General features: G+C 38.1%; 49 protein-coding genes, 3 tRNA genes and 2 pseudogenes (2 of these 54 cut by a window edge). 33 read left to right on the top strand and 21 right to left on the bottom strand.

Annotation, left to right across the window (positions count from 1 at the left end; translation table 11 throughout):
- On the top strand, window positions 1–2,096 hold the 3' portion of the coding sequence (locus ACIF8R_RS00760) for an acyl-CoA dehydrogenase (protein ID WP_396478432.1). It extends 370 nt beyond the left edge of the window; the window shows 2,096 of its 2,466 coding nt (coding positions 371–2,466); its start codon lies off the left edge, out of view; the stop codon is at window positions 2,094–2,096.
- A gap of 103 nt (window positions 2,097–2,199) precedes the next feature.
- The gene (locus ACIF8R_RS00755) at window positions 2,200–2,580 is read left to right on the top strand and encodes a carboxymuconolactone decarboxylase family protein (RefSeq protein WP_199997344.1); all 381 of its coding nucleotides are present in this window, start codon (window positions 2,200–2,202) and stop codon (window positions 2,578–2,580) included.
- Window positions 2,581–2,621: 41 nt separating this feature from the next.
- Here the strand turns inward: ACIF8R_RS00755 and ACIF8R_RS00750 are convergent, their stop codons facing one another.
- Window positions 2,622–3,158 (bottom strand): cysteine peptidase family C39 domain-containing protein, encoded by a 537-nt coding sequence (locus ACIF8R_RS00750; RefSeq protein ID WP_311069335.1) that lies wholly within the window; start codon window positions 3,156–3,158, stop codon window positions 2,622–2,624.
- A 221-nt stretch (window positions 3,159–3,379) separates the two neighbouring features.
- Here ACIF8R_RS00750 and ahcY point away from each other — a divergent pair, with 221 nt between their 5' ends.
- From ahcY to ACIF8R_RS00720, 6 genes are all read left to right on the top strand, one after another.
- Complete coding sequence (gene ahcY, locus ACIF8R_RS00745) at window positions 3,380–4,762, top strand: adenosylhomocysteinase (protein WP_002052729.1); 1,383 nt, start codon at window positions 3,380–3,382, stop codon at window positions 4,760–4,762.
- Between the two features lie 72 nt (window positions 4,763–4,834).
- On the top strand, window positions 4,835–5,671 hold the full coding sequence (metF, locus tag ACIF8R_RS00740) for a methylenetetrahydrofolate reductase [NAD(P)H] (protein WP_311086867.1): 837 nt from the start codon (window positions 4,835–4,837) through the stop codon (window positions 5,669–5,671).
- 18 nt (window positions 5,672–5,689) lie between these two features.
- Window positions 5,690–6,412, top strand: coding sequence for a 16S rRNA (uracil(1498)-N(3))-methyltransferase (locus tag ACIF8R_RS00735; protein ID WP_396478429.1), 723 nt, complete (start codon window positions 5,690–5,692; stop codon window positions 6,410–6,412).
- A gap of 134 nt (window positions 6,413–6,546) precedes the next feature.
- Entirely contained in the window at window positions 6,547–9,399 is a 2,853-nt protein-coding gene (locus ACIF8R_RS00730) for a putative bifunctional diguanylate cyclase/phosphodiesterase (RefSeq protein ID WP_396478427.1), read from the top strand.
- Between the two features lie 236 nt (window positions 9,400–9,635).
- A complete protein-coding gene (locus tag ACIF8R_RS00725; RefSeq protein ID WP_396478425.1) occupies window positions 9,636–11,906 on the top strand; it encodes an NADP-dependent malic enzyme in 2,271 nt (756 codons plus the stop codon).
- 91 nt (window positions 11,907–11,997) lie between these two features.
- Window positions 11,998–13,236 carry a multifunctional CCA addition/repair protein gene (locus tag ACIF8R_RS00720; RefSeq protein ID WP_396478423.1) on the top strand — a complete coding sequence of 413 codons (1,239 nt, stop codon included), beginning with the start codon at window positions 11,998–12,000 and terminating at the stop codon, window positions 13,234–13,236.
- 50 nt (window positions 13,237–13,286) lie between these two features.
- On the opposite strand, the gene ACIF8R_RS00715 is transcribed toward ACIF8R_RS00720, so the two are convergent.
- Window positions 13,287–14,462 carry a S1C family serine protease gene (locus tag ACIF8R_RS00715; protein WP_151817802.1) on the bottom strand — a complete coding sequence of 392 codons (1,176 nt, stop codon included), beginning with the start codon at window positions 14,460–14,462 and terminating at the stop codon, window positions 13,287–13,289.
- Window positions 14,463–14,656: 194 nt separating this feature from the next.
- Between ACIF8R_RS00715 and ACIF8R_RS00710 the strand changes: the two genes are divergently transcribed.
- The 6 genes from ACIF8R_RS00710 (at window position 14,657) to ACIF8R_RS00685 (ending at window position 17,252) form a co-directional block, all read left to right on the top strand.
- Window positions 14,657–15,415: a Nif3-like dinuclear metal center hexameric protein gene (locus ACIF8R_RS00710; protein ID WP_396478421.1), complete on the top strand. Its 759-nt coding sequence runs from the start codon at window positions 14,657–14,659 to the stop codon at window positions 15,413–15,415.
- 147 nt (window positions 15,416–15,562) lie between these two features.
- Window positions 15,563–16,189 carry a superoxide dismutase gene (locus ACIF8R_RS00705; protein WP_000208083.1) on the top strand — a complete coding sequence of 209 codons (627 nt, stop codon included), beginning with the start codon at window positions 15,563–15,565 and terminating at the stop codon, window positions 16,187–16,189.
- A 146-nt stretch (window positions 16,190–16,335) separates the two neighbouring features.
- A tRNA-Asn gene (locus tag ACIF8R_RS00700) sits at window positions 16,336–16,411 on the top strand.
- A gap of 8 nt (window positions 16,412–16,419) precedes the next feature.
- Window positions 16,420–16,495, top strand: a tRNA-Asn gene (locus ACIF8R_RS00695).
- A gap of 181 nt (window positions 16,496–16,676) precedes the next feature.
- Window positions 16,677–16,752 (top strand) — tRNA-Asn (locus tag ACIF8R_RS00690).
- Window positions 16,753–16,808: 56 nt separating this feature from the next.
- Window positions 16,809–17,252, top strand: coding sequence for a DUF2726 domain-containing protein (locus ACIF8R_RS00685; protein WP_396478419.1), 444 nt, complete (start codon window positions 16,809–16,811; stop codon window positions 17,250–17,252).
- Window positions 17,253–17,255: 3 nt separating this feature from the next.
- On the opposite strand, the gene ACIF8R_RS00680 is transcribed toward ACIF8R_RS00685, so the two are convergent.
- The 5 genes from ACIF8R_RS00680 to glnA all read right to left on the bottom strand — a co-directional run bounded on the left by ACIF8R_RS00680 (window position 17,256) and on the right by glnA (window position 21,914).
- The gene (locus ACIF8R_RS00680; protein ID WP_335864426.1) at window positions 17,256–17,462 is read right to left on the bottom strand and encodes a hypothetical protein; all 207 of its coding nucleotides are present in this window, start codon (window positions 17,460–17,462) and stop codon (window positions 17,256–17,258) included.
- Window positions 17,463–17,564: 102 nt separating this feature from the next.
- Window positions 17,565–18,872, bottom strand: coding sequence for an alpha/beta hydrolase family protein (locus tag ACIF8R_RS00675; protein WP_396478417.1), 1,308 nt, complete (start codon window positions 18,870–18,872; stop codon window positions 17,565–17,567).
- 115 nt (window positions 18,873–18,987) lie between these two features.
- A complete protein-coding gene (gene ubiA, locus ACIF8R_RS00670) occupies window positions 18,988–19,866 on the bottom strand; it encodes a 4-hydroxybenzoate octaprenyltransferase (protein WP_396478415.1) in 879 nt (292 codons plus the stop codon).
- The gene (locus ACIF8R_RS00665; RefSeq protein ID WP_396478413.1) at window positions 19,863–20,372 is read right to left on the bottom strand and encodes a chorismate--pyruvate lyase family protein; all 510 of its coding nucleotides are present in this window, start codon (window positions 20,370–20,372) and stop codon (window positions 19,863–19,865) included. Before ACIF8R_RS00665 ends, ubiA begins: the two co-directional genes overlap by 4 nt.
- A 126-nt stretch (window positions 20,373–20,498) precedes the next feature.
- Window positions 20,499–21,914 (bottom strand): type I glutamate--ammonia ligase, encoded by a 1,416-nt coding sequence (glnA, locus tag ACIF8R_RS00660; RefSeq protein WP_171057781.1) that lies wholly within the window; start codon window positions 21,912–21,914, stop codon window positions 20,499–20,501.
- A 702-nt stretch (window positions 21,915–22,616) separates the two neighbouring features.
- Between glnA and ACIF8R_RS00655 the strand changes: the two are divergent.
- The 3 genes and pseudogenes from ACIF8R_RS00655 to ACIF8R_RS00645 all read left to right on the top strand — a co-directional run bounded on the left by ACIF8R_RS00655 (window position 22,617) and on the right by ACIF8R_RS00645 (window position 26,854).
- A pseudogene (locus ACIF8R_RS00655) lies at window positions 22,617–24,178 on the top strand (peptide MFS transporter).
- Entirely contained in the window at window positions 24,175–25,977 is a 1,803-nt protein-coding gene (locus ACIF8R_RS00650) for an aminopeptidase P family protein (protein ID WP_396478411.1), read from the top strand. Before ACIF8R_RS00655 ends, ACIF8R_RS00650 begins: the two are co-directional and overlap by 4 nt.
- 292 nt (window positions 25,978–26,269) lie before the next feature.
- Window positions 26,270–26,854, top strand: coding sequence for an aminodeoxychorismate/anthranilate synthase component II (locus tag ACIF8R_RS00645; protein WP_086263897.1), 585 nt, complete (start codon window positions 26,270–26,272; stop codon window positions 26,852–26,854).
- 95 nt (window positions 26,855–26,949) lie between these two features.
- On the opposite strand, the gene ACIF8R_RS00640 is transcribed toward ACIF8R_RS00645, so the two are convergent.
- On the bottom strand, window positions 26,950–29,715 hold the full coding sequence (locus ACIF8R_RS00640; RefSeq protein ID WP_396478409.1) for a M1 family metallopeptidase: 2,766 nt from the start codon (window positions 29,713–29,715) through the stop codon (window positions 26,950–26,952).
- Window positions 29,716–29,728: 13 nt separating this feature from the next.
- A complete protein-coding gene (locus ACIF8R_RS00635) occupies window positions 29,729–32,461 on the bottom strand; it encodes a TonB-dependent receptor plug domain-containing protein (RefSeq protein ID WP_396478407.1) in 2,733 nt (910 codons plus the stop codon).
- A gap of 357 nt (window positions 32,462–32,818) precedes the next feature.
- Here ACIF8R_RS00635 and trpD point away from each other — a divergent pair, with 357 nt between their 5' ends.
- The 5 genes from trpD to blaADC all read left to right on the top strand — a co-directional run bounded on the left by trpD (window position 32,819) and on the right by blaADC (window position 37,330).
- Window positions 32,819–33,868: an anthranilate phosphoribosyltransferase gene (gene trpD, locus ACIF8R_RS00630; RefSeq protein WP_009498528.1), complete on the top strand. Its 1,050-nt coding sequence runs from the start codon at window positions 32,819–32,821 to the stop codon at window positions 33,866–33,868.
- Window positions 33,869–33,877: 9 nt separating this feature from the next.
- The gene (trpC, locus tag ACIF8R_RS00625; RefSeq protein WP_396478405.1) at window positions 33,878–34,684 is read left to right on the top strand and encodes an indole-3-glycerol phosphate synthase TrpC; all 807 of its coding nucleotides are present in this window, start codon (window positions 33,878–33,880) and stop codon (window positions 34,682–34,684) included.
- A gap of 9 nt (window positions 34,685–34,693) precedes the next feature.
- Window positions 34,694–35,383 (top strand): Smr/MutS family protein, encoded by a 690-nt coding sequence (locus tag ACIF8R_RS00620; protein ID WP_396478403.1) that lies wholly within the window; start codon window positions 34,694–34,696, stop codon window positions 35,381–35,383.
- 89 nt (window positions 35,384–35,472) lie between these two features.
- Window positions 35,473–36,021, top strand: a complete 549-nt coding sequence (gene folE / locus ACIF8R_RS00615; RefSeq protein ID WP_002118643.1) for a GTP cyclohydrolase I FolE — start codon at window positions 35,473–35,475, stop codon at window positions 36,019–36,021.
- A gap of 157 nt (window positions 36,022–36,178) precedes the next feature.
- Complete coding sequence (gene blaADC, locus ACIF8R_RS00610; protein ID WP_396478401.1) at window positions 36,179–37,330, top strand: ADC family extended-spectrum class C beta-lactamase; 1,152 nt, start codon at window positions 36,179–36,181, stop codon at window positions 37,328–37,330.
- Between the two features lie 70 nt (window positions 37,331–37,400).
- Here blaADC and ACIF8R_RS00605 read toward each other — a convergent pair whose 3' ends face one another.
- From ACIF8R_RS00605 to hemE, 4 genes are all read right to left on the bottom strand, one after another.
- Entirely contained in the window at window positions 37,401–39,293 is a 1,893-nt protein-coding gene (locus tag ACIF8R_RS00605) for a DUF4105 domain-containing protein (protein ID WP_396478399.1), read from the bottom strand.
- Between the two features lie 61 nt (window positions 39,294–39,354).
- The gene (locus tag ACIF8R_RS00600; protein WP_000914197.1) at window positions 39,355–39,825 is read right to left on the bottom strand and encodes a DUF3015 family protein; all 471 of its coding nucleotides are present in this window, start codon (window positions 39,823–39,825) and stop codon (window positions 39,355–39,357) included.
- Between the two features lie 143 nt (window positions 39,826–39,968).
- The gene (locus ACIF8R_RS00595) at window positions 39,969–40,763 is read right to left on the bottom strand and encodes a DUF817 family protein (protein ID WP_311069354.1); all 795 of its coding nucleotides are present in this window, start codon (window positions 40,761–40,763) and stop codon (window positions 39,969–39,971) included.
- Window positions 40,764–40,769: 6 nt separating this feature from the next.
- On the bottom strand, window positions 40,770–41,843 hold the full coding sequence (gene hemE / locus ACIF8R_RS00590) for a uroporphyrinogen decarboxylase (RefSeq protein WP_004700197.1): 1,074 nt from the start codon (window positions 41,841–41,843) through the stop codon (window positions 40,770–40,772).
- 305 nt (window positions 41,844–42,148) lie between these two features.
- Between hemE and ACIF8R_RS00585 the strand changes: the two genes are divergently transcribed.
- Entirely contained in the window at window positions 42,149–43,393 is a 1,245-nt protein-coding gene (locus tag ACIF8R_RS00585) for a L,D-transpeptidase (RefSeq protein ID WP_263614277.1), read from the top strand.
- 185 nt (window positions 43,394–43,578) lie between these two features.
- Entirely contained in the window at window positions 43,579–44,265 is a 687-nt protein-coding gene (locus ACIF8R_RS00580) for a pirin family protein (RefSeq protein WP_019457751.1), read from the top strand.
- Here the strand turns inward: ACIF8R_RS00580 and ACIF8R_RS00575 are convergent.
- Together ACIF8R_RS00575 and ACIF8R_RS00570 are read right to left on the bottom strand one after the other, a co-directional pair.
- Entirely contained in the window at window positions 44,262–44,426 is a 165-nt protein-coding gene (locus tag ACIF8R_RS00575; RefSeq protein ID WP_396478397.1) for a hypothetical protein, read from the bottom strand. The genes ACIF8R_RS00580 and ACIF8R_RS00575 overlap by 4 nt on opposite strands.
- A gap of 318 nt (window positions 44,427–44,744) precedes the next feature.
- Entirely contained in the window at window positions 44,745–45,380 is a 636-nt protein-coding gene (locus ACIF8R_RS00570; RefSeq protein ID WP_396478395.1) for a transcriptional regulator, read from the bottom strand.
- A gap of 255 nt (window positions 45,381–45,635) precedes the next feature.
- Here ACIF8R_RS00570 and ACIF8R_RS00565 point away from each other — a divergent pair, with 255 nt between their 5' ends.
- Together ACIF8R_RS00565 and ACIF8R_RS00560 are read left to right on the top strand one after the other, a co-directional pair.
- Window positions 45,636–46,604 (top strand): threo-3-hydroxy-L-aspartate ammonia-lyase, encoded by a 969-nt coding sequence (locus ACIF8R_RS00565; RefSeq protein WP_396478393.1) that lies wholly within the window; start codon window positions 45,636–45,638, stop codon window positions 46,602–46,604.
- Window positions 46,605–46,717: 113 nt separating this feature from the next.
- Entirely contained in the window at window positions 46,718–47,629 is a 912-nt protein-coding gene (locus ACIF8R_RS00560; protein WP_396478391.1) for an ornithine cyclodeaminase family protein, read from the top strand.
- A 65-nt stretch (window positions 47,630–47,694) separates the two neighbouring features.
- Here the strand turns inward: ACIF8R_RS00560 and ACIF8R_RS00555 are convergent, their stop codons facing one another.
- Window positions 47,695–48,225 carry a MarR family winged helix-turn-helix transcriptional regulator gene (locus ACIF8R_RS00555; RefSeq protein WP_396478389.1) on the bottom strand — a complete coding sequence of 177 codons (531 nt, stop codon included), beginning with the start codon at window positions 48,223–48,225 and terminating at the stop codon, window positions 47,695–47,697.
- Between the two features lie 70 nt (window positions 48,226–48,295).
- On the opposite strand from ACIF8R_RS00555, the gene ACIF8R_RS00550 reads away from it, so the two are divergent.
- On the top strand, window positions 48,296–49,168 hold the full coding sequence (locus ACIF8R_RS00550) for an EamA family transporter (protein ID WP_396478387.1): 873 nt from the start codon (window positions 48,296–48,298) through the stop codon (window positions 49,166–49,168).
- A 39-nt stretch (window positions 49,169–49,207) separates the two neighbouring features.
- Window positions 49,208–49,825: a nitroreductase family protein gene (locus ACIF8R_RS00545; RefSeq protein WP_396478385.1), complete on the top strand. Its 618-nt coding sequence runs from the start codon at window positions 49,208–49,210 to the stop codon at window positions 49,823–49,825.
- A 235-nt stretch (window positions 49,826–50,060) separates the two neighbouring features.
- On the opposite strand, the gene ACIF8R_RS00540 is transcribed toward ACIF8R_RS00545, so the two are convergent.
- Complete coding sequence (locus ACIF8R_RS00540) at window positions 50,061–50,615, bottom strand: TetR/AcrR family transcriptional regulator (protein WP_396478383.1); 555 nt, start codon at window positions 50,613–50,615, stop codon at window positions 50,061–50,063.
- Between the two features lie 731 nt (window positions 50,616–51,346).
- Between ACIF8R_RS00540 and ACIF8R_RS00535 the strand changes: the two genes are divergently transcribed.
- The 3 genes from ACIF8R_RS00535 to ACIF8R_RS00525 are packed head-to-tail and all read left to right on the top strand — an operon-like array spanning window position 51,347 to window position 53,050.
- Complete coding sequence (locus tag ACIF8R_RS00535; protein ID WP_031952998.1) at window positions 51,347–51,892, top strand: PAAR domain-containing protein; 546 nt, start codon at window positions 51,347–51,349, stop codon at window positions 51,890–51,892.
- 2 nt (window positions 51,893–51,894) lie between these two features.
- A complete protein-coding gene (locus tag ACIF8R_RS00530; protein ID WP_396478381.1) occupies window positions 51,895–52,587 on the top strand; it encodes a hypothetical protein in 693 nt (230 codons plus the stop codon).
- Window positions 52,565–53,050 (top strand): hypothetical protein, encoded by a 486-nt coding sequence (locus ACIF8R_RS00525; protein ID WP_396478379.1) that lies wholly within the window; start codon window positions 52,565–52,567, stop codon window positions 53,048–53,050. The genes ACIF8R_RS00530 and ACIF8R_RS00525 overlap by 23 nt, the downstream gene beginning before the upstream one ends.
- Before the next feature lie 611 nt (window positions 53,051–53,661).
- Here the strand turns inward: ACIF8R_RS00525 and ACIF8R_RS00520 are convergent.
- A complete protein-coding gene (locus ACIF8R_RS00520; protein WP_396478377.1) occupies window positions 53,662–54,657 on the bottom strand; it encodes a hypothetical protein in 996 nt (331 codons plus the stop codon).
- A 154-nt stretch (window positions 54,658–54,811) separates the two neighbouring features.
- Between ACIF8R_RS00520 and ACIF8R_RS00515 the strand changes: the two are divergent.
- Window positions 54,812–55,108, top strand: a pseudogene (locus ACIF8R_RS00515) (hypothetical protein).
- A 59-nt stretch (window positions 55,109–55,167) separates the two neighbouring features.
- On the top strand, window positions 55,168–55,422 hold the full coding sequence (locus tag ACIF8R_RS00510; RefSeq protein ID WP_396478375.1) for a hypothetical protein: 255 nt from the start codon (window positions 55,168–55,170) through the stop codon (window positions 55,420–55,422).
- Window positions 55,423–55,456: 34 nt separating this feature from the next.
- Here ACIF8R_RS00510 and ACIF8R_RS00505 read toward each other — a convergent pair whose 3' ends face one another.
- The 3 genes from ACIF8R_RS00505 to ACIF8R_RS00495 all read right to left on the bottom strand — a co-directional run.
- Window positions 55,457–55,840, bottom strand: coding sequence for a hypothetical protein (locus tag ACIF8R_RS00505; RefSeq protein ID WP_396478373.1), 384 nt, complete (start codon window positions 55,838–55,840; stop codon window positions 55,457–55,459).
- Window positions 55,841–55,991: 151 nt separating this feature from the next.
- Window positions 55,992–56,714: an HNH endonuclease gene (locus ACIF8R_RS00500; protein ID WP_042075065.1), complete on the bottom strand. Its 723-nt coding sequence runs from the start codon at window positions 56,712–56,714 to the stop codon at window positions 55,992–55,994.
- A gap of 3 nt (window positions 56,715–56,717) precedes the next feature.
- On the bottom strand, window positions 56,718–57,671 hold the 3' portion of the coding sequence (locus tag ACIF8R_RS00495; protein ID WP_262460631.1) for an AAA family ATPase. 216 nt of this gene lie beyond the right edge of the window; only the last 954 of its 1,170 coding nucleotides appear in the window; its start codon lies beyond the right edge, outside the window; its stop codon occupies window positions 56,718–56,720.

Raw genomic sequence — 57,671 nt, 5'->3', positions numbered from 1 at the left:
CACTTTCATCAGAAGAACAAAGTTTTATTGATAATGAAGTTGAAGTGCTATGCAGCATGCTCAATGAATGGGAAATTCACCATCACTTAAAAGACCTTCCACCTGAAGTTTGGCAGTTCATTAAAGATAAAGGTTTCTTAGGCCTGATTATCCCCAAGTCCTTTGGTGGTAAAGAATTTAGCTCATTTGCTCAAAGCCGTATTATGAGCAAAATTGCGTCACGCTCATTAACTGCAGCAGTAAGTTGTATGGTTCCGAACTCTTTAGGACCTGGTGAGTTACTCATGCACTACGGTACTGATGCGCAAAAGCAGCAATATTTACCGGGCCTTGCTAAAGGTGAAGAAATTCCATGTTTTGGTTTAACCAGTCCTGAAGCAGGTTCAGATGCAGGTGCAATTCCAGATTCAGGTGTAGTCTGCTATGGCGAATATGAAGGAGCTCAAGTTCTTGGACTCCGCATGAATTTCTCTAAACGCTGGATTACGCTTGCTCCAATTGCCACAGTAGTTGGCCTAGCATTTAAGCTTTATGACCCTGAAGGTCTGCTCGGCGATAAAAATAAAACCGAATACGGTATTACCTGTGCCCTCATTCCTGCAAGCCATTCAGGTGTAAAAATAGGAGCACGCCATTATCCCGGCTCTCCATTTATGAATGGAACAGTTGAAGGTGAAGATGTTTTCATTCCTATCGACTGGATTATTGGCGGGCAAGAAAATGCTGGTAAAGGCTGGCGTATGCTCATGGAGTGTTTAGGTGTTGGGCGTGGTATTTCACTTCCAGCATTAGCTACAGCCGCAGGCGAAATGAGCTATTTAACTGTAGGGGCTTTTGCGAGAATTCGTCAACAGTTCAATATTTCTGTTGGTAAATTTGAAGGTGTGCAAGAAGCAAGTAGTGAAATTGCCAGTGATGCCTATATGCTTGAAGCATTTCGTTATTTAGTCACATGTGGCCTAAATCAAGGCGGAACTCCTGCCGTGATGACCGCCATGGCAAAATACTATGCAACTGAAACCATGCGCAAAGTGATTAATCACGGCATGGATATTGCCGGTGGACGTGGTATTCAGCTTGGACCTCGTAACTTCCTTGCCCTTACCTATCAAGCCATCCCGATTGCAATTACCGTCGAAGGTGCAAACATTTTAACCCGCTCACTCATGATTTTTGGTCAGGGTTCAATGCGCTGTCACCCTTATCTTTTTGAAGAGCTACAATTACTTCAGTCTGAAGACAAAGCCAATGCAGTTCAAAAATTCGATGATCTGTTATTTAAACACTTAGCCTATACCTTTAACCGCGGTGCAAAATCATTTGCTTATGGTTGGGCGGATGGTTCGAGTGATGCGCCTCAGTCAGCAGATCAGTTCACAGCAAGTTACTATAAAACCATTAACCGTTTTAGTGCCAACTTCGCACTTGTTTCGGATATGTCACTTGGTTTACTTGCAGGAGACTTAAAACGCAAAGAAATGTTATCAGGACGCTTAGCAGATATTCACGCGCACCTCTTTATTTCTACTGCGATTTTAAAATTTTATGAAGCTGGCCAAAAAACTGAAGCTGAACAACTACATGCAAAACTAGCACTACAAAAAGCGTTCTTAAATATTCAGGAAGCATTTTGGGGGCTATTTGACAACTTCCCAGCCAAGCTTCCAGCAGCATTTGTAAAATGGATATGTTTCCCGCTAGGTCGTGTAATTGCAAAACCTGATGATGAGTTAAAACAGCAAGTTGCTGAACTCATGATGGAAGAACATCCGTTTAGAGAGCAGCTTAAACGCCATGTGTACTATTCAACTGAACCTAATGATGTCACTGGCCGTCTAGAGCACACGTTCCAGATTTTAAGAACTATTGAACCACTTTGGGATAAGTTTAAGAAAGCTGAATCCAAAGGCAAGTTTACAGGTCTTACTTTTGAAGAGAATATTGCACAAGCGATAAAAGAAGGCTTTATTTCTGAAAGCGAAGCTCAACAATTATTGCAGTACAACGCAATTCGATTTGACAGCATGCTTACCGATGTTTTTGATGAAAAACTTGATAAGGACCTGCCTTTGTCAAACCCTCATCAAATAGTGTGACTGGTGCCTCCACCAATTCACTATTGCAATCATTTTTGATTCGCATTAATTAATAAACAGCCATAAAAGCGTCACTCGACGCTTTTATTTTTAGGAGAAATTAATGTCTAAGCAAGATTACGAAAATGGATTAAAAGTACGCACAGAAGTGATGGGAGAAGCTTTTGTAAAACGTGCCCAAGAAAATACCGTACCCTTTACTCAGCCTTTACAAGACTGGATTAACGAACATGCATGGGGATCGACTTGGCAACGTGAAGGTGTACTTCCACGTAAATATCGCTCATTAATTACTTTGGCTATGCTAACCGCACTTAAATCGCCAACTGAACTTAAAGGCCATATTCGTGGTGCACTCAACAATGGTTGTACAGTCGAAGAGATTCAAGAAACTTTATTACACAGTCTGCCATATTGCGGCGCTCCCGCTACTCAAGAAGCTTTTCGTGCTGCTTTAGAAGTGATTCAAGAATATCAACAATAATAAATTCAATCTGAGCCAGAACTCTACTGGCTCACTTTGACCTAATTTAATGTAGTTGAATAAATATTTAAATTACGATCACCAATTATAATAGCCTGACGACAAATTCCTTCTGCTTTACGCTGGTTCTCAAAAACTGCAGCTGACATTGGTTCGAAACTATCAAAAAAGCAAATTTCTTTTGGATCTATAGAATAAACAAGAGACTGATTACCGACCCCATCCAAAGTGTCATAGTACACGATTACCATTTGCCCATTTTGAATTGCGACTTGAATATCTTGATAGCTCAGTGCTGGTCCCGTTGGTATTTTTAATACCTTTGCTTCTTTATAACTCATGCGTTCACTAGGGCTAATGTTAGGGTCTTTATCTGAGTGAAATGAAACATCAAAACCAAACTTTTTTAAAGCAACAGCTAAAGCAATGGTATAGGTACCATCTTGCTCATATCGGCAAACTTTAATCAATTCAGCAATATCAACTTGAACCCCATAATGCTTTAGCACCATCCAAACTGCAAAAACACCACTATTTGCCTCGAGGTTTGCCAAAGATTCGGGAATATTTAAGGCCATAATTTAAATCTAAAGTCGTAATTAAGCAGATAATAAACAAAACTGGATTGGCACTAAAAGCTTTTCCAAGTACAATGTTTCGCTAGTCGAGGGATGCTGCGACAAATGATCGGCACTAAAGATCATTTTGCCAGGCTCGACGATCGGTTAAACAATCGTTTTAACCAACAACGGCATCCGCGAACAGAATGATCAATACTATTTTTTCCTAGGAGATCCTGATGAACGCGGTTAATGCTTCATTTACAGATTACAAAGTTGCTGACATCTCACTTGCTGACTACGGTCGTAAAGAAATCAAACTTGCTGAAGCAGAAATGCCAGCTTTGATTGGCTTACGTAAACGCTATGCAGCGTCTAAACCACTTGCTGGTGCAAAAATTCTTGGTTGTATTCACATGACCATTCAAACAGCGGTTCTAATTGAAACGCTTGTTGAATTAGGTGCTGAAGTTCGTTGGACATCTTGTAACATTTTCTCAACTCAAGACCACGCTGCTGCTGCAATTGCTGCTCGCGGTATTCCAGTTTTTGCTTGGAAAGGTGAAACTGAAGAAGAATATGTATGGTGCTTAGAGCAACAAATCAATGTAAATGGTCAACCTTGGGATGCCAACATGATTTTGGACGATGGCGGTGACTTAACTGCTCTTGTTCATGAAAAATACCCTGCTCTTTTAGAACGTATTCACGGTATTACCGAAGAAACAACAACAGGTGTTCAACGTCTTATCGAAATGTGGAAAGACGGTTCTTTGAAAGTACCTGCAATTAACGTAAATGACTCAGTTACTAAGTCTAAAAACGACAACAAATATGGCTGCCGTCACTCATTAAATGACGCAATCAAACGTGCTACAGATATGTTGTTATCTGGCCGCCGTGCGCTTGTGATCGGTTACGGTGACGTAGGTAAAGGTTCTGCTCAATCTTTACGTCAAGAAGGCATGATTGTTCGTGTAACAGAAGTTGACCCAATTTGTGCAATGCAAGCATGTATGGACGGCTATGAAGTTGTATCTCCATACAAAAACGGCGTACAAACAGGTAAAAAAGAAGATATTAACCATGACCTTCTTGGCAACACTGACCTTGTTGTAACAACAACTGGTAACTACCACGTGTGTGATGCAGCAATGTTAGACAGCTTAAAAGCTGGTGCAGTTGTATGTAACATCGGTCACTTCGATACAGAAATCGACACAGCTTATTTACGTGGTTACAAGTGGGTTGAAGTTAAGCCACAAGTTCACCAAGTTTATCGTTCAGAAGACGAAAACAACTACCTTATCCTTCTTTCTGAAGGTCGCCTTGTAAACCTAGGTAATGCAACTGGTCACCCATCACGTGTAATGGATGGTTCTTTTGCTAACCAAGTTTTAGGCCAAATTCACTTATTCCAAGAGAAATTTGCTGACCTTCCTGCAAGTGAAAAAGCTGCAAAAATTCGTGTAGAAGTTCTTCCTAAGAAACTTGATGAAGAAGTTGCTGCGGCAATGGTTGCAGGTTTCGGTGGTGTACTTACTCAGTTAACTCAAGAGCAAGCAGATTACTTAGGTGTTGCTGTTGAGGGACCATTCAAGTCTGACGCATACAAATACTAAGAATTTAAGGGCAGACGGTGAACCGACTGCCCTTTTTTCTAAATAATGTTTCGCTGTTTACAAGGATTTGACATGACTAAACGTACACCTATTTCTTTTGAGTTTTTCCCGCCAAAAACTGATGCTGGTGCTGAAAAACTTCGTATTGTTCACCAAGAATTACAGCTATTAAACCCTGAGTTTTTCTCAATTACTTATGGTGCTGGTGGTTCTACTCGTGAGCGTACGCTTGCTGCCATTGATGATTTCAACGGTAAAGGCACGCCTGTTGCCCCTCACCTGTCTTGTATTGGCGATGATAAGACACGTATTGCTGAACTACTCGATTTGTACAAGGCACAAGGCATTGACCGTATAGTCGCTTTACGTGGTGACTTACCATCTGGTCAGGTTGGACTTGGCGAACTTCCTTATGCTCAAGATTTAGTACGTTTTATTCGTGAGCACTCAGGTGATCATTTTCATATTGAAGTTGCAGCTTATCCAGAAATGCATCCTCAAGCTGAAAGCCTTGATTCAGATATCCAACGTTTTATTGAAAAAGTACAAGCTGGTGCCAATGCAGGAATTACCCAATTCTTCTTTAATCCAGACTCATATTTTTATTTTATAGAGCGTTTGGAGAAAGCTGGAATTAATATTCCGGTCGCTCCTGGTATCATGCCAATTACCAATGCAAGTAACTTAATTCGCTTTGCAGATGGTACTGGTGCTGAAATTCCTCGTTGGATTCGTAAGCAATTACAAGCCTACGGCGATGACAGTGAAAGTATTAAAGCTTTTGGCCATGAAGTTGTTGTTAAGCTATGCGAGCGCCTGATTGCAGGTGGTGCACCAAGCTTACACTTCTATTCAATGAATCAAGTCGAACCAACCCGTCAACTTGTTGTTGATCTTGGTTTAAATTAATTTTGTAAGGCGTACCCAATGAATCGTTTTTTTATCGAAACTAAACTTACAGTTGGCTCAACAATTCAACTGACTGAATCGGTATTTCATCATTGGGTGCGTGTTTTACGCGCACAACTACAAGAACAAGCGACTCTATTTAATGGACAAGGTGGCGAATATCTCGCAACTCTGACCGAAATTAATAAAAAAAATGCATTTGTCACCATTGAGAATTTTAATCCTGCAAACCGTAATGCCCCTTTTAAAGCTGTTCTTGGTCAGGTCATGAGTAAAGGTGACCGAATGGATTACGCCATTCAGAAAGCCACCGAACTTGGTGTAAGCAAAATTCAGCTTTTAACCAGTGAACGTTGTGAAATGCGTTTAAAATATGACAGAGATCAAAAAAAATTAGAACACTGGCAAGCCGTTGCAATTGCAGCATGCGAACAATGTGGACTTAACTTAGTCCCAGAAGTTTTAGCGCCAGTTTCTCTTCATGAATGGTTAAGTTCTTCTGATCTTCCTGCATCTAAATTTGTTTTAGCTCCGGAAAAAGAACAAAAAGATGTATTGGCAGGGATCCAACCCGAACTTGCTCTCTTAATTGGTCCAGAGGGTGGTTTAAGTGAAAATGAAATTACGCAAGCCAATCAAGCAGGTTTCATGAACTGGTGCATTGGAGACCGTGTATTACGCACTGAAACTGCCCCAGTTGTTGCATTATCTATTTTAAATTATCGGTTTTTATCCATATAAACTAATTGAACATTGATTAAATCAACAATTAAAGTTAACTTACTTTTACTGTATGAATATTAATTTAAATTTTTTTCCACTGATAAATCAGATTCTTTCTGTATAAATGTAAAAAAATAGGATAGAAAAATCTTATGTCTGGCCTTCAGGAAGAATATTTACAGCATCAAACCAAAATTGAACAGCTCCGGCTCTCAATTCAATATATTCGCTGGTATCTGATTAGCTTAATATTACTTTGTCTGATTTCAGCCATTATTTTCTCTTGTTACTTTATTTCTTACATTACTAAATTTATTTGGTCAATTGGCTTTACTGTTTTAACTTTTACTTGTCTATTATTTATTCCAAAACTTTTAACCCAGTATCGTGATATTAATTTTATTAAGAAAACTGATTTAACGCTGCAAGGTATTTGTTTGCTCTCTGGAATTTTAATGGGAATAAATATAATTGTTCTTCATTTTTCGCTTCCAGCTACATTAATATCCGTCTCTGATGTTCATATCCTCATTGCCCTATTTATTACCTCAGCACACATTATTGGCCTGACTTTTCTGACTCAGCAGCCCCGATATTTCTATTTGCTGTTTATTCCAAGTACAGTTCCACTCATTATTAGTCAATTTACCCATTCTCAAATCACGCAACTTCCTTTTTACTTTGCTTATAACTTAGCCTTTGTAGCAACTTTGCTTTGTGCTTATGCAACTCAACGTAACTATCAAAAAATCTCTCAACTACTATTTAAAAATAAACAACTCGTACAAGTCGCAGAACAGCATACACAATGGGCTGAAGAATTATGCGTACAGCTTCAGCAAGAAGTAAATAAATCCAAAGATATTGAGGCACAGCTTCAATTTAATAATCATTTACTCGAACAAAAAGTACGTGAAAGAACATACGACTTAACTAAAATGAATGAGAGGCTTGAAAGCAATCATCATAATTTAGCATTTGCCCATGAAACCGCAGGTATTCGACCGTGGGACTGGGATATTGAAAAACAAAAACTAGAAATCACTTTCTTTGATCAGCAAAAACAAACGCAAAATACGTCTTTACATCTCAAGACCATATTAGAGCGTATACATCCTAATGACCGACAATTATTTGATGAGCGTTTAAAAGAACACTTGGAAGGAAAATCTGATCATTTCAATATTACTTTCCGTATCTTACGTCGTAATGGCTCTTGGCGTTGGATTCATGATGTAGGTCGTGTCATTAGCCGTGATCCTAAAACCAATAAAGCTTTACGCATGGTCGGAATGACCAGAGATATCCATCAGGAAAAAAAAGATCAAGAGCATCTAAGACTCTGCGCTATTGTGCTTGAACAAGCTGCTGAAGGTATTTTTATTCTAGATGAAAAACTTAATTATATTGATGTTAACCCCTATTATGAAAAATTAACTGGTTTTTCAAAGTCTGAATTATTAAATCAGCAGCTATTTAACATCGCAATAAATCAGAAATTACAGCAACAACAGTTTCATGACTCAATTACTCAACAACTTCTAAAAACTGGCGAATATATGGGCCAATTTGATGAAAAGTTTGCATCGGGTAAGAGTGTTTATTTATGGCTTCATATTAATGCAGTGAAAGATGAACACAGCCAAGTTATTAATTATATTGGTTTTGCACGTGATTTAACTGAGCAGAAACGCCAAGAGCAACATTTATCTTATTTAAAAAATTATGATAGTTTAACTCACCTTCCTAACCGTTTTTATTATTACAATCAATTACATCAGTATTTAGTCAATCCTTCTTATAGTTTTAAAAATTTGGCATTAATAAGAATTAATATTGATAGATTTAGAGCATTTAATGAATTTCTAAATAATGATAGTGGTGATGAACTGCTAAAACAATTTGCACAGCGTCTACGACTCACCAATATTAATGCCATTTTAGTTGCTTATTTAAATGGGGATGATTTTGCAATCATTTATGAAATATCACCGATTCATCCAAATATTGAGCAATATTGCCAAAATATATTACAAGCATTAAATGCCCCTTTTTATATTGATCAGCAAGAATATTTTATTACAGCCTCTATTGGAGTTGCTTGTTTTCCTGAGCACGGCAGACAAATTGACCATCTCAACAACCACGCAGAACAAGCATTGTCCGAAGCAAAACGCTTGGGTGGCAATACTATTAGCTACTATTGTAATAAAACAACGAATCCATATAAGACAGCAGATTTAGAACAAGAGCTACGTAAAGCCATTCAAAATGATGAATTTGTGGTTTATTACCAACCAAAAATTAATTTAAATGATAAATCGGTTAAAGGTTTTGAAGCCTTAATTCGCTGGCAACATCCTGAAAAAGGACTAGTTATGCCAAATATGTTCATTCCTTTTGCCGAGCGTAGTAGTCTTATTTCCGATATCGGTAAAGTTGTTTTAGATAAAGTCGGCAAACAATTACAAGAATGGAAAAATGCTGGCTATACAGATATCCAAGTATCGGTAAATATTGTAGCTCAACAAATTCATCGAGGATTATTGCTTAACGATTTAGATGAATTTTTAGAGCAATATCAGCTAGATGGTTCAAATATAGAACTAGAAATTACTGAATCAGCTTTATTGGACAATACCGATAATGTGAAGAAACTATTGCACTCAATTAAAGAGCGCAACATTTCGATCGCACTTGATGATTTTGGTACTGGCTATTCATCTTTAGCTTACCTAACTGAATACCCAATTGATGTTTTGAAAATTGATCGAGCCTTTATTTCGAAAATCGGTGATCAAAAACAAGAAGCTATTGTCAATGCCATGATTGCAATGGGCAAAAGTATGGGGCTTAAACTGGTTGCTGAAGGTGTTGAAACTGAAGAGCAAGTTATTTATCTACAAAAACAACAATGTGATTTTTTACAAGGCTATTTCTTTAGTCGCCCGCTCCATCCAAATCAGATTATTCAATATCTACAATCAAATACGTATATTTCATAATTGTTTTAACAGTCTATTTTACATGCGCTGGTTTTTCCAAAAATGAGCGTTTTTGACTGTGAGAAATAAAGAAGTAGTGTTATATTCTTTAGCATTTAGCTCACTACGGGGCTATTGGCAATTCGTCTACTATTCTCTTAATTGGTAAAAATTAAAGCATAGTAAAAGAACTGAGTTGCCTCCCCCTAAATGAGTGATTTGACTAGTTTGCTTTTTTGTATCAAATAGAGACTCAGATGGACGATCAATCTTTAAAACAGGCCGCTTTAAATTACCACGAATATCCAAATCCAGGGAAAATCAGCGTCACGCCTAGTAAGCAACTCGTCAACCAACGAGATTTGGCTCTAGCTTATTCACCAGGGGTTGCTGCTCCATGTTTAGAGATTGAACGTGATCCTTCAGCTGCTGCAAAATACACTGCACGTGGCAACTTAGTTGCTGTTGTAAGTAACGGTACTGCGGTTCTTGGTTTAGGTAACATCGGTCCATTAGCTTCTAAACCAGTAATGGAAGGTAAAGGCGTTCTGTTCAAAAAGTTCGCTGGTGTTGACGTATTTGATATTGAAATTGCTGAAAACGACCCAGATAAAATCGTTGATATTGTTGCTTCATTAGAACCAACTTTCGGCGGTATTAACCTTGAAGATATCAAAGCGCCAGAATGTTTCTATATCGAGAAGAAACTTCGTGAACGCATGAAAATTCCTGTGTTCCATGATGACCAACACGGTACAAGTATTATTGTAGGTTCAGCATTATTAAATGCTCTACAACTGGTTAACAAGAAAATTGAAGAAATCAAAATTGTTGCTTCAGGCGCAGGTGCTGCTGCTCTTTCTTGTTTAGATTTACTTTGCGCTCTAGGCGTAAATAAAGAAAATATCATTGTTGCCGATTCTCGCGGTCTACTTACGACTTCACGTGAAGGCTTAGATGAATCTAAAAAACGTTATGTACAAGACATTAAAGCGACGCAATTACATGAAGTAATGGCTGGTGCAGATATGTTCTTGGGTCTTTCAGCTGCTGGTATTCTCACCAAAGATATGGTGAAACAAATGGCTGAAAATCCAATTATCTTTGCTTTGGCAAACCCGGATCCAGAAATTCTGCCTGAACACGCCCATGAAGTACGTCCTGATGTCATCATGGCAACTGGTCGTTCGGACTACCCGAACCAAGTAAACAACGCTTTATGTTTCCCTTATATCTTCCGTGGCGCACTTGATGTAGGTGCGACAACTATTAACGAAGATATGAAAATTGCATGTGTACACGCAATTGCACGTATGGCTCATGTAGAAGCTGATGCTGCAACATATGGTGAAAAATCTGCTTCATTTGGTCGTGACTACTTAATTCCACGTCCACTTGACCAACGCTTGATTTTAGAAATCGCGCCTGCTGTTGCTAAAGCTGCAATGGACTCAGGTGTTGCAACTCGTCCTATCGAAGATTTCTCTGCATATCGTCAAAAACTTTCTGAGTTTGTTTATAACTCAGCATTCTTGATGAAACCAATCTTTGCTCAAGCAAAAACAGATCCTAAACGTATTGCATACGCTGAAGGTGAAGATGAGCGCGTATTACGTGCTGTTCAAATTGCAGTTGATGAAGATTTAGCTAAACCAATCTTAGTTGGTCGTACTGCAGTCATTGAAGCAAACATCAAAAAATTGGGTCTACGCTTACAACATGGCGTGAACATTGAGATTGTAGATCAAGAACAAAACCCGATGTATGAAGAGTTTTGGAAAGACTACTATCAAACAATGCAACGTAAAGGCATTACTGTTGAATATGCTCAACGTGAAGCTCGCCGTCGTTCAACTTTAATCGCATCTCTTCTGGTTAAATTTGGTAAAGCAGACGGTATGTTATGTGGTACTTACAGTAGCTATAACATTCACCTTGATTTCGTACGTAACGTTATTGGCCTTAAAGAAGGTATGAACAACTTCTTCACGCTCAATGCATTAATGCTTGAAGACCGTAACTTGTTTATTGCTGATACATATGTAAACACTAACCCGACTGCTGAACAACTTGCTGAAATGACAATTTTAGCAGCTGAAGAAGTACGTCGCTTTGGTATTACACCACGTGTAGCTTTACTTTCTCACTCAAGTTTCGGTAGCGACCAGACTGATTCAAGCGCTCAAAAAATGCGTGAAGTTTATCGTATTTTATCTGAGCAAGCTCCAGAGCTTGAAGTTGAAGGTGAAATGCATGGTGATGCAGCATTAGACGAAAATATTCGTCATTTTGCATTCCCTGGTTCTCGTTTCAAAGGTTCAGCGAACTTGTTGATTATGCCGAACCTAGATGCAGCAAATATTTCGTTCAACTTATTAAAAGCAACTTCTGGTAACAACGTAACAATTGGTCCAATTTTGCTAGGTGCTGCTAAACCAGTTCATATTTTGACACCTACAGCGACGACTCGCCGTCTTATCAATATGACTGCTTTAACAGTTGCTGAGATTCAACAACAAGAAAAGTAATTTAGAAACCGCTTTTTACGAAAAGCCTTTCTAATGACTTGAGAAAACCTCTATTCTGTAGCATGATTGCTTGAAGAATAGAGGTTTTTTCATGCAAGTGTATTTAGTAGGCGGTGCTGTTCGAGATTATTTACTTGGGCACCCCTATCAAGAAAAAGACTATGTTGTGGTCGGTGCAACGCCGGAACACATGCTCGCCCAAGGTTTCCAACCTGTAGGCAAAGATTTCCCTGTGTTTCTTCATCCCCAAACCAAAGAAGAATATGCACTTGCACGAACCGAGCGAAAGTCTGGTCAGGGATACCACGGATTTCAATTCTTTACTGATACAACTGTAAGTTTAGAAGACGACTTAATTCGTCGTGACTTAACTATTAATGCAATAGCCATGGATCAGGACGGCAAAATATATGATCCATATGGTGGCCAAAGCGACTTAGAAAATAAAATTCTGCGTCATGTTTCGGAAGCATTTGCTGAAGATCCTTTACGGGTTTTACGTGTCGCTCGTTTTGCAGCTCGATATTTCCCATATGGCTTTCAAATTGCTCCTGAGACCTTGCAGCTTATGCAAACCATGGCAGAGTCAGGTGAACTAGATGCATTAACACCGGAGCGTGTCTGGAAAGAAACTTCTCGCGCTTTAATGGAAACTCATGCTGATATTTATTTCCAAACTTTGCGTGATTGTGGCGCATTAAAACATCTTTTCCCTGAGATTGATGCTTTATTCGGTGTACCTCAACGCCCTGAATACCATCCAGAAGTGGATTGTGGCGTTCATACCCTTATGTCTCTGCAACAAGCTTGTAAATCGAATTATTCACTCGATGTACGTTTTGCTGTTTTAGTACACGATCTGGGCAAGGCGCTTACTCCAGCCGATGAGCTTCCTCGTCATATCATGCATGAAGAACGTGGAATTAAACCGGTTACCCAATTATGCGAACGTTTAAGAGTTCCAACACAAACCAAGCAATTGGCATTATCAGTGTGTAAAGAACATTTAAAATGCCACCAGATTATGTCATTAAAACCAGGTACTTTATGGCGTCTATTACAACGCTTAGATGTTTTACGTCGCCCAGAAAGAGTTGAGGCTTTTGTCCAAGCTTGTGAATGTGATGCAAAAGGAAGATTAGGACTAGAAGATCGTCCGTATCCTCAAGCTCAATATATGCGTGAAGCCATGCAGATTGTTCGCTCTATTAAAGTTCAAGATTTACCAGAGAACATTAAGGGTGCCGAAATTGGTGAAATGCTCATTCAATATCGAATTGAGGCTTTAGCTGAGTTTAAAAACCAACATCAAAGTCTTAGCCACTCTTAATCAGTAATCATAAAAAAAAGCCTCATCGTGAGGCTTTTTTTATTGAGGTTTTAACGTTTAGGAAGCGGGATATACTGAGATTGCGTATTTTGCGCTTTTCGCTCACCCACAGTCACAACAAAGTTTTGTTGTTTCCCATCTCGTTCAACCAATACATTAATTTCGCTATTTGGCGCTTGTAAAGCCACGTAATTAATCAAATGAGAAGCCGAAGTAATCGGTTCATTATTTACCTGAACAATTTTATCGCCCACTTTAATCCCAGCAGAAGCCGCTGGACCACTTTTTAATACATCAGCAACAACTACACCTACTGGTGGTTTTGGTGCCAAGACATCATCTTGTGTAGGTGGAAGTAAACTAATACCTAACCAACCACGAACTACACGACCATCTTTTAAAATTGAGTTAAGTACTTGTTGACAAACCTTAGCAGGAATTGCGAAGCCAATACCTAAAGAACCACCTGATTGTGAAAAAATAGCCGTATTCACACCAATCAAATTACCAGCCACATCAATTAAAGCCCCGCCTGAATTCCCAGGGTTAATTGCCGCATCAGTTTGAATAAAGTCTTCATAGGTATTAATACCTAAATCTGAGCGACCTGTTGCTGAAACAATACCTTGGGTTACTGTTTGCCCAACACCAAATGGGTTACCAATTGCTAAAACAACATCGCCTACCTCATTACCACTTAACTTAAATGGCAATACTGGCAGCTTATCTAAATCGATTTTAATGACTGCCAAATCGGTATCTGGGTCAGTTCCAACAATTGTAGCTTCTGCACGACGTCCGTCATGTAAAGCAACTACAATCTGATCAGCTTGAGCAATCACATGGTTATTGGTAAGGATATAGCCGTCAGCACGAACAATAACCCCTGAACCTAAGCTATTTTCATTTTGCTGTTGTTGTTCGGGAACCTGATTTCCAAAAAATTCACGGAAAACCGGATCACTCAACAAAGGATGATTTTGTTTAACTTTCTGGGTCGTAAAAATATTAACAACTGCTGGCGCTGCAACTTTTACCGCAGCACTATAAGACACCACCCCGCCCGTTCGAGAAGTATCCACCAGTGGCTCAACTTTCTCAGCAGGCATTTGCACCCCATCAACTGCAACAGTTGGTTTCGGCTGATGGTATTTTTGCCATGCAATAAAACTGGCAATTACAATAATAAGTAACACCCAAGGTAACCATGTAAAGGTGCGGCGCACGTTCATATCCTCTACGCAAAGAAGTTTTTAATTAAATTAATATATTGAACAAAAAGAGTTTTCAGTTAAGCATTTTAAATTAAATATGTCGATATACATAAAAAAGTCAAAAAAGATTTGTCTAGCTTTAGTTACACAACAAAATATGTTTCTATAGCTTTAGCAATTATTTACTACTCAATTCAGGAAATATCATGGCGAATTTGCATGAAATTATTCAGTGGTGCGACCAAACCTTAAAAGCAGCAGAGTTTAAAGATTACGCACCAAATGGCCTGCAAATTGAAGGTTCAACTGAAGTAAAACGTATTCTTTGTGCAGTTACTGCTTCTGAAGATGCAATTGATGCAGCGATTGCTCAAAATGCAGACTTATTACTCGTACACCACGGTTATTTTTGGAAGGGCGAACCGTATCCAATCACTGGTATGCGAGGCAATCGCATTAAAAAACTTATTCAAAATAATATTTCATTAGTGGCTTACCATCTACCTTTAGATGCACATCCAAGTTTAGGCAATAATATCGCTATTGCAGAAAAACTAAACTTACAAAATTTAGTACCACTTGATCTAACTGAGAAACATCCGATTGGTAATATTGGTTATTTAGAACAAGCGCTTTCTGTAGATGAATTTAAAGCAAAACTGCAAAACAGTTTTGATTTTAAGGTGATTCACTTACCAGCTGAAAAACAAAGCATCCAAAAAGTAGGCTTCTGTACAGGGGGCGCTCAAGATTTTATTGCTAAAGCTGCTTTGCAAAACTGCGATGCTTACATTTCAGGCGAAGTCAGTGAACGAACTTTTTATGAAGCAAAAGAATTAGGTGTTCATTATTTTGCCTGTGGCCACCATGCAACCGAACGTTATGGTGTTCAACGTTTGGCACAAGCTATTTCAAAACAGTTCTCTGTTGAAAGTGAATATTTTGAATTGAATAATCCGATTTAATTAAGTCTTTTTTTCAATCTGTGTTATGCGTATTAATTAGATCTTTATTGTGTATAGTTCTTTAAAACGATGCCCTATTGTGAACAGAATCATTTACAATAGAGCCACTTAATATTGTATAACCCAGCAAATGCAAGGAATAGGAACATGACAACCATTACTTTACCTGCACTTCCATATGGCTATGATGATTTAGCGCCACATATCAGTAAAGAAACTTTAGAATACCATCACGACAAACACCACAATACCTATGTTGTTAACTTAAACAACTTAATCAAAGGTACTGACCTTGAAGGTAAAACTTTAGAAGAAATCATTAAAGCAACTGCTGGTGATGCATCTAAAGCTGGTATTTTCAACAACGCTGCTCAAGTTTGGAACCACACATTCTACTGGAACAGCATGAAGCCAAACGGTGGTGGTAAGCCTACTGGTGCAATCGCTGCTAAAATTGACGAAGCTTTTGGTAGCTACGAAAAATTTGCAGAAGAATTTACTGCTGCTGCAACAACTCAATTCGGTTCAGGTTGGGCTTGGTTAGTTGCTGATGAAGTAAACGGTAAACTTTCTATTACTAAAACTTCTAATGCAGACACTCCACTTGCACATGGTCAAATTGCTGTATTAACAATTGACGTATGGGAACATGCTTACTACATCGATTTCCGTAACTTACGTCCTAAATACATCGCAACTTTCTTAGAAAGCCTTGTGAACTGGGACTATGCAAATGCAAAACTTGCAGGTCAACCAGCTGGTGTAGAGAAATAAGTTTATTTCTTTATAAAAAACCACCCTCTTTAGGGTGGTTTTTTTATTTTTAGTACAACAAAAGCATATTAATCAAGCAAACGATTCATTTTCTTTAATATTCTTATTGACGCTTTTAGATTTCATCCATAAAATGCGCATCAGATTCTCCAATAGCTCAGTCGGTAGAGCGACGGACTGTTAATCCGCAGGTCCCTGGTTCGAGCCCAGGTTGGAGAGCCATCTACTAATCTCCCATAGCTCAGTCGGTAGAGCGACGGACTGTTAATCCGCAGGTCCCTGGTTCGAGCCCAGGTGGGAGAGCCAAGATTCTAAAAGCCCGCATCTATTGCGGGCTTTTTCTTTTCTAATCATTTAATAATTTTCTATTATTTTGAATAAAATCAATGTTTCGAGTATTTTTAAGCCAATCAGTTAGATATTCTCTTTAATTCTCTTATTAACCCTTGACCTAGCCCCCTTTCCTGCCTAAAATCCTTTTCCAGATTCTCCCATAGCTCAGTCGGTAGAGCGACGGACTGTTAATCCGCAGGTCCCTGGTTCGAGCCCAGGTGGGAGAGCCAAGATTCTTAAAAACCCACTCATTACGAGTGGGTTTTTATTTGTATGATGTTATCCCATGTTCGAATCGAGTCATTTATTTTTTATTATTTTAGGTTGCTTAAGCACCTGCATTTTTCTTGTTGTTTGTTTACGTCCCTATTTATTTCCAAAACAAAAATTCTTTGCCCGTCCTGTCATTACTAATTTTGAAACTCAGATGTTTATACGTTTAAAACAGAGTTTCCCAAGTTACCATGTTTTAGCTCAAGTGGCCTTTAGCGCGTTAATTACCAGTAATGATTATAAAATTCGTAGTCAGTTCAACCGTAAAGTCACTGATTTTGTTTTGCTTGATGAAAACATGGAAGTAATAGCCATTATTGAATTAGATGACCCCTCTCATCTTGAGAAAGCAGAAGAAGACCGTATGCGTGATCAAATGCTTACCGAAGCAGGTTATATCGTAAAACGATATACAAGCATTCCTAGCGTACGCCAATTACAAAGAGATATTCATTAAAAGCTACTGTTGTCTATTTTCAGAATTTGTAGCTTGTTTTTCAGCTATTCTTTTTTCCATTTCTAAACGTTGCTGCTCATATTGCTTTTTATTCTCAGCATCACTCTTTGCAGCAAAGAAAAGTATTCCAATAATCAAAAAAGGAATAAGCAAACCCAATCCCATTAATAACCAAGGAACAGACTTTTTTTCAACAGGTTGCTGGCTCATAAGTGTTTTAAACTCTAACATCATCAATTTTAAGATATGTAACAATATAACAAAAAGGGCCCACTTTTGGACCCTTTTAATTTGAATATTTTAAATACACACTTATTGTGCTACACCAGTACATTCAAAATTCTTACTTGCATCTATTACCGATGGATCGAGCACAATATTGGTTTTAGCTGGCATCTTAGATTGTACAAATTGATAAATTTCAGCATTTCTACATACAATCGCTTGAGTATGAGCAGCCCCTAGAACAGGCACAAACGTCACGTCAGTTCCCATTTTTTTAAGACCATTTTGCAAGGCATCTGTGACTGGATATGGTACAGCCATATCAGCAGTACCCTGAACAATCATGACTGGTGAATTAATTTTTTTAGTAGCAGGTTGGTTATCTACCAAGAATTTTTTCACAGTTGGGTTTTCTTGGAAATTACCCGCTAAACCCGGATAATCTGTAACTATTTTACCTGCATTAGTCGCAAGATAATCACGAATATCAGCCGCAAATTTATTATGTAAATCGGTTAAGCACATACCATTCTCGCCGGTGGTGCCTTCTGCGAACTCAGCTATACTTTGTGAACGTTGTTGGAAAATTTCACGATAATTAAATTTAGGCTCATAAGCAGTAATACCTACCGTAGTATATGCAGCATATGCAAGTAGCTCAGCATAAACTTCTACAGCCGTACCAATAGGTGCTGTACCAGCTTGCTCTTTTTTAAGAATATCTTGGATTGCTTGTGGTGCAACTGTAGAAATAATATAGCCAAGGCTAGAAGCTGGTGCTGTTGCAACTGCACCTTTATAGTTGGTGTCGTTATTTGCAAACTCTGCAGTACCTAGTGAAGCATGCCCACCTTGAGACTGTCCAATCGACATCCACGCACCGTTTAGCTGATTACCATAATGATCTTTTGCGGCCTTCACTGCTGCAATTGCAGATTTAGCTTCACTTCCCAAATTAAGGTATGGATGCATTCCTCGCGTACCTAAACCCTCATAGTCTGGTGCAATCACAACATAGCCAGCTGCCAATAGAGTATCTGCTAAAATTTTGAAACGTGGATTAATTATATTATTACTTGGTGCACAACCATCTCCTACACCTACTGTTCCATGTTCCCATACCACGACCCGATAACCATCTTTAGGTTGAGCAATTTTAGGGAACATGACAAGTGCCGTTGCTTGAGCTGTTTTCCCTTGTACATTCTCCATGTTATAGGTCATCACTTTGATAGATGCAGCGCCACTTAAACTGTCCTGAGAATAGTTTTTTTCTGAAATATAAGTTTTATCAGGGTTTACACCAGTATAGTCATCATCATTGTCATCACAGGCTGCAAGAAAAAAAGTTGAAGCTGTTAATGTTATAGCTAAAGCAATGTTTGACCGTTTCATACAATATCCTTTTTATGTTATGTGTTATTTATTCCGCATATTTCTTATGCACAAATATTAAGACATAAAAAAAGTGCTCTGCATAGAACACTTTTCAACCTCACGGTCATTTTTACTATATGAAATTTAAAAATATTCCTAGAAAAATGATTAATCCAACCCAGCGATTGTGACGAAATGCCCAGAAACAAACCTGAGGGTTGCGGTCTTTGGTTTTAATTGTTTGATATATAAAATCGAATGCCACAACAATTAAAGCAATGATCGCCCATGGAAATAAGATATTTTCTAAATATAATGCCGTTCCTATCAAAACAAGACTGATTGCTTGTAAAAGTGCAATAATTTGGATGTCATATCGCCCAAAAAGAATAGCTGTAGATTTCACACCAATTTTTAAATCATATTCACGATCGGTAATTGCATATTGAGTGTCATAAGCCACTGTCCAAGCCAAATTACCAAAATAGAGCAACCAACAAGTCAAATCTGGAGTTTTACCTACAGCGGTAAAAGCCATAGGAATAGACCATGAAAATGCTGCGCCTAAAAATACTTGCGGTAAGTTGGTATAGCGTTTCATAAATGGATAAATAAACGCTAAAAATAATGCTCCAAATGACCAGTAGAAAGTTTCTATAGGTAAAAAGAACAAAAGACATGCGCTTGCTAAAACGAGTACCAAGAACACATACACCGCTTCTCTTGCACGAATAATTCCGGTTGCAAGTGGACGCGTTTTAGTACGCTCAACATGACCATCTACTTTACGGTCTGCAAAATCATTAATCGCACATCCCGCAGCGCGCATAAAAATGACGCCTAAAATCATGACGAATAAAACACCTAAATCAGGTATTCCTTTTGATGCAACCCAAAGCGCCCACATGGTTGGCCAGAACACCAGTTCAGTACCAATTGGCTTATCAAATCGACATAGATAATAATAAGCTTCTAAACGCTGACGCCATGTTATGCCTGTTGCAGTCGTCATAGTAATTCCTTGTCGTGCTGCTGATATAAAAAAGCTTCAAAAGCCGGTAAGAATGTTTCTTGAACAATAAATTTACATCCATGCCAAGTATAGCAACTTTGCCGCGTCCAGCCTTCTGGTAAGCGAATAACACGGCGGTCACACAGAGGTGTTGTTCTTTGAAATAAAAAACGCCCTATCGGTTTAGAACCAATATGCTGAAATATACGGGCTTTTTTTTGTAAACTTTGAATTGGAAAAATACTTTTTGCTTTAACCCATGGCTCTATTTCACAGCCATATAAATAGGTTTCCCTCACCCATGAAGTGTGGGTATGAGGCATACTCATCCATTGACTGTCTGCAAAAGTTAAACGTTGAAAGTGTTCTTTAAAAGGCTTTACGCTGAACTGTCCACCACCAAGTTCAGTCAATTGTTGGGTCAGAGAACCAGACGCATACAACCATGTTTTCAATGCAGGATTTAAAACTTGTTCCTGTTTAAGTACTGGTTGTCGTTTACGCATAATCTGCTCACATGAAAACTCGCACCTAGTTTACCCCAAATTTTTGATAAAAAACGTAGAGAATTCAATCAACATTCCAAGCAATAAAAAAAGCCTGCATAAGCAGGCTTTTTTAAGAAATACGTATTACAAGCTGTAGTACATATCGAATTCAACTGGGTGAGTAGTCGTGTTAAGACGACGTACATCTTCAGTTTTAAGTTCGATGTATGCATCAAGCATTTCTTTAGTGAACACGCCGCCTTTTAACAAGAATTCGTGATCTGCTTGAAGTGCTTCAAGAGCCATATCTAAGCTATGAGCAACTGTTGGGATTTTTGCTTCTTCTTCTGGAGGAAGATCATACAAGTTCTTGTCAGCAGCTTCGCCCGGATGGATCTTATTTTGGATACCGTCGATACCAGCCATTAACAATGCAGCGAAACCTAAGTACGGGTTCATCATTGGGTCTGGGAAACGAGCTTCGATACGCTTACCTTTAGGGCTAGAAACGTATGGAATACGGATAGACGCAGAACGGTTACGCGCTGAGTAAGCAAGCATAATTGGTGCTTCGAAGTGAGGAACCAAACGCTTGTATGAGTTTGTAGATGGGTTTGTGATTGCATTCAATGCACGAGCGTGCTTGATGATACCACCGATGAAGTACAACGCCATTTCTGAAAGGCCAGCATATTCATCACCAGCAAACAAGTTCTTGCCATCTTTAGAGATAGACATGTGAACGTGCATACCAGAACCGTTATCACCTACCATTGGTTTAGGCATAAACGTAGCTGTTTTTGCATATTGATGTGCAACGTTCCAAACAGCATATTTGAACTGTTGAACTTCGTCAGCTTTACGAACAAGAGTGTTGAAGCTCACACCAATTTCTAACTGGCAAGAAGCAACTTCGTGGTGATGTACTTCTACACGACCTGGGCCCATGATATCTTCGATTTTTGCACACATTTCTGCACGCATATCTTGTGAAGAATCAACTGGAGGAACTGGGAAGTAACCGCCTTTAACACGTGGACGGTGACCAGAGTTACCAGACTCATAGCTGTTACCAGTAGACCAAGCAGCTTCTTCAGCGATTAATGTATGACGAGCGCCAGACATATCGATGTCCCACTTCACTTCGTCAAATACAAAGAATTCTGGTTCTGGACCGAAGAATGCAGTATCACCGATACCTGTAGATTTTAAGTATTCTTCTGCACGGCGAGCAATCGAACGTGGGTCACGCTCATAACCTTGACCAGTTGAAGGTTCAATAACGTCACAAGTCACAACTACAGTTGGTTCAGCAAAGAACGGGTCGATGAAACCAGTTTCCGCATCTGGACGTAAGATCATGTCAGATGCTTCAATACCTTTCCAACCAGCGATTGAAGAACCATCAAACATTTTACCGTCTTCAAAAGTATCTTCATCAATAGAATCAGCTGGGTAAGTTACGTGCTGTTCTTTACCCTTAGTATCAGTAAAGCGAAAATCGACCCATTTTGCGCCACTTTCTTGTATGAGTTGAAGGACCTTGTTCGCCATGCTCATTTTGCTCCAATGAAATTTTGTTGCACTTGTTAAGTGCGTGTTAGTTGCTGGTATTTATTAAGCAATTCTCATACCAACTTTATAAGACTTACCTAAAACATTGAATTACTTATAAGTATTCATGATTTAGGCCCCTTGTCTTGAACCCATTATACTGTTTGCTTGTGCAAATGCACCATATTCACACATTTTCAAATTATGGCATATTTAAACAGCTCATTATTGCCCTAATTTAGTGCAAAATTGTTGCACTGATATAATTCGCTGCATCAATTTCTAACAGTCGTTCCTGATCATAATACTTTCTTATATATAATGTTGAGATTGTTATGAGATTACACAAAAATATTTACATCTCTTAAAGCTACAGATCTCGCCCTTTTTACGCTTCTTAAAAGACTCTCGTTTCTTGGCTAAGCAAGTTTGAAAAGTTCTTTATTGCTTATCCACAATCTACCAAACACTTTTCATTTTTATGAATTCTTATAAATCATTTCGCTTTTAACAGGACTTTGATTTATCAAATGAACGCACCTTACTGTGATTTATCTAATAACAAACTCCACTATTCATGTTCTTTTTCATTCACTGTTTTTATACAAGGTAAATTTGCTTTTATTGTTAAAAATAACTAAAAAATAAAAACATAAATTTTGGTTATAAATAGATAAACTAAAAGTTATGTTTATAAAAAAACATAAAATCATTCAAGGATTTGAATAATGAAGTATGAACTTGAACAGTCCGATAAAGCATTTTTCGGTCATCCAAAACCTCTAAAAACTTTATTTTTTACAGAACTTTGGGAAAGATTTTCTTATTATGGAATTCGACCCTTACTCGTTCTTTATATGGTTGCTATGGTGAATGACGGTGGGCTAGCACTTGATCGACCAACTGCCGCCGCCATTGTGGGATTATTTGCAGGCTCCATGTATTTAATGACCGTCTTTGGTGGATGGATTGCAGATAACTGGTTAGGTCAGGCGCGCGCTGTCTGGTACGGTTCAATTATTATTGCTTTAGGTCACTTATCAATTGCCCTCACCACCATTTTTGATCAATTCTTTTTTTATTTCGGTCTAGTTCTGATTGTTTTAGGTACTGGGTTATTTAAAACATGTATTTCAGTCATTGTAGGAACTTTATACAAAGCTCAAGATAGTAGACGAGATGCCGGATTCTCCATTTTTTATATGGGAATTAATACGGGCTCGTTTATTGCCCCGCTCATTACAGGTCTATTAGCTCGCGATTATGGCTGGCACTTAGGCTTTGGTATTGGTGGCATTGGGATGCTCATTGCTTTATTAATTTTCCGCTTTTTGGCTGTCCCACAGCTCCAAATTTTCAATGAATTGCGACAAGAAGCCAACAGCTGTAGCAAACCTGTCGTAGAAAATAAAAATGCACCTAAAATTGTCTTTAGCTTTTTATTCGCTGTTGCAGTGGTTATTGGATTAACTTTCTTTGGGATTATTCACATCAACCCAGTCGTTGTTGCAACCTACTTAACTGTAGGAATTAGCATTGGGATTATTGCTTATTTTGCATACTTACTACTTTTCCTGAATTTAGAGCAACATGAAAAATTTAAAATCGTTATTTGCTTCGTTTTATTAGCAGCATCCGCTTTATTCTGGTCAGCTTTCGAACAAAAACCCACAACTTTTACTTTATTTGCGCAAGATTATACGGACCGTATTGTTTTCGGATTTGAGATTCCAACTGTATGGTTTGAATCAATCAATGCTCTTTTTATTATTATCTTTGCTCCAGTAGCAGCTTGGCTATGGGCTAAACTAGGTAAAGTAAATAAAGACCCAAGCTATATCAGCAAATTTATTATTGCGTTGTTATTCGCAGCAGGTGGCTTTTTTCTTATGACTTTAGCCAGTCATTTTGCTATTCATGGCGGAGTAGTTTCACCATTTTGGTTAGTCGGTACTTTATTTTTTCTTACCATAGGTGAACTTTGCTTAAGCCCGATTGGCTTATCAACCATGACCAAGCTTGCACCTGATGTTATACGCAGTCAAATTATGGGTTTATGGTTCACTGGTTCAGCTTTAGGCAACCTCATGGCAGGTTTAATTGGCGGACATGTATCGGCAGATGGTATTAATCATTTACCTAGCCTATTTATGCGCTGTGTATTGGCCTTGGTTATTGGCGCAATCGTGTTATTTTTATTAAAGAAACCAATGAATAAATTAATGGGCAAAAGCACCAACAAAGTTCAACCTGATTTGGAAACCATATGAACGACTTAACTGTTCCAGAAAAACTAGCAAAACTTCGTGAACTCATGACCAATCAACACGTTGATGCTTTGGTTGTCATGAGTGCAGACCCCCATATGTCTGAATATTTACCAGACTATTGGAAAGCAAGGCAGTGGTTAAGCGGTTTTAGTGGCTCTGTTGGCACTCTAGTCGTGACCAAAAACTTTGCAGGACTCTGGGCTGATGGCCGCTATTGGGTACAAGCTGAACAACAACTTGTTGGAACTGGCTTTCAATTACAAAAACTGACCAGTGATGAGTCTTCAACACATCTCGCGTGGATTGAGAAAAATTTATCAACTGGTTCGGTCATTTCAGTAAATGGACAAACGCTTTCAATCCAGCAGTTTAAAGCTTTGGAAAATACGGCAAAACAACGTGGCTTTAAACTTGAAACACAGCAAGATTTAATTGGTTCAATCTGGTTAAACCGTCCTGAACTTCCTTTAGAGCAGATTCATTTAATGCCTGAAGGGTTAAATGCCCTATCTCGTAAAGAGAAAATACAAACAATTCGCGAAACGTTAAAAACTAAGGCGATTGAAGGACATTTCATTTCATCTTTAGATGATATTGCATGGGTCTTAAATGCACGTGGACAAGATGTAGAATACAACCCTGTATTCCTTTCGCATTTATATATCAGTACTCAACAGGCTGTTTTATTTGTTGATAGCAACAAAGTTGATTCAACCATTCAACAGGCTTTCAAAGCTGATGGTATTGAGATTCGTAACTACGAAGATTCCGCTCAGTTTTTAGCGAATATTTCTGATGCTTCAGTACTTTTAGATTCAGCCAAAGTATCGATTTTTCATGAACAAGCTATCGCAAAAGATATTCGGGTTGTATATGACATCAACCCGAGTACACTTTTAAAATCGCGTAAACATGAAAGTGAAATAGCTCATATCCGTCATGCCATGCTTAAAGATGGTGTCGCACTTTGTCACTTTTTTCACTGGTTAGAAAAAGCACTTCATCATGGTGAAAGCATTTCAGAACTGACTATTGATGAGAAAATTACAGCTTTCCGTGCTCAGCAAGAGGGTTTTATAGGCCCAAGTTTTTCAACGATTGCTGGCTTTAACGCGAATGGTGCTCTACCCCATTACCGTGCAACTGAAGAACATTACTCATTCCTTGAAGGCGATGGCCTATTACTGATTGACTCAGGTGGACAATATGTAGATGGAACAACCGATATTACTCGTGTTGTTCCTGTAGGCACGCCAACAGAACAACAAAAACGTGACTACACCTTGGTTTTAAAATGTCACATAGCTTTGGCAAAAATGATTTATCCAGAAGGTTTAGCTGCTCCTCTACTCGATTCAATTTGTCGCAATACTTTATGGCAACATGGTTTAGATTATCGCCATGGAACAGGACACGGCGTAGGCTTTGCGCTTAATGTTCATGAAGGTCCGCAAGTACTTTCTTATTACGCTCCTATACATGCCTATAGCAAGTTGCGTGAAGGAATGATTATTTCTAACGAGCCGGGTCTGTACCATGAAGGACAATACGGTATTCGCATTGAAAATCTGGTGGCAAACAAACTTCACTCTGGATTTGAAAAAACTTACGGTGAATTTTTAGAGTTTGAAACGCTGACCCTTTGCCCAATTCATTTAGATTGTATTGTGGTTGACATGCTAACGAATGAAGAGAAAGACTGGTTAAATGGTTACCACCAAACTGTTCAAGAAAGACTCGCTGAACACTTGTCTGACGATGTTTTAGATTGGCTGATTTATAACACACGTAAAATTTAATCTTCTTTTTGATTAAGGCAGAATAATTTTTATTTCCAATAGAAGCTTATTCTGCCTTATTTGTACTTATTTATAATTTTAAAAAGCACCCATTCCCAAAGCTTTTTTCATCAAATTTCTAACGAATGAAATAGTTAAACTGGTTACTTCTTTTTTTGCTATATTAGCCCATTAGAAAGCGGCTTCTTATTTTTTAAACCTAAAAAGTCTTTTCTAAACAGTGAGTATGAATGTGAGTAATATTCTAATCACTCATTAAATATATTTTAATTATCATGAGGTTAAGTTCATCATGCTTCTAATGATCGACAATTACGACTCTTTTACCTACAACATCGTCCAGTATTTTGGCGAGTTGAATCAGGAAGTAAAAGTTGTTCGCAATGATCAAGTCACATTAGAGGATATTGAACGATGGCAACCTAAATATCTCGTGATTGGTCCTGGCCCTTGCTCTCCAAGCGAAGCTGGTATTTCAATTCCTGCAATTAATCACTTTGCCGGAAAAATACCTTTGCTTGGCGTATGTTTGGGACATCAAAGTATCGGGCAAGCTTTTGGCGGAAAAATTGTAAGAGCCAAAACGGTGATGCACGGACGTTTATCTGATATGTACCACAGCAATAAAGGTATTTTCAGTAACCTGCCTAGCCCATTCTCGGCAACTCGTTATCACTCTTTGGTGATTGATCAGGAAACGCTACCTGACTGTCTTGAAGTAACATGCTGGACCAATGAAGCAGATGGTTCAATGGAAGAAATTATGGGCGTTAAACATAAGATACTTCCTGTTGAAGGCGTGCAGTTCCATCCTGAATCAATTTTGAGTCAGCATGGCCATCAAATCTTTAAAAACTTTTTAGATATCTACGCATAAGCCAGCTGTAAATAGATTGTTTTAAAAGTAATTTGATAAGAACCTGAATAAAAAAGCCAACTACGATCAGTTGGCTTTTTTTATGACTGAATCAATTACAACTGTAACTGTTGCACAATTGATCCATCCTGTTTTGCTACCAAAGATTCGCAGAGTTGAATACGTTCTTTGGTTTGTTTCAATCCTCTTTCTACCCCAACCAACTCTTTAGTTCGTGGTGCAAAAAAGTCATTTAACTGGACTGCCTGTTGTTGGGTACATGCTGCCCCACTGAACATTGCAGGAAAACGCCCAGCCGAAGATTTACCTAAACGATCAAACACGGCATCATGATTTACTTTAAACCAAGACCATAGACCACCTTGTTCATCTCCATAATTATTGATTGAGTTGACCACAGTACGAACTTCACCAACTTTAACACGCGGGTTTAGAATCAACTGTCGTGCTTGTTGGCGTGTTGCTTCTTGATTTGCTGAACCTAGTGCCGTAAGAATTGCAAGACGTTGGGTTGGTTGAGTCACGCGTTGTAACTCTCCAGATAAACGATCAAAAGCAGGCTGGCCTTTTTCTTGTACACGTACAGCTAAAATAGTTGGTAATAATTCAGGGGTTACCTGCGCAAAGTTAAGCTGCTTTTGAGCAAATAGTGCATCTGACTGTTTTAAAAGTTGTGTACGAACTTCAGGAACTTGAATATCTAAAGCAAGAAACTTAACCAACTCACTACGCCATAAACTGTCTTCAGCTGATTCACCTGTTTTGCTGACATAACCCAACTGATTTAATTTAGGTAAATATAAATTGGCCAAAACTTTTCTAAAATGTTCACGTTCAGCTTCTGTTTTCAATACATGACGATGAATCGTACTTAACTGGGAAAACAACGCTGTACTAATTTGTCGGCTATTCGAATTGGCAAATTTCTTCGCAGCATCTACGACAGCCAATAAATTAATATCACCATGGTTAAAAGCAGCTGAAATTGCATAGGCATAGGCCAACTGTTCACTGTTAGAAAGTTTCTCTGTAGCGGCAGTTAGACGAGTAAACTCTTTTTGAGGCAAACTAAATTGGTAATACCCTGCCGCATCTGCATTTGGAATATACCAACTGCCAAGGCTAGCACCTTTGAGTTCAATCTTAGCTTCTGCTTGGTCTACCAGCTCACACTGGACCTTACTGGCTGCATTTGGAACTTCATAACGTACACATAACGGTACGCCCCAGAGGCTTCTTGCATCACCTTTTGAGCCCACAGGTAAATAACGAGTTTGCTTCACATTTAAAAAGACTTTATTGCCTTCTTGCTGTAGTGAAGTATTCAGTAAAGGTACACCTGGTTGATCAAGGAAACTTTTCATCGCTTTGGCAAAGCGCTCACTTTGCTCAGACTGCTCTGCTAAAGCACTAATTAAATCATTGGCTGTCGCATTACCATATTGGTGCTTATTAATATAATTGCGTACCCCTTGTTTGAATTTTTCTTCGCCTAAATAGCTCTCAAACATATTTAAAACAGCCGCACCTTTTTGGTAAGTGATGCCATCAAAAGCCGTTTGAATATCAGCATTGCTTAAAATAGGCTGACGAATACGACGCACACTTACCAAGCTGTCACTTTTCATCGCATCTGCGGTGTCTGTAATACGTTCTAGGTCAGCATTAAATTCGGGATGTAATTTTTGAGTGATTTTGCTTTGCATCCATGTAGCAAAAGATTCATTGAGCCACAAATCATCCCACCACGGCATCGTGACGACATCACCGAACCATTGATGCGCGAGCTCATGTGCATTGACGTTAAATGAATTCTGTACAAAAGAGACTGGCGAGTCCTTATCCAACAACATTAGATAGTCTCTGAAAGTAATTAGCCCTGGGTTTTCCATTGCACCAGCGGCGAAGTCTGGTGCTGCCAGTAAATCGAGCTTGTCAAATGGATAACCAAAGGCAAAATAATCTTCTAAAGTTTTTAAAATGGTTGGCGTTTCAGATAAAGCATGCTGCATTTTTTCAGCTTTAGCATCAGGCGCAATACCACGTAATTGGATCGGCTGCTTACGCCATGAAGTTACTCCAATATCAGGCCCTTTTTGTAATTGCCACGGTCCAACAGCCAGTGCAAGTAAATACGTTGGTAATGGTTTAGTTTGTGCAAAACTGAGGGTTTTCCAACCCGACTTCTCTGCTTGCTCGGATGTTTGTTGGGTATTGGCAAACGCTGAATATTTGCTTGGAATCGTCAAACGAATATTAAACGGCGTTTTAAAACGTGGCTCATCAAATGACGGAAATGACTGGCGTGCACTAATTGCTTCCATTTGTGTCATAACATAAGGTTTACCCTCAAACTCGATTTTATAAATACCGTCAAGTTGCTGGTCATACGCCGCATTAAAATCTAGAACGAGTTGATACTGGCCTGCTGGCAAGGTCTTGGCAAATTTAATTTTACTTACCCCATCTACCTCAGAGGCTTGCTCATATTTTGCTTTGGTTTTAGCACCCTCAGCCGATATGATATTCACATCTTTCACCGTCAAAGATTTACCATGAATCCAGATGTGATCTGTGGCTTGAGCCAGCTTTAAATGAATAGTGGTTTTACCGGTATAGCCTTTTTGTGCGGGATCAATCTTAAAATCTAAATCATAAGATTCTGGTACAACCCATTCAGGTAATTTACCAATCGGGATTTGTTCACTGTTATTCGATGCAAAAATCTGTGTCGCCGATAAAGATAATAATGTTGTAAGTAGCAATCTTTTTTTAAATGAAGGCTTGACCAGCATAAGGGGTTTTATCCTCTGTAGTTTTAAATAAAAAGATGCAGCAAATGCTGTACCACTTCGCTGCATCCATACATCATTCTTAGAATTTATAGTTAAACTCCAACCAACCTTGACGGCCAAATGGTGAATATGATCCTACCGGATAATACGGCCAACCGCCTGTGTCATCTCGTTTCACTTTGTCAAACAAATTATTAATAATGATTGAAGCAGAAGCTTTTGGAGAGATTTGATAAGTACCGCTCCAGTTCACTAAATACGTTGGGCTTAAATAGGCAGTTTGGTCGCCGTTTGGAATTTTGCCATAACGATTAACTAATACTGTTGACGCCCAATCACCAAAGCTCCAGCTAAGACTGGTATTAAAACGGTCACGCCAATCAGGAATACTTAAATCTTTTAAGTAGTCATCTTTCTCGCCATCTTTTGATTGTTGATATTCATGTTCTAGTACACGGCTATAATTGATCGTCCAGAGAAAGTTACCAAAGCTGTCTGTTTTCCAGCGCCATCTGCTAGTGAAATCAACCCCGCGGGTATGGTCTGATGCAGCATTAATCGGAACGATATTAATATTTTTAATCACATTTGGATCGACAACTGCATTTGCAGGGTTACGCTCTACACGTGCTAATGCATCAACACAGGCTGCAGAGTTAATATCTTGGTTGCCTAAACGGCAATCTGCTTCCAAACGTAGAATTTTGTCCGCACTTAAGTTGGTCACAAGATTATCAATTTTAATATCCCAGTAATCGATGCTGATATCAAATTTATTGGTTGGCGACCAAACAAACCCTGCACCATAAGATTTACCCTCTTCAGGTTTCAGCTCTTTGTTTCCGGTTAAAGTGTAGTTCGCCCCAGGTGCGTAATCTTTAAAGCTACATTTATCTAAAGGTTGTCCCGTTTGGCTACAACGTAAATAATCGGTCGTACTTGCGAAATAACCTTTTTGCTTATTTAAGAACAGATAGTTCATATCTGGTGCACGAAAGCTAGTCGCGTAGTTACCGCGCACCAATAAAGTCGGATGTGGTCTAAACTCGAGACCCGAACCGAAAGTTAACTTATCAATACTGTTATCTGACAAAGCATAACGGTCATAACGTCCAGACAGCGTTAAATTTAATGGTTTCGCTAAAGGCAAGAATAATTCTGCACCAAGTGCTTGGCGTGTACGAGTACCACTATATTCTCCACTAGAACTTGTATTATAAAACTCACCATTTTCAACTGCCTGATCTGGCTTAATCGAAAAGCCTTGACGCCCAATTTCGGCCACAGCCGCAAGTTTGGCCGTTCCTGCAGGTAACTTAAACACATCACCATTTGCGCTTAAGGTTAAACTTTGCGCCCACGACTTATCTTTTTCTTTTGTTGTGCCCGAAATACTTTCAAATTCACTGGCTGTTAGTGGTCGACTTAAACGATCTAAATGAGGTGAATAAATAGGAATACCATCTGCATCTGTACCAAGTTGCTGACCTAAGAAGTACTCATCAACATTCGAACGTAATAAGCCTTGGCGGCGTAGCTGACTGGTATAGATGGAACCATTATAGGCTGCTTCATAACTCCAGCTCGTTTCTCCAATATCCCCTCGAATTCCGAAGTTTAAGTTCGAAGAAAGTTCTTTCCATTTTTTATTTATTCGTTCTACTCCGCCTAATTCTTCAGGTGCAAAGCGGCGATTCCAAATTTCATAATTTCCCGAATCTTGATTTAGGAAATAACCACTTGATGCGCCAAGAGAAGTCCATATCGGACTACGGGTATTGTTTTCAATTTGATTTGCCCCAATTAAAAAATCGGCAAATAATTGAGTTTTATCATTTAACTCATAATCTAAACCGAGATAACCATTTTGACTGCGATTTTGAGTTTGAACAGTCCAATAAGTTGGTCGAGCCAAACCACTGGCACAATTGTCTGCACCTGCTTGTCCAATATTATTGACTGATCCGTTAAATAAACCATTAAAGGCCTGACACCCACCAATTGAAAGATATTTACCAGTATCAGCATTTTTACGACCCACAATAGTGTCTGGTTTTTCTCCTAAACGAGTTCGGCTCGACATAAAATCTCGATCGGCTGCCCATATCGGTTCACGGCCGCTGAGTTCAATCCCATAGACGAGACTAAGCTTGTCTAAAGTTTTACTACCACTCAGTTGTAAACGTAAATTTTCACCGCCTTCTTTGGTTCCGCCTGCCTTGATATTAAATTGTGTGCCGTCTGTTTTCTTTTTCAGAATAATATTCACCACGCCTGCAATTGCATCTGAACCATAAATTGCAGAGGCACCACCATTTAATATTTCAATACGGTCAATAATGGCAGTGGGAATATTGGCTAAATTCACGAAATTGACAGACCCATCGTACGGTACAGGATAGTCTGCAACCCGATGTCCATTAATCAAAGTTAAAGTATGATTCGGTCCCAAGCCCCGTAAACTAATAGCATTAGCCGCAGGTGTAAAAGTATTTCCATAATCGGCGCCTTGTACAAAACCCGTGTTCTGCGTCAGGTTATTGAGTGCATCAAATGCATTACTAAAACCTTGTTTTTCAATATCGGCTGCGGTAATGACGGTCACACTGGTCGGGCCATCTTTTTGTGCTTTTGAAATCCGAGATCCTGTCACAGCAACACGAACTACTTTATCTGGTTTAGCTTGGTTTTGTGGTTGCTCTACAGCTTCTTGCGCATAGCTTTCTAATGGATGAAACAGTGCAACAAATACAAAAATAAATGAGCGCTTATTTTTTAACGTCCCTAGATATTTCAAGTTATTTAAATACATATTTATTGATAGACAAAATAAAGATCGCCCTACTATATCCACTTTTATTTGGTTGATTTATACACATTTTTTCTAGATATATTTATGTTTAATATATACCAAATGGTTAATTATTTATCATAAAAACTCACAACAAACTAAAACCTTTTTCAATAAATAAATTTTGTTTATGAATAGATTCAAAACCTTCACTGAGCAAAATTTCTAATTCTCTTATCGAACAGCAAAAATCTTTGGTTATTTTCTGCTAACATAGCTCCCCGTAGCTAGTGAAACATGGAACGCAATAGGCCGAACCTCCCACTCTTGATCAACTTCACCTAAAAATTTTAATCATTAATGCTGTAAATCATGACTATGAATATCCAACAGGCGCTCAACCACATTACCAAGAACATTCATTTGACTCAGCCTCAAATGGAAGAAATTATGCGCAGCATCATGCAAGGTGAGGCAACCGAAGCACAAATTGGTGCTTTAATGATGGGCCTACGCATGAAAGGTGAAAGCATTGACGAAATGACGGCAGCCGCACGTGTCATGCGTGAATTTGCGATTAAAATTGATGTGAGTGATATCAAACATTTAGTTGATATTGTGGGAACTGGCGGTGATGGACAAAATTTATTTAATGTGTCTACAGCGTCTAGCTTTGTGATTGCAGCAGCAGGTGCGACCATTGCAAAACATGGTAACCGTGGCGTTTCAAGTAAATCAGGTTCATCAGACCTACTTGAACAAGCGGGTATTCACCTTGATTTAGATATGCAACAAACCGAACGCTGCATCCGTGAAATGGGTGTAGGTTTCTTGTTTGCACCAAACCACCACAAAGCCATGAAATACGCTGCTGGCCCACGTCGTGAACTTGGTATTCGTAGTATTTTTAATTTACTTGGCCCACTGACCAACCCAGCTGGGGTAAAACGCTTTGTGATTGGTGTGTTTTCAGATGAACTATGTCGCCCAATTGCCGAAGTAATGAAACAACTTGGTGCCGAACATGTGATGGTTGTTCATTCAAGAGATGGTCTTGATGAAATTAGTCTTGCAGCACCTACCACTGTTGCCGAACTCAAAGATGGCGAAGTTACTGAGTGGACACTTAACCCTGAAGATGTCGGAATTGAGTCACAAACGTTAAATGGTTTAGTGGTTGCTGATGCATCGGCAAGTCTAAAGCTCATTAAAGATGCTTTAAGTAAAAATAAATCTGACATTGGCGAAAAAGCTGCAAACATGATTGCGCTTAATGCAGGCGCAGGTATTTATGTAGCAGGCATTACCAAGACTTATGCTCAGGCTGTTACATTCGCGCAAGATATTATTTACGGCGGGCAAGCATTAGAAAAAATGAGTGTTTTGGCTGAATTTACCAAAACATTAAAACAATCTCAGGCAGATTAAGGACTTCTCATGATTAATATTCAAAATACCATTTTAGGTAAAATTGTTGACCGTAAACATGAGGAACTTGCTGCACGTTTAAAACAACGTAATTTGCAAGATGTAGAAGAGCTTGCAAAAGCTGCGACTCCAGTGCGTGGCTTTGCCAATGCTTTGCAGCATAAGCGTCCAGGTGTGATTGCTGAAATTAAAAAAGCATCTCCATCAAAAGGAATTATTCGCGCAGACTTTAATCCTGCCGAAATTGCCCAGCAATATGAACAAGCTGGAGCAGCATGTTTATCGGTACTGACTGATGTTGATTTCTTTCAGGGTGCAGATGAAAATATTGCCATTGCTCGCAATCATTGTGCCCTACCTGCTTTACGTAAAGACTTTCTGATCGATCCATATAATGTAGTTGAAGCCCGTGCTTTGCATGCGGACTGCATTTTATTAATTGTTGCTTGTTTGTCTGACCAGCAACTCGAAGAAATGTCTAAAACTGCGTTTGAACATCAACTTGATGTATTGGTTGAAGTTCATGACGAAGAAGAAATGGAACGTGCATTAAAGCTTTCTGAACAATGTTTATTAGGCGTGAATAACCGTAATTTAAAAACGTTTGATGTAGATTTAAATACATCTATCCGTTTGAAAAAGTTACTTCCATCTTCACGTTTATTAATTACTGAAAGCGGTATTGCGACACCAGATGATGTGCGTATGATGCAAGAACATGATATTCACAGCTTCTTGGTTGGCGAGAGTTTTATGAAACAACCACGTCCAGATCAAGCTTTTACTGACCTTTTTGGACAACCTCAAACGGTTTAATGAAGATATATGAGTAATAAAGATTCATCGCTTTCTAAAGAGCAACAAAAGTTATTGAAGCAATTTAAAAAGCAAATCTCCAATCCTCATTCAAGCAAAATCGCAAATCAGCCTGAGACTAAAAAATCTCAGGTTGAGACTGAAGAATTGGAAGATACACACCTGTTTCAACAGGCTGTTGCAGGTGTTAAACGCATCAACAATAGTAATGTGGCTGATGTAAAACCACCTCGTGCTAAAAAAGTCGATGCACAAACACTAGCAAAACGCGCAGCCGCTGAAGGCGGACGTGATACTGAACATGCCGAGTTATCAGATACTCAAGCAGCATTAAATCCGGTCGCAAGCCAAGCCACTTTAAGCTATCGCATAGCCACCCTTCAGCATAAAGTTTTTGAAGACTTAAAAGCTGGTAAAATGCGCTGGTTTGAAGCAGTGGATTTACACGGCTGTACCATTGAACAAGCACGTGAAGCAGTTTTACAAATCATCCAGATGGCAAAAGATGAAAATCAAAATGTCATTAAAATTGTGCATGGTAAAGGCCCTGAAGCTGTTTTAAAAACCTATGTAAATGGATGGCTACGCCAACATCGCGATGTTTTGGCATTTGTAAGTGCCCCTGAAAATCAAGGTGGCACCGGCGCTGTTCTCGTTCTGCTTAAACGAGCAGAAAAAAATCCCAAGTACAAACAATAATCGGCTTTTTCTACAGAATTCAGTCTTTTGATAGTTTTCTGGTAGAATGCCGTTTTGTTCAACCAGTGTAAGTGAACATTCTTATGTCTATGCAGCAATCGTACGCAAATATTCTGACTGCCGTCGGTGAAGATCTTGATCGTCCCGGCCTTAAAGATACGCCTGTGCGTGCGGCTAAAGCTTTTTCATATTTAACTTCTGGCTATAGTAAAACTTTAGAAGAAGTCACCAATAATGCTGTTTTCCCATCAGATAACCATGAAATGGTATTGGTGAAGAATATTGAATTTTATTCGCTCTGCGAACACCATCTTCTCCCATTCTATGGCCGTGTTCATGTTGCCTATTTACCAGAAGGCAAAGTTCTTGGCTTATCTAAATTTGCACGTATTACCGAGATGTTTGCTCGCCGTTTGCAAATTCAGGAAAACCTAACTCAGCAAATCGCTGAAGCTGTTGCTGAAGTGACTGGCGCTCGTGGCGTTGCTGTAGTCATCGATTCAGCACATATGTGTATGATGATGCGTGGTGTAGGTAAACAGGAATCTACCACCCGTACAGTTTCATTTGTCGGAGATTTTAAAACCGATAAAGAAGCACGCCGTGAATTCTTAAGTGCTGTACCAGAAAGCTACTAATCTGGTTGTTAATGCACAAAAAGCCCGACAATGTTGGGCTTTTTTATAGGCTAACTTTATAAAGTTCAACCCAACTCTATAAAACATAACAATTAAATTAGGTGATTTTTGTTATAAAAGTACGCATCTTTATTTTTAAATAATTTATGAGTTAATCATGCGATTTAAAAAAATTTCTTGCTTACTTTTACCTTCTCTTTTTATTCTTAATACCTCAATTTATGCAGGTAATACCTCTAAAGATCAGGAAATTAAACAACTGGTAGATCAAAACTTTAAACCCTTATTAGAAAAATATAATGTGCCGGGTATGGCGGTAGGTGTTATTCAAAATAATAAAAAATATGAAATGTATTATGGTTTGCAGTCCGTTCAAGATAAAAAAGTCGTAAACAGCAATACCATTTTTGAGCTAGGTTCTGTCAGTAAATTATTTACTGCAACCGCAGGTGCCTATGCCAAAAATAAAGGAAAAATCTCTTTTGAAGACACACCAAGTAAATACTGGAAAGAACTCAAAAATACGCCAATTGACCAAGTTAACCTACTTCAACTTGCCACCTATACCAGTGGTAACCTTGCCCTTCAATTTCCAGATGAAGTACAAACAGATCAACAAGTTTTAACTTTTTTCAAAGACTGGAAGCCTAAGAACTCAATCGGTGAATATCGACAATATTCAAATCCAAGCATTGGTTTATTTGGAAAAATTGTAGGCCTATCGATGAATCAGCCTTTTAGTCAGTTCTTAGAAAAGACAATTTTTCCAGACCTTGGCTTAAAACATAGCTATGTCAATGTGCCTAAAACCCAAATACAAAACTATGCATTTGGCTACAACCCAGAAAATCAGCCGATTCGCGTTAACCCCGGTCCACTCGATGCTCCAGCATATGGGGTTAAATCGACGCTACCAGATATGCTAAGTTTTATTCATGCCAACCTGAACCCGCAGCAATATCCGGCAGATATTCAAAGCGCAATTAATGAAACTCACAAAGGTTTCTATCAAGTGGGCACCATGTATCAGGCACTTGGTTGGGAAGAGTTTTCTTATCCTGCAACGTTACAAACTTTATTAGACAGTAATTCAGAACAAATCGTGATGAAACCTAATAAAGTGAGTGCTATTTCAAAAGAACCTTCAGTTAAGATGTACCATAAAACAGGTTCAACCAACGGTTTTGGAACATATGTCGTATTTATCCCTAAAGAAAATATTGGCTTAGTCATGTTAACCAATAAACGCATTCCAAACGAAGAACGCATTAAGGCAGCGTATGCCGTGTTGAATGCAATAAAGAAATAATTGTCTTTTCTTAAAACAAAAAGAGAGAAATAGACTTCATCTACTTCTCTCTTTTTTATAGACATACTATTTAAAAGAACCAGACATATCCTAAGCTGGATTTCATCCAGTCCAGATGATTTTGTTTTTCATAATCCCAATTAAGACGAATAGCATTGTTGCTATTAATGGCATATTGCCACTGTGTATTTAAGCGTAAGTTCCATTGGTTTTGGTCTTCCCAATATGGCAGTTCAACTTGTACCACTGAGTTAAACTTTTCAAACCATTGGTTCATACAGCCTAAAGTTGGGCCCATTCCCACACGCCAGCCTTTATCTAAATTTGAACCCGCTTGAACATAAGCTTGAACTTGACCATAGCACACATGTTTACGCTCATAGTCTGCAACACTGTAGCCGACTTGGGTATTAAAACTTGCTACACCGTGCTGTTTTTCATCACTATAAACGCCGTCATGGACTGCTTCTTGACGCCAACCTAAGTTAAATCCCCAAGTAAGCGGTGTTTTAAAGGGTTGAATCGGGTTGTAAGAGTTCACTTCCAGAACATCAAGATGCTCTAGCTTTAAGTGATCGTTACGCCACTGCGCACTACCATTTAAAAAGAGCAATTGAGTACCAGCTCTATACCCCCCTTGTGGATCAATCAAGTCATGGTAAGCCTGTCTATGTCCAATTTCGATAAACTGATCACCCTGCACTTCACCCAGTTTTAGCGAAACATTACGTGCATTATGGCCTTGGGTTGGCTCAGTCGATGGCCGTTTCGGTTCTTGACGCTGTTTATCTAAATCAATCTGACTTCTTAAAGCCAAAAGCTGCCGTAACTGTGGTTGAGCAACGCTTTCTTCAACTTTACGACTAATAAATTGCAAATATAAATCATCGTAAGCCATCTCAAGAATTTTGGCCTGATCTGGCTGACTATATGACTTAAGTATTTCAGAAGACTGCTTGGTTGGCGTCATTGCTACTTTATGAGCAACTTTAGCTAAAGACGCGCCATGCTGATGAGCTTGGGCCAATAATTGAGTTTCTAAAGCGGGTCGATACACAGGTGCTTTAGTTAGCCCTCGTTGATGCATCGCTTTAATGGTTTCCATTGGAATAGAAGCATAATTAAACTTTTCTTGGAGATTAGACTCAGGTTTAACTAAATCAACTAATCCTAATAACCGATAAGCACAGTTGTCACTCACAAAGTAATAAGGGAAGCTCACATGCTGCATTTCCCAAATGTGACTCACTAAAAAACGGGTTTCTTCAGGGGATAGTTTTAACTCATATTCCCATAAATCACGGCTCTCGAAATCACCATATTCTTTTACCTTACGATAATAAGGCATAAGTGAATATTCACCCGGATACTGCCCTGTTAAACCTTTCCATGCATATGACCAGTTGTCGTTACCTGCTACAGTTGCTGCGTAGTTTACGGCGTAAGAAACAAGGTTTAACTGCTGTTGATCTTTAGGGTCTAGGCGCAATAAGGTATGCCCGAACATGGAGCTCGGATTGCCCATAAAATCTGTCGCGTAAATTAAGGTCGCTTTATAAGGCTTAATTTGGCCAATCCAGTTTTCAAACTCTGGGCATTTTACTTGCGGCAATTCATTTTCTTGAATGCCTAATTGCTTTATAAGCCACTGACTACGAGCTGGAAATTTACAACGAATTGACTGGTTATCTGGTGCAGGTGTAAACAATGCCGCGATATCGGCTTTTAACTCTTCTTTTAAATGATTTTTTCCATTTTCTGCAATAAAATAACCAGAATAACTCACTTCACTGTTATGGTTTTTATTGGCATACATGAGCCTTTGCCATGTAATGTCTTGGTCTAATTTTTTTTGTTCTGCAACTGACCAATAGTTTTGAATAGATGGATTTATTTCTGCTGAATACGCAATATTAACTGCCAATGAGGCAAAAATTAAAACAACTGATTTCATTAAGCTCATCAATTTTTATCATTAAATATAAGAAAAACCCTGCCAAAAGACAGGGTTTTCAATTTTAAACTTATACGTAAGCTTTTAAAACTTCATCTTTAGCCATTACGTTTTGTAATGATGCCAATACTTGAAGTGTGTTTTGGTTGTTTGTTGAATAGATTTCACCAAAGTTTGCTTTTGAAACTTTGAAGAAACGGTCTTTGTCTTGTGGTTTGATTTGCATTAACTCAGCAAGAACGTTCAGGCTTTCACCTTGGCCTACAGCCATATCACGTGCTAAAGCTTCTGCATTTTCATTTGTGAATGTAACAACTTGAGCTGTTACTGTTCCGCCTTGACGGCAACCTAAAGTACCGAAAGTAATACCTAATAATTGGTTAGTAAAAATACCGTTTGTTGTTGCAGCAAGAATTTTAGGCGCTACTCCTTTTTTGCCTGCCCATACTTGCGTACCCACACCACAACCTACATCATTATCAGCCATAGCAACACTTGAACCAGCTGCTAACAAAGCAGCTAAAGCTAATTTTTTTAACATGATGAATATCTCCAAAAATCATTATTGATTGTTTCTTATGTATTGTTATGTGTAATTATTATTACACCCTTCAAAGATAACGATAAGCTTGTCTTTTAGCAATTAAAAATTAAACAATATGATAAAAAGAGAAAAGGAAATTTTTATCTTAAATTCCAATTACCTTGATTATCTCGATGACCTAAAATTTTAAGAACTAATACTAAACTTAGTAGTAATAATAAATACCATGAACCGAGTTTACCCCACCCGACCATATGCCAAGCATTAATCTGACTTGGATAAACCCAAATTTTATAAAAGGTACTAATATTTTCAGCAACCCAGATAACAAACGCGAGTGTCAACAACACTGGGAGCATCGGGGTTTTAAATTTACGTTCATTTATTTGAAAATAAAGTGTAGTTTTCCAGAAAATATAAACACTAAAAGCAAATAAAATATAGCGAATATCAGGAATAAAAAATTTACTCATGAAATTAATATATGAGAAAAATGCGAGAAAAAGCATGCTTCCAAAACTTGGAAGTTTCTCAAAAGAAACCTGAAACAAACGGATTGAGCGAGCAAAGAAACTGCCTACAGCCGAGTACATAAAGCCTGCAAATAAAGGCACAGTAATAATTTTAAACACAGCCGGCTGCGGATATTGCCATGAAGCAATGCCAGGATGTGTTAAAAAGATTTCCATGACCATTGCCATGATATGAAATAGAGCAATGACTTTGGCTTCTTGCCATGACTCAAGCTTTAAATACAACAAGCAAATTTGAATAATGAGCGCATAGATGAGTAAATAATCATAACGATAAAAACCCATATATTCATGGCTTCCCATCGGTGCTGTCAGAGCAAAAGCAATTAATAGCAAAATACCAAACAAGGCTGCCGAAACAGCCTTGCCAATAAATTGAAGAGGTAAAAACAGATATTGCACAAAAAACTATCCTAGATATTTAGCACTATACTCATGTACTGTATCTACAAAGATTTTTGGCTGCGCTGGATCTACCCATTGGGTAATACCATGACCCAAGTTTGCAACATAGCCAGTCTTTTCACCATTTGCATAAGCATCATCCAGCATTGCTTTCACTGCTTTTTCAATAGTAGCTGCTGAACCATATAAAACCGCCGGATCAAGGTTCCCTTGTAGGGCAACACGGCCTGCTACAGTTGTACGAGCTGTATTTAATGGTGTGGTCCAGTCTAAACCTAATGCATCTGCACCTGTTGTAATCATTGGCTCTAGCCACTGACCACCACCTTTGGTGAATACAATCACTGGAATACGGCGTCCGTCTTTTTCACGTTGCAAGCCCGCAATAATCTTTTTCATATAGTTCAGTGAGAACTCTACATATTCACGGTGTGCTAAAGCCCCACCCCAACTGTCAAAAATCTGAATAGCTTGAGCACCTGCATCAATTTGAGCATTTAGATAGTCAATCACTGAATCTGCTAAATGGTCGAGCAACGCATGCAAAACTTCTGGCTGCGCATACATCATTTGCTTGGTAAAACGGAACTCTTTGCTTGAACCACCTTCAACCATATAAGTCGCCAGTGTCCAAGGGCTACCCGAAAAACCAATCAGTGGAACTTGACCACCTAAAGCAGAGCGAATTGTGCTTACTGCATTCATGACATAATCAAGATCAGATTTAGCATTTAACTTCGGTAAGTTTGCTACATCTTGTTCAGTACGAACCGTTTTATGAAACTTAGGGCCTTCGCCTGTTTCAAAATAAAGACCTAGTCCTAAAGCATCTGGAATTGTTAAAATATCTGAAAATAAAATTGCTGCATCTAAATCGTAACGACGCAAAGGTTGTAAAGTTACTTCACAAGCAAACTCTGTATTTTTGCATAAAGATAGAAAATCACCTGCTTTTGAGCGTGTTTCCCGATATTCAGGCAAATAACGTCCTGCTTGGCGCATCATCCATATTGGAGTGGTATCTACAGGCTCACGTAATAAAGCACGTAAGAAACGATCATTTTTAAGTGTCGTCATTGCCGATCTCTATCTTTTTCATGTGGCAGCATCATATCAAAAAGGTGAATGTTTTTATAATTTCAATTTCATACAAAAAACTTGTCAATCTACTAAAAAATGCATATTTACACAAAAGTCTACTGCAAGTAGCTCGGTTTTCTGCAATACTTGCAACATGTTACATCGGGTTTATTGATATTCCTTTAATGCTTAAATTCATCAATACTTAAATACGCACACATTGCGTTTTTGGTGATTTTATAAACGTTAGGATCAGTCTTCTTACCCTATTGCTTATATGAAAATTCTTAAGGTTGAATTACATGTTTGTTCGCTCATTACTCGCTATGAGTTTAAGTTGTATTATTGCTAATGTTGCTTTGGCTGCGTCAACAACTGAGCAACCAGTCACTCCTAAAAAAGTATCTGCTCCTGTAGAAGATCCGATTGATCCGCTTGCTGTAGATGCTGCTTCAACTGTTAAAGCTCAAGCTCAGACACAGATTACTGCTCAAGAACAAAATGACTTAAATCGAGCGTCTACTACATTACAAAATTTGCAAAAAGCTGAAGACCCAAATGCTGACTCAGGCATTGCTGCTTCAGAACCAACAGCACCAGCTAAAACAACAACAGCATCTAAGTCTACTACTTCTGCTCCAGCTGTTTCATGGACATTAGATGGCTTAAATAATGCTGAGTGGTATGAAAATATTGGTAAAGGTCAATTACCAGTTTATGCACGTGCCCACGTCATGCTCAATAACGCGCATGCTTCACCGGGTGCGATTGATGGCATGAGCGGTAAAAATACCCTAAAAGCAATTGCATCTTTCCAGCAAATGAATGGTTTATCTCCTACTGGCGAGTTAACTAAAGAAACTTGGGATGCGCTTGTTGCAAAACAAACGAAACCAGCATTTATTGAATACACGATTACTGATGCAGACCTAAAAGGTCCATATGCTGAGTCAATTCCTTCTGACTACGCATTACAAGCCAAAATGAAAGGTTTGTACTACACGCGTGTGACTGAAATGTTGGGCGAAAAGTTCCATATTGATGAAGGTTTCTTAAAGAAATTAAACCCGAAAGCGACCTTCAAAAAAGTTGGTGAGAAAGTTATCGTTCCAAACGTACGCAATGACTTACCAGAAGACATTCATTTAATTATTGCGCATAAAGGTGCTAAACAGTTATATCTGTTTAATAGCCGCAATCAAATGATTGCCTCATTTCCTGCAACAATTGGCAGTACTGATACGCCATCTCCGACCGGTACTTATAAGGTAGTTGGTGTTGCGCGTAACCCTTGGTATAGCTATTCACCTTCGAACTTCGTACAAGGTAAAAACTTAAAACCACTTTCTTTACCACCAGGTCCTAACGCTCCTGTAGGTAATATCTGGATTGGTTTAAGTAAAAAGTCATTCGGTATTCACGGTACACCAAACCCATCTTTAATTTCTAAAACTGCATCACACGGTTGTATCCGTTTAACCAACTGGGATGCTAACGATTTAGGTAATAAAGTACGTTCTGGTGTTACTGTTAAATTCTTAGAATAATCTTTCAAATAAGAAAGCCTGCTTTATGCAGGCTTTTTTTATATCTGAAATTTAAAACGAATATTTATAGACATTTCATCATATTAAAAACGCAACAATATGTTGCATCTACTCTATTTTTAGCTTGATTCTACAGGTTTAACATAGTCCTCAAGAGATCAATAATAATTTGAGGAGATCAAATCATGAATGCTTTTTTGCATCGTAGTGAAGATCGTGGTCATGTTAAAGCGGGTTGGTTAGAGTCTTATCATAGCTTTTCATTTGGTAACTGGTATAACCCTAAATATATGGGTGTCAGTGCATTACGCGTTATTAATGATGACCGAATTGATGCCCATAACGGTTTCGGCACACACTCTCATGACAACATGGAAATTTTAACCTGTGTGCTCGATGGTGCAATTTCACACCGTGATACGATGGGAAATGAAGGTCAAATTAAGGCTGGTGAATGGCAACTCATGAGCGCTGGTACAGGCGTGGCGCACAGTGAAATCAATAACACTGATACCCCCGTGCATCTATTACAAATCTGGATTATTCCAGATGTAAAAGAAGCCGAGCCAAATTACCAACAAATTAATTTGGACCCACGTAAAGATCCAAATAAATGGCATTTAATTGCAGGCCCAGATGCAAATGCACCGATGCACATACGCCAAAACGCAGAAGTAAAATCTGCTGTATTGGAAAAAGGAAATGAACTTCCTGTTGAAACATCAAAACGGGTAAATTACGTTCATGTGATTTCAGGTGTAATTCGTATTGGTGATCAAGAAGTTAAAGCTGGTGATGCTTTAGTGTTTGAAGATAATGCCGTGATTCATGCACTTGAAGACAGTCAATTTATTTGGTTTGATTTACCTTAAACAGCTAAAAGCCCTTTTATATAAAAGGGCTTTTTAGTCACTGCCACCGCCACTATCGCAGCTGCCTGAATCCGAAGATGAAGAACAATCATTTGAATAGCTTGAGCTATGATGATGGCTATTGTCATGAACATAATGATTTGCTGATGATGAATAATCATGCTCACTCGATGATGAATAATTCTTTCGATAGCGAAGAGCTGCAATTAAAAGAAATAGTCCAACACTGGAAAAAATGGTAATAAATACAATAATAAATACCTTCAAATAACCACCTTCTTAGTACAGCTATAACAAACATGATTTATGTCTATTCAATTATTTAAATGAGCCACATCTATTAAACAAGTTATTTTTTGATAAATACCACAAAACTTTCAATGTAAAAATTGGATGAGTAACCTTTCAAAATAACTCGAAGGTTACACACTACCACTCTCAGCATAGCTTAAATAAAACCACTCTCATTTTATAAATTATTAAAAATCGTTTTGAGTTTCCTTTACATACAAATAGGCACTTGCTCTAGAGATACCTAAATGCTGAGCAACCGTTTCCACGGCCTTTTTAATGTCTAATAAGCCATTATTCTTGAGTTCATGTATTAATTGTTTTCGCTCATTGAGTTTTAACATACGCGGTGTCGTAGCATGTTTTGAGGCAAATTGATCGATATATCTTCGAATTGCTTCTGTACCATTCGGTTCTAAATTTTCAATAATGTTGTCAGTTTCAATTTTAGTGAACTGATCTAGAGCACTTTGCATTCCCCTAAATAGGGTTAAATCTATATTCATACATAAAGCGGCCACATATTGCCCTTGTTCATCTTTAATTCCAATAGATGTACTTTTGGCAGGACGACCATCTGCAAATTGGTTTGCGTAATTTGAAATGAGGTTTGGAAACTCTGGAGACATGATTCTAGCCAGCCCTAACTCGGTTGCAGGATCTCCAATTTTCCGACCAGATAAATTGTTATGTATAGAAAGTATGGCATGCTCAGGATTTGTTAAGTCATGGACAACAACTTCGCAAAAAGGAAATAGTGTTTCACTTAGCCCTTTCGCGATAGTATCTAGTTGAGTGAGTAAATGTTTATCACGATTGCCCAATGTATTTCCTCCAAATGACTTAGTTACTATTTCAAGCCCTAGCGTAAAGCATGCAATAGTAATTTAGACTTTTTATCTAATTTTAAACTTAATGTAAATCAAAATCTTATATCTCATTGTTATCACATTAAAAAATAAAATTAGACATTTTATCTAAATCTATATATTTTATCTAAACAAGGTCAATATATTGTGCGTTGCTTGAGCAATAGCAAATCTTGCATCCGAAAACATTGAATAGCATTAGGTTTAATTATGAAAAATTTAACCCTTCCCACTTATGAAGATGTTGCAGCCGCTGCTGAACGTATAAAAGGTTTTGCAAATAAGACTCCTGTTTTAACTTCACGTACTGTGAACAATGAGTTTGAAGCAGAAGTATTTTTTAAATGTGAGAATTTTCAGCGTGTTGGCGCTTTCAAATTTCGTGGTGCAATGAATGCGCTTTTGCAATTTAGTGAAGCTCAAAAAAAAGCGGGTGTAGTTGCTTTCTCTTCGGGAAACCATGCACAAGCAATTGCACTGTCAGCAAAAACGCTTGGTATTCCAGCCATAATCGTTATGCCACAAGATGCTCCTGCGGCAAAAATGGCAGCAACGCGAGAATACGGCGCCGATATTGTTGAATTTGACCGCTACAGGGAAGATCGGGAAAAAATTGGAAAAGAAATAGCTGAGAAAAATGGCCTTACACTCATACCATCTTATGACCATCCTCATGTAATTGCAGGTCAAGGTACGGCTGCAAAAGAGTTATTTGAAGAAGTCGGCGAATTAGATTACCTGTTTGTATGTTTAGGGGGCGGTGGTTTATTGGCAGGTTCTGCCCTGTCTGCTCGCCAGCTCTCGCCTAACTGTAAAATATATGGTGTTGAACCTGCTCTAGGAAATGATGGACAAATGTCTTTTAGAAAAGGAGAAATTGTTCATATTGATACGCCACAAACCATAGCCGATGGCGCTCAAACTCAATATTTAGGCAAATTAACATTCCCTATTATTCAAAAGAATGTGGATGACATTTTGACAGTAGAAGATGAAGACCTCATTAGCTGTATGAAGTTCTTTGCTGAAAGAATGAAAATGGTGGTTGAACCGACAGGATGTCTCGGATTTGCTGCTGCACGTAATTTAAAGCATGAGTTAAAAGGCAAACGTATAGGCATCATTATTAGTGGTGGCAATGTCGATATTTCTAAATATGTAGAGTTTTTATCTGCTTAATAAAAGTTAGTGCCTATCTATGAGTTCAGTTAATACGTCATAGATAGGCATTACATGCTACTCGCCTCTCGACGTGTTCGTGTCTTAATTTAAATAAACTTTTGGAGATGGTGATGAGATTTATTTCTGAGTCTGAATCTTCTGCTCTCATCAATCATGAACTGGCTTATGACGCCATTTACCAAGCTTTAATTGCTGCAACTCAACCTGACACTAAAAGTTTTCCTGTGGTTCACGGTCAAGGTTCCGATAGCAAAAATACCTTTAGTGTTAAGTCATCGGCGACTCAGCATTTGGCTGGCCTTAAGGTTGGTTCTTTTTGGGAAGATAACCCTAAACATGGTTTGCCTCGCCATAACGCGCTCATTTTATTATTTAATCAAGCCAATGGAAAAATTGCAGCAGCCATCGAAGCAGGCAAAGTTAATGCGTTTCGAACAGCAGCATCTAATGCTGTTGCAACCCATGTACTAGCAAGAAATGATTCAAAAGTATTAGCGATATTTGGTACAGGAAATCAGGCCAAATATGAATGTGAAGCTATAGCGAGAATTAGAAATTTCGAACAGATTTTGATAGTAGGACGCGACTCAAGTAAAGCTGAAAAAATGGCAGAAGACCTCAAACCATTAGGTATTAAAACTGAGGTTACAGAAGCAAAAGAAGCCTGTGAACAAGCCGATATTATTGTGACCGCAACTTCTTCGCATACTCCTCTTTTTAAAGCAGAATGGGTCAAAGCTGGCACGCATATTTCATCTATGGGTTCAGATAAACAAGGCAAGCAAGAGCTTCCGCCAGAGCTATTTTCACATAGTGATTTATTTTGTGATCTTAATGTCCAGTCTAAACTCATTGGTGAATTTCAACATGCGCCTGAGTCTGCAACCTTAATCAATATAGGTGATGTGCTTTTAGCAAATGCCCAAGGTAGGCAGTCACCAGAACAAATCACAATTTATGATAGTTCAGGCTTATCTATACAAGATTTATATATCGCTCAGAAAATTTTAGAAATTTCTTAATCTTTACATTTAACTGCATCGTTCACGTTGATGCAGTTAAATGTAAAAGAGTTTTTTTTATATTCTTACTTAACCTTTTTTGAAGACTTCTCTAAAGATTGGAGCAGTACTGACAAAGAGGCATTGATATTGTCTATTTCATTACTCGACAGTACTGAAAGTATATGACGTTCATTCTCTACATGTGCTTCCACTGCCTTATTGATTAACTCCAATCCATGACTGGTAAGTTGTACGAGCATACTACGAGCATCTTCTTCGTTATCGATACGCTCAATAAGGTTTCTCTGCTCTAGTTTCTTTAAACGATGCGTCATTGTCCCAGAAGTAATCATTAATGCTGAAAACAATTCAGTTGGACTTAGCCTATATGGGGATCCCGAACGTCTAAGCGTAGCCAACATATCAAACTCCCAAAGACTCAGGTCAAAGGTTGAGAACGTAGATTCTAAAAGCCGCTCTAACAAAGTCGCACAGCGTTTAATGCGACCAATAGGCCCCATAGGACTAGCATCAAGATCCGGTCGTTCTTTCGCCCATTGTTCTAAAATTTTATCAACTTCATCTTTTCCTAGACTATCGTTCTGATTTTTCATTTATCTTGACTTCAAGCTAATTGGTATGACAACATAATGATATCTTGAATTGAAGATAAATTACAACAATATGTCAAATACATTACCAACATCACGCGGGTTAGATATTTTACTCACCGCATTAGCTCCTCTCATTTGGGGTTCCACCTATATTGTGACATCGGAGCTTTTACCATCCGACCGTCCATTTACCTCAGCACTTATAAGAGTATTACCAGCAGGCTTACTTTTACTTTTGTTGACGCGCCGCATGCCTGCAAAAAATGATTGGTGGCGCCTCATCATACTTGGGGCACTCAATATAGGATTTTTCCAAGCCTTTTTGTTTATAGCAGCCTATCGTTTACCCGGTGGATTAGCAGCTGTACTTGGTGCAATTCAGCCTTTACTGGTAATGGTAATCGCTTGGGTAGTAGATGGTCGGTCACCGCTCAGATCTACATTATGGGCAGCCGTAATAGGTATGTTTGGAATGGCCATCTTGCTGTTATCGCCTAATACCGTATTTGAACCGATTGGAATCTTAGCAGCCTTATTAGGTGCTATTTGTATGGCATGTGGTGTGTGGCTAACCTCCCGCTGGAAGTTGGATATGCCATTACTCGCTCTTACGGGTTGGCAGCTTGTGATTGGGGGCTTAATTCTTCTACCTATAGCTTGGATGGTAGATGCACCTCTCCCTACTTTAAAACCTGTCCAATATATTTCTTATGCTTATTTGAGCTTAGCGGGTGCTTTAGTGGCTTATGTACTTTGGTTTAGAGGCATAAGCCGTCTGCCAAGTGTAGCTGTTGCATCCCTTGGGTTACTTAGTCCCCTTACTGCGGTTGTACTGGGTTGGGCTTTGTTATCACAGTCAATTTCAGGAACTGCCCTTTTAGGATTAGTCATCGTGCTCATTAGTGTGTTCGTAGTGCAATGGACCACTGCACGTCGTAATTAATAATTAACTTTAAAATTATCTCTCTTTTCTGAGGCTTATATGAATATCTCTATACAACATGCTATTGAAACTCGCACATCAATTAATAACTTTCAGCCAAATCGCTCATTAGATGAAGCGACCATCAAGAAATTAGTCGAATTAGCAACTAAAGCTCCCTCGGCTTATAATTTACAAAATTGGCGTTTTATAGCGGTACGCTCTGAAGAGACAAAACAATTGTTGAAAGCGGCGGCTTTCGGACAAGATAAAATTACGGATGCTTCCGTAAACTTTATAATCTGCGGCACTTTTGATGCACATCATCAACTGCATAATGCACTTCAGCCATCCCTAGAAAATAATATTATGGGACATAAAGTTATTGATAGCTGGGTAAGACAAGCGACTCATGCTTATCAAGATAACGCTATATTACAACGCGATGAGGCTATTCGCTCGGCATCTTTAGCTGCAATGACTTTAATACTCGCAGCACAAGAGATGGGGTTAGGAACTTGTGCAATGGGTGGATTTGATACAAAACAAGTATCTCAAGATTTTGAACTTACAGCGAATGAATTGCCTGTCATGATTGTTGCTGTGGGTTATTCAACAACCAATAATTGGGCGCAAAAAATACGTAAGCCTGTAACCGAAGTTCTTACTATTGTTTAGTAAAGCTATAACCAAAATGGAAAGCATCTGCTGTTATTCATTCTATAGATATTCTTTAGTCATTATTTTTTAATTGGTTATAGAACTGCTCTCGTTTAAATCTGATAGTTATCATTTTTTGTGTGACTATCAGATTTTAAATAGAGCTAACATTTTCTCAGTCTAAGTTCATTTCCCATCCATGAATATTGAATAAATTACGTGGACGATGAGATACCAAATATTTTTATAAACGTTAAACCAACCTTCGCAAAAAATACTCAAGCACCGTCTCACTTTCATCTGCCCCATCCGAGCTTAAAAGCTGAATAATGGCGCTCTCAATCATATATAAAAAGATTCTGGCATCGGTAAAGGAAACATCTGTTTTGAGTTGTCTAAGCTGGCTATAAATTTCATTGGTGAGCCACGTTCTGTACCTCACCGCGGTTTTATAAGCCTTTGAATAAGTATTTTTTGTTTCAAAAATGGCCCTAAATAATAAGTAATACGGCCCTTCTAAGTCGGTATGTAATACATAAAGTTTCTTGAGTTTATCGATTGTACTGGTGTCATCGTCGTACTCGACCATTGCAACCACTTGGTCTTGAAGGCGTTCTTTTTGCACGATTAGACAAATTTCAATGAAGCGTTCTTTAGAGTGAAAATAATTATAAAACGTCATTTTGTTCACTTCGGTTTCTCTCACAATTTTGTCGACGCCGACCATGTGAAATCCACCGTGATGGAACAAATTAATCCCTTTTTTTACAACTTCAAAAGCACGTGTTGGGAGTATTAAATTTGGCATAGTTTTACCGTTATAAAATAAATTTTTGTTGTATATAAATGAGATAAAAAAGCCTGTACCCTTTCTGGGAGAAAAAAAGGCACAGCAAAGCCTATAAAGACTGTGCTTGGCACATCTCAAGTTTTATTGTTGATGCAAGTTTTTTGAGCCGTAATGACTTAAAGCCTGAAAACCCTAAAGGTGATCAAGCTGCTTTAAATTTTAAGTTGTGTCGTTATAGCTTTTGGCAACGGCTGCCAAGAAATAATGGATGTGCAAAGCCAACTCCTTTTTATTGGGAGTTCTGCCAGACATTTATAGAATTATGGTGGCAGAACGGAAGAAGGTTGACAGACTAGTATTATCTCAAACTAGCACACCCGAAGGTGTCCCTCTCCCGTCCTACCGCTACGGGAAAGAGACGAGTGGCACACCACACACAAAACTATTCCTCAGAAGGAAAAGCTCTGATGCGGGAGATAATATTCAGCCTGTCAAAGCCGGCTGGCAATGTGGCCAGCAGGCAAAGAATAGTGCCCAACCCTGTTGCAGTCAAGCACACAAAATGACATTTGTTTTAAATTAGATCATTAAAAAGTAAGAATAAATAATGAATAAGTGATTGTTTAAGTGGGGTTTATAAAGGTGAGATATTTTAGAGATCACAGACTTTTTTCTAGAAAATAGACAGATCTGTATATTTTTCTTTGTTATCATTCGCCCAATTCATGAAAATAACAAGGAATAATAATTTGGCTACACCCTATATAACCATAGGTTGCCCAACTACGGGCGGCGGCAAAGTAATTAGTGGAAACTCATTATTTCTCATTGATGGAAAAGCTGTAGCATGCACAGGCGATAAAGCCACCTGCCCGACGCATAAATTAGTAGCCACGATTGTATCGGGTGATCCGTGCATGAATATTTTTGGCAAACTGGCGGCACGTGTTGGTGACTCTCTGTCTTGTGGCTGTAAGCTACTTCCGCAACAAAGTTTAGTTGTTCAGGATAATGGTGGTGGAGCAGCTCAAGGTTCATCTTCAAGCACAGCACAAACTCAAAATAGTTTTGCACCTCAAACTGACGAACACGGACTTAAGTTCCAACTTAAAGATCAAGAGACAGGCAAACCACTTGCGCAACAGTATTTTAAATTAAAGAGTCCTGACGGAACCGAAATTGAAGGATTTACTGACAAAAGTGGTTATACAAAATTAATTAAAACGGGTACCGAAGCTAAAGAAATTGATTTAACAACTTTCGATTTATCCGAACCTATGGCTGAGTGGAATTAATAATGTCAGATAAAAATTTAAGAAGCCCTTATAGTCGTAATATACCTGACACCTCGCCCGCTTGGGATGCTTACCCAAAGGAAGTAAAGGTCTGTGAAATTACTGAGCCACTTTGCAACGATCATATAAAATTCCGAAATTATTCTATGGCTAGACCCTATAATTTCATGATGAATATTAATCAATGGGCAGATGTGAAAAATACAATTGAATTATTGATGGCCGTACGCTTCGGAATGGAATGGGATATGAACAAACAGCCAGAACAAAATATGGCTGATCCCGCCTTTCATACACAAATGTACATAAAATTTCATAATTACGTTTTAAAGCACTCAATTAAAGAAGCAACTCGTATTGTCAGTGAGTTTCAACAGACTGCATTTAAAGTACGTTTTTTAAGTACATTCGCAGTTGATGAATTATTAGAACTGCGTAATCTAAGTAAGTTCGACCAAGGAAAAGAGATCTATTCAAAAATTGGTGACTTAAAAGACACTTTTGCTAAATTAAATGTAGCTGAAGCTGTAATCGATTTAAGCAGATTACAAGCAAATAACGGTCCACTTTATATAAATCGTAATATGTTTAAAAAAGTCTTTAATCAAGACTTCAACCCTAAGATGATTCAAATTTTAAAAGAAAACAGAGAATATCGCGGAGACCCAACTAATGTACTTATGCAAAACTTCTAGTCTTGTAAAGCTAATATTTATATCACTATTTTTTTCACTAACTGGATGTGCAAACACACAAGTGAATAATGATAGAGAAGCAATAATTAATGCGAGTCGTGGCGCGGTTAATATGCTAATTATAGATCAACCTGTCTATAAAAATGCGATTGCAACAGAAACCAATAAAGTTACAAAAGCTTTATTAGTTACGACACTGGAAAAAGTTGGTGTTTTAAAAGGTTTAGAAAAGCAAATAGGAAATGGGTACATCGTTGAGGAAAGTTTATCTTTAGGAAAACTCAATCAATTGTGTTGGACAACAAAATTTCTTCTACATTATAAAAAAGATATCCCGCAAGAAGCTCAAGCCGCCTATAGTGATGTTTACTCTTGGATCGATACTAAACAAACTGCTTGGACGAAAAAACTCAATAGTGCATACACTAAAGATGAACTAGGTGAAGACGATTGCCGAAAGTAAGTAATAAAAAAGCCCTAATTATTTAGGGCTTTTTTCTATTTCCGTTCCATCTATGAAAAGGTTTATTTGACCGCTAAATATATGGGTTATATGTACTGAAAATTGATTGCTCATAAATAAATCAAATCTTTCAAATTAAGCCCTAAATAATATATGTACAAATAAAGCTTGAATGCTATATTCAGCTCATAAGTTAGCTCTATTTGCTTAAATGCTTAGGTGGGTTAACTTGCCAAAGCCATTTTATGAATAGCTTAATGACCTGCTTCTTGTCGTGATCATTTTTACAATTTAATCTCAATGGGGGCAGGTCGCCATCTCACCTACTACCCGCTTCAATCTTCGCTGTTGATTTTAATTCTAATCGGTTTAATACAACAAATAGGCATTAAAAAAGGGCTTACATGTTATTAGAACGATGCAAACCCTTTATAAATCTTGGTAGTATATCCAATACCAAATTGAAACTTAAGACATTGATTTAAATTACAAATAAATTAAAATAAAAAATATGGTGTACAATTAGGTGTACAAATAATTAATTACTACAGCAATCTACATACAGGTATAATTAGAGTTGCTACCCCACTTCCAGCCACACAACATTGTCCTCAAATTGTTAGCGGTTGTACATCCCAAGGGACCATATACCCATTTTGATGAGGATCAAAAATAAAAAGGTCTTCTCTTGTATTCGCAGGGAAACTAAATTTAGGGATATAGTATGTTGATGAATCACTATTCAACAATTCTATTTCGAAGTGCTGATTTATTAGTGAAGACAACGTGGTGTTGTTGCTTAATAAGTAAAATGGACCATATTTAGCACAATACATAACGATATTAGCAGTAATCGCATCCATCACATTCTCTAACGTAGCACATGAAAAAAAATTTTTGCGATCATGCTTAGTTTTATTATAAGCATCATACCAACTTAAAGATTGCGTCGGATGTGAGGCATTCCAATTAATAAACGGCTTAAATTTTCGTACATTATAGTTTTTGAAACTAATTTGAAATTCCCCTAGGCATAATTTAGGTAACAACTTTACATAATCTTGAGTTGTAAACGTTCGACCATTAGCAGCAGGTGTGCCAGTTTTATTAAATAATGATACCCACATATTCTCTACTTCGGTGCAAGCTAAAATCAATAACTCACGGGATTTATGACCAAAGGACTGAGCACCATTCTGATCGGGTTCAACATATAAAAAAATATCATCTAATTTATCAAGTAGAATTAGTAATGCTTGTTCTGCTGAACGCTGTTCGTACATATCAATATTAAGCGCATTTTGAATATCTTCAGAATATAACAAGGATGGTCTCCAAACCCCCTCAATACTTTGCCCAATTGGTAAATTAAGAGGCTGTATATTTTGGGCTCCAAAAGTTCTAATAGCCCAGTCTTCTAAAGTCCCTTGTTTTTTCTCGATTGCAGTTAAACCTACCGATATAGTGTTTAACCCTTTATTTCCCCCATATAAGTGCACAAAATGAGTGTCAGTTTCGTACGCATATCCTAATGGCTGGCTTTCATGAATAGGTTGTACACAGCGAGGTATTGTAGTTTTCGTATTTTCATAAAAAATTCCGTTCATGATGATCCCGTAATAAATATATAATTATCAAGTAATGTTTTTTAACTAAGCATGTATCAAAAGATTAGTTTAAAATTTTCACTTCTTATTTGGCAATGAAATTCTAATTAGATTCCTATCTATTATTAAATAAAAAGCAATTAGGCAGCTAAAAATGAAAAAGAAATACATCATTACTCTTGAAGGCAATGCCCCGCCTAGACTCTTCTTAGGGGAAGAAATAGCAGGTTGCAAGATCATTGAATTAAGATCAGAAGAACTGCCAAGAAGAGTTGATGCTGCATGACTACTAGAAAGGTACTCACTTTCAAGAAAATCGCTTATAGAACACCTCCGGGTATTTAATAAAGGGAATGAAGGTAAACATCTTTATGATCCAAATGAAGTTATCCCCATTTTAGATAACTTACATTTGCTAAATATAAAAAGAGGTGCTCGGTGGAAAAACTAGAATTAATGTAGGTACTTTCATCTATAGTCTTACAAACTAAATATTAGGAAATCATCCTGATGGCCACCGAAATAAAATTTGTTTTGATAACAGCTGACGAACTTACAAAATTATTGGAAGAGGCATGTGAACGTGCGGTTACTAAGATATTAGCTAATCAGGAGGATGAGTTACTTAATATAAGTCAAATATGTGAGCGAATACCTGGTATAACTTACTACCTTTTTAAAAACCTCTGCAAAGAACAAAAGATTAAAAGCATACGCGGCCGTTACTCATTAAAAAGGGTGAAAACCGCATTAGAACCTACCTAATTCATAAATTTCAAAGTACTTATTTTTTAGTTTTTTATGAATACTTAGGTGTATCCTCTTTAGTGGGTTGAAGCTTTTCTTCCGTTCTTTTAATTTTTTCTTGAACTCGAGTGTTTAACACTATTTTCATGGAGCTCAACTTCATTTCCTCTTTTATGGATTCCAATTCCGCATCAACTAAGTGCATAAAAGATTCTGTTCCATAACGTTTCAAGTAGAAGTCGAATATTTCCTGCTTAAGTAAATTAAAGGTTGTGTCACAATCAAACATGACAACCTGCGTGATTGCCTCCACAGACTCTCCCGACAATGCATAATAATTTGCCTTAATAGAAATTAGATCTTGCAACTTCTTTTTTGACTCAGCCAATGTATCTTCCAAATCTTTGCATTCAGCAATTAGTTTTTCAATATCCAAAGTTCTTATCCTAAAAATTTATCACTACCAGTATTGTAGTTAAGAAAAGCTATATAAATCTTTATATCGTGTTAGTAGTGTCAACAGCTAATCTATAAGATGCTTCTCTCTCTATGTGTCCAGCAATATCTGGTCTTAATACTTCAGGGTTTTACCTGCGGTCTAATGTCAATTGCTTTGACCTAAAATCCAACTCCTCCATTTCATCATCCCAAAGGTTAATTTCCTCACTTTTTAATAGTTCCTTCAAAATTTGATACTCTTTCTTTCCATGTAAACAAGTAGATAAAAATGCTGCGTAAGGACTATCAGCCTGACAACTGTTCAAAAGTTTAGACAAACTTTTTCTTGCTTCATCCAAATTTATGATATTTCTAAAAATACTATCTAACTGGCTAGCGATTTCATTACTAGCAAGAAAACGAGGCAGAACTAGCCTTTTATCATCATTAAGATCGAGCTTAGAAATCGTTGTTTCCCCTTTCAAGTCTTTTGCATAAAGTCTAAATTCTTCTAAAGAGAAATGATTTTTAGGGTAATCAACATATGGATTAACAATCGGTTCGACAACTACATCTAACGTCCATTTCTTTCTATTACATCTCTGGCAAGATGGTAAAAGGTTTTCCCAATCAACAACACTGTCTGGATAAGTGTCCTTATCTTTAAAATGCTCAATTTGCATATATGAGTCTTCTATTTGCAAGGAGCATTCACAATAAGCACATTTAAATGAACTACTATCCAGTAATGCTTCTCCTATTTCTGCATGCTTCCAAACACTAGCCTTCGTTGCCTTAAATTTATTAGTAAGCTCTTCAACTTTCTTAGCTGTCAAATATGCAGGCTTTTTGCCCCTTTCCAGTTTAATCACAGACTATTCTCCAAGACTATCTAACTGTAGCTTGAATACTGGACGTAAAGGATAGTTAGGGTGAAGCATCTTATCTAACTCACAATATGCTTCATATGCTTTATCTCTATTTCTTTCTTGAAGTGCTTCATCAAATCGATCTTTAACCGATTTATAAAGCTTAGTTCTTAAATCCGCCATTCCCATAACATCTTCAAGGATTTCTTCTATTGTCCACCCTTGGTAACCGTACTCTGGATTTGGTATGTCACGAAGAACTATTTCATTATTTTGCCTTTCTAATGCGATTACTTCTCCAGCAAAGGCCGACTGAATAACATGAGGGCTGTGTGTAGCGATGAAGAACTGAGCATAAGGGAAAAGTTCTTTAAGAATATTGATAATTCGACCTTGCCATTCGGGGTGTAAATGTAATTCGATTTCATCAATTAGTATAATCCCCTCAAAATCCTTGGCCGCTATTCTATTTTTATCAAAACGAAAGTCTATTTCTTTTATTAATCCCAAAAGTATGAATAGTGTTGACTTAAAGCCAGATGAAAGGAATTCTAAAAAAATCTCTCCAGTAGGAGTATCAACAAATATTTCATTACTTGTATTAAGACGTTTAAATTTAAACTCTGGATTCAAGAGATTAAAACACGCTTTTGCTGATTCAAGATTTTTTAATTGCGTTTCTGTTAAATGATCGTAATGCTTACTATGTAACACTCTATTTAACAACCAATCTTTGATATCCTCATTTTTTACACCAGAAGAATTATTTCTCATCCTATGCGTTGAGTCTGGGTCAGCAATAATAGCTTTGACTTTTTTGTAATCAATTCCCCTATTAGTTTTTATGTACAACATTAAATGTTTGTTTTCTTCATAGTTTTTATTGTTAATAAGAAAATATTCAGACTCATTCGGTTCAAAGTCTGTAATATCCACATAAATATCCGGAGAACCTTTTTT

Source organism: Acinetobacter sp. ABJ_C4_1 (genome assembly GCF_044538495.1).
Taxonomy (GTDB): Bacteria; Pseudomonadota; Gammaproteobacteria; order Pseudomonadales; family Moraxellaceae; genus Acinetobacter; species Acinetobacter nosocomialis_A.
Note: the sequence above shows the minus strand (reverse complement) of the source record. Positions and strands in the feature narration are given on the sequence as shown.

Excerpts from the sequence above, each read along its gene's own strand:
- ahcY (WP_002052729.1), top strand. The coding sequence starts at position 3,380 with ATGAACGCGGTTAATGCTTCATTTACAGATTACAAAGTTGCTGACATC.
- ACIF8R_RS00735 (WP_396478429.1), top strand. The coding sequence starts at position 5,690 with ATGAATCGTTTTTTTATCGAAACTAAACTTACAGTTGGCTCAACAATT.
- trpD (WP_009498528.1), top strand. The coding sequence starts at position 32,819 with ATGAATATCCAACAGGCGCTCAACCACATTACCAAGAACATTCATTTG.
- ACIF8R_RS00755 (WP_199997344.1), top strand. The coding sequence starts at position 2,200 with ATGTCTAAGCAAGATTACGAAAATGGATTAAAAGTACGCACAGAAGTG.
- ACIF8R_RS00750 (WP_311069335.1), bottom strand. The coding sequence starts at position 3,158 with ATGGCCTTAAATATTCCCGAATCTTTGGCAAACCTCGAGGCAAATAGT.
- ACIF8R_RS00685 (WP_396478419.1), top strand. The coding sequence starts at position 16,809 with ATGTTCGAATCGAGTCATTTATTTTTTATTATTTTAGGTTGCTTAAGC.
- ACIF8R_RS00545 (WP_396478385.1), top strand. The coding sequence starts at position 49,208 with ATGAATATCTCTATACAACATGCTATTGAAACTCGCACATCAATTAAT.
- ubiA (WP_396478415.1), bottom strand. The coding sequence starts at position 19,866 with ATGACGACTGCAACAGGCATAACATGGCGTCAGCGTTTAGAAGCTTAT.
- metF (WP_311086867.1), top strand. The coding sequence starts at position 4,835 with ATGACTAAACGTACACCTATTTCTTTTGAGTTTTTCCCGCCAAAAACT.
- ACIF8R_RS00510 (WP_396478375.1), top strand. The coding sequence starts at position 55,168 with ATGGCCACCGAAATAAAATTTGTTTTGATAACAGCTGACGAACTTACA.
- ACIF8R_RS00640 (WP_396478409.1), bottom strand. The coding sequence starts at position 29,715 with ATGCAGCGAAGTGGTACAGCATTTGCTGCATCTTTTTATTTAAAACTA.
- ACIF8R_RS00620 (WP_396478403.1), top strand. The coding sequence starts at position 34,694 with ATGAGTAATAAAGATTCATCGCTTTCTAAAGAGCAACAAAAGTTATTG.
- ACIF8R_RS00525 (WP_396478379.1), top strand. The coding sequence starts at position 52,565 with ATGTACTTATGCAAAACTTCTAGTCTTGTAAAGCTAATATTTATATCA.
- ACIF8R_RS00560 (WP_396478391.1), top strand. The coding sequence starts at position 46,718 with ATGAGATTTATTTCTGAGTCTGAATCTTCTGCTCTCATCAATCATGAA.
- ACIF8R_RS00600 (WP_000914197.1), bottom strand. The coding sequence starts at position 39,825 with ATGTTAAAAAAATTAGCTTTAGCTGCTTTGTTAGCAGCTGGTTCAAGT.
- ACIF8R_RS00605 (WP_396478399.1), bottom strand. The coding sequence starts at position 39,293 with ATGAGCTTAATGAAATCAGTTGTTTTAATTTTTGCCTCATTGGCAGTT.
- ACIF8R_RS00575 (WP_396478397.1), bottom strand. The coding sequence starts at position 44,426 with ATGATTATTCATCATCAGCAAATCATTATGTTCATGACAATAGCCATC.
- ACIF8R_RS00540 (WP_396478383.1), bottom strand. The coding sequence starts at position 50,615 with ATGCCAAATTTAATACTCCCAACACGTGCTTTTGAAGTTGTAAAAAAA.
- ACIF8R_RS00720 (WP_396478423.1), top strand. The coding sequence starts at position 11,998 with ATGCAAGTGTATTTAGTAGGCGGTGCTGTTCGAGATTATTTACTTGGG.
- ACIF8R_RS00555 (WP_396478389.1), bottom strand. The coding sequence starts at position 48,225 with ATGAAAAATCAGAACGATAGTCTAGGAAAAGATGAAGTTGATAAAATT.
- trpC (WP_396478405.1), top strand. The coding sequence starts at position 33,878 with ATGATTAATATTCAAAATACCATTTTAGGTAAAATTGTTGACCGTAAA.
- ACIF8R_RS00650 (WP_396478411.1), top strand. The coding sequence starts at position 24,175 with ATGAACGACTTAACTGTTCCAGAAAAACTAGCAAAACTTCGTGAACTC.
- folE (WP_002118643.1), top strand. The coding sequence starts at position 35,473 with ATGCAGCAATCGTACGCAAATATTCTGACTGCCGTCGGTGAAGATCTT.
- ACIF8R_RS00675 (WP_396478417.1), bottom strand. The coding sequence starts at position 18,872 with ATGAAACGGTCAAACATTGCTTTAGCTATAACATTAACAGCTTCAACT.
- hemE (WP_004700197.1), bottom strand. The coding sequence starts at position 41,843 with ATGACGACACTTAAAAATGATCGTTTCTTACGTGCTTTATTACGTGAG.
- ACIF8R_RS00680 (WP_335864426.1), bottom strand. The coding sequence starts at position 17,462 with ATGAGCCAGCAACCTGTTGAAAAAAAGTCTGTTCCTTGGTTATTAATG.
- ACIF8R_RS00530 (WP_396478381.1), top strand. The coding sequence starts at position 51,895 with ATGTCAGATAAAAATTTAAGAAGCCCTTATAGTCGTAATATACCTGAC.
- ACIF8R_RS00520 (WP_396478377.1), bottom strand. The coding sequence starts at position 54,657 with ATGAACGGAATTTTTTATGAAAATACGAAAACTACAATACCTCGCTGT.
- ACIF8R_RS00705 (WP_000208083.1), top strand. The coding sequence starts at position 15,563 with ATGACAACCATTACTTTACCTGCACTTCCATATGGCTATGATGATTTA.
- ACIF8R_RS00710 (WP_396478421.1), top strand. The coding sequence starts at position 14,657 with ATGGCGAATTTGCATGAAATTATTCAGTGGTGCGACCAAACCTTAAAA.
- ACIF8R_RS00565 (WP_396478393.1), top strand. The coding sequence starts at position 45,636 with ATGAAAAATTTAACCCTTCCCACTTATGAAGATGTTGCAGCCGCTGCT.
- ACIF8R_RS00550 (WP_396478387.1), top strand. The coding sequence starts at position 48,296 with ATGTCAAATACATTACCAACATCACGCGGGTTAGATATTTTACTCACC.
- ACIF8R_RS00725 (WP_396478425.1), top strand. The coding sequence starts at position 9,636 with ATGGACGATCAATCTTTAAAACAGGCCGCTTTAAATTACCACGAATAT.
- ACIF8R_RS00585 (WP_263614277.1), top strand. The coding sequence starts at position 42,149 with ATGTTTGTTCGCTCATTACTCGCTATGAGTTTAAGTTGTATTATTGCT.
- ACIF8R_RS00580 (WP_019457751.1), top strand. The coding sequence starts at position 43,579 with ATGAATGCTTTTTTGCATCGTAGTGAAGATCGTGGTCATGTTAAAGCG.
- ACIF8R_RS00645 (WP_086263897.1), top strand. The coding sequence starts at position 26,270 with ATGCTTCTAATGATCGACAATTACGACTCTTTTACCTACAACATCGTC.
- blaADC (WP_396478401.1), top strand. The coding sequence starts at position 36,179 with ATGCGATTTAAAAAAATTTCTTGCTTACTTTTACCTTCTCTTTTTATT.
- glnA (WP_171057781.1), bottom strand. The coding sequence starts at position 21,914 with ATGAGCATGGCGAACAAGGTCCTTCAACTCATACAAGAAAGTGGCGCA.
- ACIF8R_RS00665 (WP_396478413.1), bottom strand. The coding sequence starts at position 20,372 with ATGCGTAAACGACAACCAGTACTTAAACAGGAACAAGTTTTAAATCCT.
- ACIF8R_RS00730 (WP_396478427.1), top strand. The coding sequence starts at position 6,547 with ATGTCTGGCCTTCAGGAAGAATATTTACAGCATCAAACCAAAATTGAA.
- ACIF8R_RS00635 (WP_396478407.1), bottom strand. The coding sequence starts at position 32,461 with ATGTATTTAAATAACTTGAAATATCTAGGGACGTTAAAAAATAAGCGC.